This window comes from Sphaerospermopsis sp. FACHB-1194 (genome assembly GCF_014696235.1).
Taxonomy (GTDB): domain Bacteria; phylum Cyanobacteriota; class Cyanobacteriia; order Cyanobacteriales; family Nostocaceae; genus Sphaerospermopsis; species Sphaerospermopsis kisseleviana.
Genome location: NZ_JACJPU010000016.1, coordinates 1 through 57,671 on the forward strand (window position 1 = coordinate 1; position 57,671 = coordinate 57,671).

A 57,671-nucleotide genomic window follows, 5' to 3' on the forward strand; every position below is an offset into this window, starting at 1 on the left:
AGACGCGAGCTTATCTTCAGGCGATAAATCTTTCACCTTCCGGCACATCCGGTATTAGCAGTCGTTTCCAACTGTTGTCCCCGACCTGAAGCCAAATTCTCACGCGTTACTCACCCGTCCGCCACTAACTCCTAAGAGTCCGTTCGACTTGCATGTGTTAAGCATACCGCCAGCGTTCATCCTGAGCCAGGATCAAACTCTCCGTTTTGTTAAGTTTGTTTAGCTCTTTTGACTGTTCTTTTAATACCTCAGTCCGGTATCATTTTCTTTACTTGACGCAGGACTTGTTGTATACTGTCTTTCAAACTATAATATTTTCAAGGTTCGGTGTCCCTCCGAGTCCCGCTCTCTCGCGGCTCTCTCTCAGGCACTTATTCAATATAGCGAACCTATCTTGGAATGTCAACTACTTTTTCCAAGTTTTTGGAAAAAAATTTTTTAATGGCTGGAAGCTGCTCAGAATACTGGGTTTAGGCAACAATGGTGTAGGCGTTGTTGACTCATAGGAAGAGTAGATAGTGAATTTTCAGTCAGTAATAGCGGTTTTACATCAGTTTTGGGGTGAGCGTGGTTGCTTGATTGCTCAACCTTACGATATGGAGAAGGGAGCAGGAACTAAGAACCCTCATACTTTTTTAAGGGCTTTGGGTCCAGAACCTTGGGCAGTGGCTTATGTTGAACCTTGCCGTCGTCCAACCGATGGGCGCTATGGCGAAAACCCAAATCGGTTTCAACATTATTATCAATATCAAGTTCTGATTAAACCTTCACCAGATAATATCCAGGAGATTTACCTTGATTCTTTAAGGGCTTTGGGTATTCGTCCAGAGGATCATGATGTGCGGTTTGTGGAGGATAATTGGGAAGATGCAACGGTGGGGGCTTGGGGTACTGGTTGGGAAGTGTGGTTAGATGGGATGGAAATTACCCAGTTTACTTATTTTCAACAGTGCGGGGGTATTGATTGCCGTCCGGTGTCCATTGAGATTACTTATGGTTTAGAAAGATTGGCGATGTATCTCCAGCAAGTGGAGGCTATTACTAAGATTCAATGGACAGACCATATTACCTATGGTGATGTTCATCTTCAGGGTGAGATTGAGCAGTGTACCTATAACTTTGAAGCTTCTAATCCTGAGATGTTGTTAAATCTGTTCAATATATATGAGCAGGAAGCATCCCAACTCACAGAAAAGGGATTGGTGTTACCTAGCTTAGATTTTGTGATTAAGTGTTCCCATACATTTAATTTGCTGGATGCAAGAGGTGTAATTTCGGTGACGGAACGAACTCGCTATATTGCCAGGATTCGACATTTGGCTAGAAAGGTGGCTCATTTATATGTTGAGCAAAGGGAACAGTTGGGTTTCCCGTTGTTGAAAAATTCACAAGCTGCTGCTTGATTACTGTTTCAGAAGATGCAGAGCATCTAGAACACCGATTCATTAATCGTAAGGGCGCATAGCATTCGGACAGAATATAAACTGGTTTCAGCGATAGGTTATCACCCGAATGCTTCGCCCCTACAAGGTAAAAACAGATTACCTAGCATTACTGAGTCGACGTTCTAGATGTTCGTTACCAGGCAACGAGATAGAATAAGCAAAGTGTTAATTTTTGTAACTCCTCCGTTTTTGGGGGAGTTGCTGTTCGTGGCAAAAACAATGGTGTGTGTCAGATGATGAATATTAGTGAAGTGTTAGAACCTATTGCAGCTTGGTTTCGTTCTTTGGGTATTCCTGAACCTGTTACACATTGGGGACATCCGGTGATGATGGGGATTGTGATTTTTGTGGTGGGTAGTTTTGTGGGTGTGTCTGGTTGGCGGGGTAAATTGCTGCAAGATACAGATAAGGATGCTGCTGTTAAAAGTCGCAGCGCCCATCGTCAGTTAGCACCTTGGTTATTTATCTTTTTGGCAGGTGGTTATACAGGTGGTGTGTTGTCTTTGGTGATGCAGCATCAACCACTGTTTGAAAGTCCGCATTTTTGGACTGGTTCTCTTGTACTGTTGCTGTTGTTGGTAAATGGTGCAATTTCTCTGAGTGGGTTTTTTGGTGATAAAGCAGGTTTACGTGCTGTTCATGCTTATTTAGGAAGTACAGCACTGTTAATTTTGTTTGTTCATGCTGTCTTGGGGTTGAATTTGGGTCTATCACTCTAAAATAGGTCTTTTCCCAGTTCTCTATTTTGTTGGGTTGTGCTGTCGCTTAACCCAACCGACAATAATTATTTTTAACTCAGTTGATTTATTTATATAATTACTTCTTTATATTAATTTTACTAACTAAGTGCTTTTGGCAATTAAATTTTTATGATACAGAGTAATGGCGTTATTATTTGTCTGGCCTATATTTTAGGGTTGTTGTTTACAGCAGTTCCTTGGGGTGGTGTATGGATTTTAGCACTGGGGATATTGGCAGCAGTTTTTTTTCGGGCAATTTTTATTAATTTACGGAAAATTAACTATAAACAGGAAAATTATCTCAATAAAGCTAAGACAGGGGTTAATACTCCGCTGACTACTCCTCATCCTAGAGTATGGTTAATAGCTGGTTTGGTGGGTTTGTTGGCAACTTTTTATTTTCAAGTGCGGACACCGCAACCAGGAGCAAAAGATATTAGTCAGTTTGTTTCTAATGAAAATAATAGTAATCAAGAACAGTTAGTAATTGTCCGTGGGGATGTGATAGGTACTCCTCGTTTAACTCGCAGTCAAAGGGGACAATTTTGGCTGAATGCGACGCAACTTGATGAGGTAAAAAATGACCAGGGTCCGGCAAGTGTGCCAAAAGGGGTAACGGGTAAATTATATGTGACTGTGCCTATTCTTCAAGCTACTGGTTTATATCCTGGTCAACAAATTGCGATCACTGGGATGTTATATAAACCTAAAGCGGCTCAAAATCCTGGTGCTTTTGATTTTCAGAAGTATCTTAAACAAGAAGGTACTTTTGCAGGTTTGATTGGTAAACAGATTAATATTATTGATGAAGAGCGAAAATGGGGATGGTGGAAAATTCGGGAAAAAATTGTGCGATCGCAAGTTCGTTGGTTAGGTGTTCCTGAAGGTCCTTTAGTTAGTGCGATGGTTTTAGGTAGTAAGGCGGTAGATTTACCTTATGATATTCGTGATTTATTTGTGAATGTGGGTTTAGCTCATGCTTTGGCTGCTTCTGGTTTTCAAACTTCTTTAATTTTGGGAATAATTTTACAATTAACTAGCAAAGCTAACAAGGGTATTCAGTTTTTTTGCGGTAGTTTGGGATTACTTACTTTTTTATGTTTAGCTGGGTTTCAAGCATCAATTATTAGAGCAGTAATTATGGGTTTTGCTGCATTAATTGGTTTGGTTTTAGAAAGGAAAGTTCAACAATTAGGATCTTTATTATTAGCTGCTACTTTATTACTTTTATTTAATCCTGTTTGGATTGGAGATTTAGGTTTTCAACTCAGTTTTCTAGCAACTTTGGGGTTAATTGTCACAGCTACACCGATAACTAAACGTTTTGATTGGCTGCCTTCTGCTATCGCTTCGTTAATTTCTGTTCCTATCGCTGCCACAATTTGGACTTTGCCTTTACTTTTACATATTTTTAGTGTAGTTGCTGTTTACAGTGTGCCATTAAATATTATCACTACCCCATTGATTTCTGTGATTAGTATTGGAGGTATGATTAGTGGTTTGGTAAGTTTAATTGTACCAGATTTAGGTAGCACGTTAGCCAGTTTTTTATATTATCCAACTTATTGGTTAATTCAATTAGCAGAATTTTTTGCTAATCTGCCTGGAAGCTCGGTTGCTGTAGGTAGTATATCTACTTGGCAAATGTTTGTAGTTTATGGATTAATTATATCTACTTGTTTAATCCGTTGGTGGCAAAAAAGATGGTGGTTTGCTGGTTTAATGGTTGTTGTTTTATTGATAATTCCTGCTTGGCATTCTACCAGTAATTTATTACGAATCACATTATTAGCAACTAATAATGAACCAGTTTTAGTAATTCAAGATCAAGGAAAGGTAACTTTAATTAATAGCGGTGATGAAGGTACAGGACGTTTCACTATTTTACCATTTTTACAACAACAAGGGATTAATCAAATTGATTGGGCGATTTCTAGCAAATTTTTGGCAAATGAAAATGATGCTTGGTTAGAAATTATGGATAGAATGCCTATTAAAAATTTTTATGCTTATTTTTCTCAACAAGAAAATAATCTGGAAACTCAAGCTATTCAAAAAAAATTACAACAGCAGCAAGGTATTTATCAGCCTTTAGCATTAGGTCAAACTATTAGCACTGGTGCTATTATTGCCCAATTCACTAATGAAAAATTACCAATTTTAAAATTGCAGATTTTTGGAAGAAATTGGTTATTGGTAGGTAGTATCAAGTCTCAACAAATAGCACAATTGGTTAAAACCGGTGATTTGTCTTCTCCCCAGGTGCTTTGGTGTCCATCAGAATCTTTACAGGATTTGGTAACAGCACTGCAACCACAGGTGGCGATCGCATCTGATAATAACCTTAACAGTAAAACATTAGATGCTATCAAAGGTAAAACCAAACTCTTCTTCACAGGTAGAGATGGTGCTATTCAATGGACTCCTGATGCTGACTTTGAAGCTTTTATCCAAGTCACAGAAAACAAATCTTCAAATCTGTAACAGGTTAGTGAAAAATATGGTATGATAGGGAATGATATAAATTAATATCACCCCTATTCACTAAATTCTGTGAATTATATGAGAATTATGTGAATAAATATTTGGAGAGGTGGCAGAGTGGTTGAATGCGGCACACTCGAAATGTGTTTTGGGGCAACTCAACGGGGGTTCGAATCCCCCCCTCTCCGTTACTAGATATTTTGTCAGTCTGGAAGTTACGTTTCAAATTTTTATGTTTCACGCAAAGGCGCAAAGAAGCAAAGATAAAAAGATGGCAAACAATAGAAAAGCTAGAATGTGATACAAATAGATGAAAACTGTTGTTAGGTTTCTGCAAAGCTGCAAAAGCAGGACAAATTTACAGTTTTTAGGTAATTATAAATGTTGATAAAGTTACCGCTAATTTAGCGTCAGGTACTTTATGAATAATTAATTTGCAAAGGAAAAAACGATGCGACTATCACAAATGTTATTTGTTACACTTCGGGATGATCCAGCAGATGCGGAAATTCCCAGTCATAAACTTTTACTTCGGGCTGGTTATATCCGTCGCATCGGTAGCGGTATTTATGCTTATCTGCCTTTTATGTGGCGGGTTTTACAAAAAGTTTCCCAAATAGTGCGGGAAGAAATGAACGCCACCGGCGCACAAGAATGTTTGTTACCTCAATTACAACCTTCTGAATTATGGAAGGAGTCGGGAAGATGGGATACTTATACTAAAGCTGAAGGTATCATGTTTTCCCTTATTGATAGAAGGGAACAACAACTAGGTTTAGGTCCTACTCATGAGGAAGTAATTACCACAGTTGCCCGTGATATGATTCGCTCATATCGTCAATTACCGCTGCATTTATATCAAATTCAAACTAAATTCCGTGATGAAATTCGCCCTCGTTTTGGTTTAATGCGGGGTAGAGAATTTATCATGAAAGATGGTTATTCTTTCCATGTAGATGAGGAAAGTTTAAAGAAAACCTACCAGGATATGTACCAAGCATACAGTAATATGCTGCGCCGTTCTGGTTTGGCTTTTCGGGCTGTGGAAGCTGACTCTGGTGCTATTGGTGGTTCTGGTTCGACAGAATTTATGGTGTTAGCTGATGCGGGAGAAGATGAAGTTCTCTATACTGAAGATGGAAAATATGCAGCGAATGTAGAAAAGGCAATTTCTTTACCTGCGGATGCGGAAACTTCACCTTTTACTACTTTTGAAAAACGGGAAACTCCAGGAACTGACACAATAGAAAAAGTTTGTGCTTTCTTACAATGTTCTCCTACCCAAATTGTCAAAAATGTTTTATATCAAACTGTTTATGATAACGGTTTGACTGTTTTGGTGTTGGTGAATATTCGCGGTGATCAGGAAGTTAATGATGTCAAATTACAAAATGAGTTGACTAAATTAGCTGAAAAATTTGGTGCTAAAACTATTCTTTCTTTGAGTGTACCCACTAATGAAATAATTGCAACTTGGGCAGCAAAATCTTTACCTTTAGGTTATATTGCACCCGATTTAGGTGATGATTATATTGCGGGAAGTAAACAGGTAAATTCTAAATTTGTGCAGTTGGTTGATAAAACCGCTGTGGAGTTAAAGAATTTTGTCACTGGTGCAAATGAAAGCAATTTTCATGTGGTTGGTGCAAATTGGGGTGAGCAGTTTAAATTACCTGATATTGTAGTAGATATTCGGAAAGCAAAAGCGGGCGATCGCTCACTACACGACCCCAACCAAACCCTACAAACAGCTAGAGGAATAGAAGTTGGTCACATTTTCCAACTCGGTACAAAATATTCCCAAGCTATGAATGCAACTTATACCAGTGAACAAGGGGAAGAAAAACCTTTAGTGATGGGTTGTTATGGTGTAGGAGTTTCCCGGTTAGCACAGTCAGCGGTTGAGCAGTCCTATGATAAAGATGGGATAATCTGGCCAGTAGCGATCGCACCTTATCACGCTATTATTTCCATTCCCAATGTTAACGACACCCAACAGGTAGAAATTGCCGAAAAAATCTACACAGAACTGAATAAAGCAGGTGTCGAAACCTTACTTGATGATCGTAATGAGCGAGCAGGTGTAAAATTCAAAGATGCTGACTTAATTGGCATTCCCTTTAGAATTGTTACAGGTCGCGCCATTGCTAATAGTAAAGTAGAAGTAGTAAAACGGGCAAACCGTGAATCTCAAGAAATTGCCATTGACGAAGTTGTAAATATATTACAACAATGGATTAAAGAAGCAGTAGAGAAGAAGCAGTAGAGGGATAAAATTAAACTCTTGTGAGGCAGGCATATTGCCTGCCAATAATATGTATTTGATTTGAGGATTCACAAGAAAGTTAAAACGAAAAGACTGGCGAAAAGACTGGGAAATTTAAATATTTTCACGAAAATTGAAGTTGTGTAAATATGTACCCACAAATTTCAGGAAACTGCCATTGAGAAATTGATTAATATATTAAAGATATTAAAGAATAGATTCAAGGAGCAAGCAAAAAGACAGACAAGTAAGTAGTCGGTTGCAATTAAATATAAAATGTGGGATGGGCATACTTCGATAAACTCAGTACAAGTCTTGCCCGTCAACAGGCTTCTAGCCTGTTCCACTATCTAACAATTAATTAAACCTACTTACTTATAGTTACTGTACACTGACTTATGGAAATATAATTTTACCTATCTATCCTGTGAGGGTGCGTATTTCAAGAATTGTTGAGATTGACATTAAAGTTGATGTGACGGTCTATAAATGTGAACCTAAAATTAAAGATAAGATAAAGTTGGGTGCAGGATGATAAATTGCTGAAACAGGCAAAATACAAAGTCAGCAGAATTTTCACACATTAAGGCATCTCTAGATTTTAAGAAACTACCCACGCATCCGTATCTTATTTAGCCAGGCTACTCCTCTCTTGAACACTACTTCAGCCCTTTGCCAAGCAGGTTTTATATATGAATGAACAACAAAGAACTAATCGTAATATTTCTTCGGGTGTCATAGCAGCCGTCTCAGCCGCGGTGGTGGCGGTAAGTGGTGGGGTAGCTTGGTTGACTTCCCAAACTCCTCAAACTCCCATACCAGGAAACCCCTCTCAAAGCATTAAACAACCACAACAGCCATTAACTACCCAGCCGGGGAAAGAAGAAACTGCTAATATATATTGGCTCAAACCAACGGAAACAAGCTTTGAATTAGTTCCTCAGCCGATAAAAATTGCTGCTGCACAACCTAGCCAAGCTTTAGAAGCTGCTTTTGAAACTTTGTTAGCAGGTCCAACAGAAGGAACAGACTCAACAACTATTCCTCAAGGTACTAAACTGCTAGGTTTGAAAGCTGACAATAACGAAGTTCACGTTAATTTATCAGAAGATTTTACCAGTGGTGGGGGTAGTGCCTCAATGGTTGGCCGTGTAGGGCAGGTTGTCTATACTGCTACTAGTTTAAATCCTAACGCCAAAGTTTACATTGAAGTCAATGGTAAGCCATTAGAAGTTTTAGGTGGTGAAGGTGTGGAAATAGAACAACCACTAACTCGTAAAAGCTTTAACGAAAATTATCCTCTTTAGTCAGTAGTCGTAGGGGCGAAGTAGGGGCGAAGCATTCGGAAAATAACCTGTGATAAAAATTGATAATTTATCGCCCGAATGCTTCGCCCTTATAGGAAAATAGCCTTGGACAAAAATTGATAATTTATCGCCCGAATGCTTCGCCCTTATAGGAAAATAGCCTTGGACAAAAATTGATTATTGTTCGCCCGAATGCTTCGCCCGTACAGTAGTCAGTAGTTGATGATTTTTCCAGAACAAAAAGAACTGACAAAGGACAACTGACTAATTTTGATCAACTTCTTTTCAAGTTGTAGCGCAGCGATCGCAAATAGTCGTTAACATAACAATGAACAGGGTGCTGAGGACATCAATTGATAATCAAACTCCGACTACAACAGGGTTTTCCTGCTGACTCTGAGAACAGTTGACTTCTGGAACTTTTGACTTCTGGAACTGCTAACTGCTGACTGCTGACTGCTGACTGCTGACTGCTGCTATAATTAATCTGGATTAATTCGCATTAAAGGTTGACCATATTCTACAGGTTCGCCATTTTGAACGAGAATTTCCATCACTTGTCCAGAGACTTCGGCTTCAATTTCGTTCATCAGTTTCATAGCTTCGATGATGCAGACTGATTGACCTACTTTAACGCGATCGCCCACTTCCACAAATGGCGCTTCACCTGGTGCGGGTGCGCGATAAAAAGTTCCCACCATCGGAGACTGGACTTCTATAAATCGAGAGGCGGCGGCGTTAACAGCTAAAGGTGATTGTGCTGTAGCCGAATTATCACGACTTGTAGCTATTTCTGGTAATTGTATGGGTGCTGTATGGGTTGCTGGTGCAGGTGTCAATCCTGGACTAACCATACCACCTAACTGAGCTTGACCCACCGACAGTACAGAATTATTTCCACCTTTACGCACTGTTAGCTCAAAGTCATCGCTTTTCAGTGATACTTCGGTAATATCAGTTTGTGCAATAGTAGCTAATAGTTGGCGGATTTCATTAAAATCTAATGGCACAGTATTTTTTACCTCGACCTAACCGTAAATCAGAATCTTATTCTCCAATTCAGGAGGTAATACCCAGAAATTTGGTGTGATTTCCGGGTATTACGGGAGATTGTTCATTTCCCCAACCTCGCTGGATGACAAGGGCTGGAAATCGATCTGGGATATCCACAAAAAAGCGGCTTATTCCCTGCCTAAATATTTATCTTCTCTGGTATCTATCTTGATCCGTTCACCTTGAGAAATAAACAGGGGAACCATGACAGTTGCGCCGGTTTCTACCTTCGCTGGTTTAGTACCACCTGTAGCGGTATCACCTTTCACACCAGGATCAGTTTCAACTACTTCGAGAACCACAGAATTAGGTAATTCAACTTCTAGAACTTGTTCGCCCCAACGAATAACGTTGACTTCCATACCTTCTTTGAGGTACTTAACGCGATCGCCAATTTGTGCAGCACTTAATCTACCTTCTTCATAAGTTTCCATATCCATAAAGATGAATTCTTCACCTTCTTTATAGGTATGTTGCATTGTCAGTTTTTCAAGAGTAGCCTGTGGCACAGTTTCACCAGCCCGGAAAGTCCGTTCTAAAACCTTGCCGGTTTGGACATTTTTAATAGTTGTCCGTACAAAGGCAGAACCTTTACCTGGCTTAACGTGAAGGAAATCAATCACCCGCCATACAGACCCGTCTAGGACGATAGAAACACCGGGTCGAAAGTCATTACTAGAGATCATGAAACTTGCAAATTTTGGAAGACAGTCGGCATTTATTGTACCTGTTATTAGGGAATAGGGAATAGGGAATAGGGAAGGTAAATAACCCAATTACCCATTACCCATTACCCATTACCCATTACCAATCCGCAATATGGGAAGATGAATGATGGGTTACTTCCCAGTTCATACAGTTAACAATTTGATGCTGCATTTGAGAAATTCCATGTTTAACTTCATAAAATCCTGGCTGAAATACAGCCTCAAGACCATGCTGCTGGTAACAATACTTGTAGGCATAAGCACTGCTGGGTGGACTTCCTTGAGTTATGCAGCCCTGCCATCTGGTAACGCTATCACTGACGGTAAAGCTTTGTTAAGGTATGCACTGCCCATTGATAATCAACCAGTACGCAAACTGCAAGCTAGTTTAGAAGATATTTCTAATCAACTACGTGCCAACAAGCGATGGGCGGCGGTTTCCAGAGACCTCAGCCAAGCTTCCCGGATTCTCGATAAACCTTCCCAAATCTTAACAAGCGTTCCCGCAGAACGCCAACCCCAAGCCGAAACTTGGATTGCTGATTTAAAATCTGGCATTGCAGAATTGCAAGAAGTAGTTAAAAACAAACAAAAGGACCCTATTCTGGAAGGCAGAGCGAAATTACTCAATCTTGTGACTTTGTTAGAAGAGTCAATGGTGACAGAATTTCCTTTTGAAGTTCCTGCTAAGTTTAGTAATTTACCTCAACTTAAAGGCCGCGCTACTATTGCCATTAAAACCAATAAAGGGGATCTGACTGTAGTGGTAGATGGTTATAGCGCCCCGGTGACTGCTGGTAATTTTGTCGACTTGGTGCAACGGGGTTTTTATAACGGTTTAGAATTTACCCGTTCTGAAGAATCTTATGTATTACAAACAGGAGATCCTGAAGGTAAAGAAGTCGGTTTTATTGATCCTGCAACTGGTAAATATCGGGCTGTTCCTTTAGAAATTTTGGTAGAAGGCGACAAAGAACCAACTTATGGTATTACTTTGGAAGATGCTGGACGTTATCTGGATATGCCAGTATTACCTTTTTCTTCTTTTGGTGCTTTAGCAATGGCACGTCCTGAAGGTAATGTAGATGGTGGTTCTTCTCAGGTTTTCTTCTTTTTATTTGAACCAGAATTAACTCCTGCTGGACGTAATCTTTTAGATGGTCGTTATTCTGTTTTTGGTTATTTGACTGAAGGTAAGGACATTTTAGATAAGCTTAAAGCTGGTGACAAAATTGAATCTGCTACTGTTGTTCAAGGAATTGAAAATTTAGTTCAGCCACAAGCAGCTTAATTAATTTGGGATTTTAGATTTTGGATTTTGGATTTATTCTGAAATCTAAAATCTATTAATTTTCAGCCAATCCCAGAAACGGAGGATAACCCCAAAAATAGAGAACCAAAATAACACATATAGAAACCATAAAAGAATATAAAAAACTAACCAAATCATTACATCCAAAAATGGTTTCTGATCTCGGTTAATTTGTAAGTATAAGTTTCTATTATTATACAAGAAATTATTTAGCTCCGTAGCATCAATGTTTGCCTGACTAGTGTTACAAGAATAATCAGAAAATTTGATGTGTTCTTGGTTAGTTTTTAAGTATAGCGTTGATATCTGACATCCTTCCGAATTATATGGTGTTTCAACCTTAGTACCTAAAAGTTGAAACTCAGTAATTGAATTAGACCAAAATGCAGGCAAATTACTATGTTCTAGGCGACAATTCACATATCCCTGCTTTAGTCGGTGACAAGTGATAGTATCAGAAATACTAATTGGCGACCTCCATATTATTATGTAAAAAATAAATAATAAAGGTGTTACCCATTCAGAACAACCTGGAAATTTAGACATAAGTGTTAACCCTTGAATTAATCATTTCCAACTTTTTCTAAATTGTGATTTGATGCTTTTCGGTAAAACACATAGCAGTACCTTTTTCGTAATAAGCAGCTTCGTTAATAAAGATTGGATAAACAGTAGAGTTTCCTTCATAGCTAATTGTCTGACCATCAAATGTTAAAAACATAGGATCACCGGGATGCAAAACTTCATAATCTTTAAACTGAAGATGAGGATGAATCATAGCTTGAATTTCTCCGTTTTCGTTTCTCGGATAATCAATTTTTTCTATATATTCGTAGCAGATTAGGTTATTTGAAAAAGATGGAACTTTTCCCTGGTTGTACAGTTCCAAATAATCTAAAATTGTGTATATTATGGCTTCAGTTTTCAGAACAAAATTTGCATTCAAAACACCTTGAGGAACAGATCCCACCTCAATACAAATTCCAAATCTAGCAATTGATCGCAGTGAATTATAACTTCGCCCAGAGTTTCCCAAACCACAAACCTTGATTGCAGGATTAATATAATTGAGATAGGCAGCTAATTGCAAATTGAATGGTTCATCATTATCTACAATTATGGTTATGCCCATATTAGTAGTGGTACTATGTAAATCTACGATCAAATCAACAGGAGTTTGACCATTTTTTCCAAACAGATAGTTAATCTCTCTAGCTCGTAAATCCTCATAACTAGATAGTGTTAAATCTTCTAAATTTTGGCGCAGAAAACAGCGATTCAAATCTTTGTTGATGTATCGTCTTACTGCTGTAAACGCTTGAGGATTAGCCAATAACGTCAGTGTTTCAAAACTGGATCTGTTAATTAATTGAGGAAATTGTTCAAACTTTTTGATCAAGTATACTCCCGTAAACTCATTCCCGTGAGTTCCACCGACAATCAACATCCGACTCAGTTTATTTTCAGGCTTCATTTTTGGTTCTCCAGTGACAAGTTGTTGTGTTGTTCTGAAGATATCCGAGAAACCTATGATACAATCATCTTATTTATGCAACATTCCATGACTAAAAAGTCATAATGCCGATAAAACAAGTATATTTAGCTCTATGACTAAGCCCAATTGGGATCAACTCGAACTGTGTCATCTGAAATATGCGATCGCTGTAAATGATAAGCAGGGATTTACAAACGCTGCTGCATATCTGGAAATTGATCAGGGATTTCTGAGTAAGCAAATAAAATGGCTGGAAAAAAAAATTGGATTTCAAATATTTGATCGTCACCAACGCCCGTTAAAATTAACAGATGCTGGCAATGAGTTTTTGCAAGCAGCCCGTCAAATTCTCCATGAGGTTGAACAATCAATTGAATTAGGGCAACGATTAAGTCGCGGTGAGAAAGGAAGATTAAATATAGGAATCAATACCTCAATTGCCAATAGTAAACTACCCGAAATTCTCAGAGCATTTCATGATAAATTTCCAGAAGTAGAATTGATTTTACAAGAACTAGCTTCTTATGAGCAAATTGACAAATTGCGAAACAAAAAAATTGATTTAGGTTTCTTTCACAGGCATAATTTAGATAATATTAATCACAATAATGATAATTTTTTCAGTTTTATCCCCGTTATTCAAGAATCACTGGTCATTGTTTTACCTGAAAACCATCGTTTCGCAAGACGAACTAGTATTTCACTTGCAGCACTGGCAAATGAGCAGTTTATTCTTCCACCAAATAACCTGTTATACAATTTGCGTGAGCAAATTAATAGTCTTTGTCTAGATGCAGGTTTTCGGCCAAAAGTTAAACAAGAAGCTGCATGGATATCAACTGTTCTGAGTTTAGTAGCGGGTGGAATGGGCATTTCACTACTTCCAGCTAATGTACAAAATTTGCAACGACATGGTGTAATCTATCGTTCTATACAAGGAAAATCACCATTATTAGAACTTGTTGCTGTGTGGCGAAGTGATAATGTATCTATAATTTTGAAAAATTTCCTGGAAGTTATTTCTAATTTAGCTTAAATGCTGACAATGCAATATCCGACTACACCAACTTACCTGCATTCAAAACCTGCTCAACTGTAAGATTCAATTCAGTAAAAGTCCGCGATATAATTTTTTCATTAGCAGTAAATACTGTATCTTCATATAATCCCTCTTCTAGCAATAAAACAGAAATCTTATTGTCTAAAGGATCTACTATCCAATATTCAGGAACTCCTAAAGCAGCATATTCCGATCTTTGATAACGATAATCTCTTTTTACCGATTCTGGACTGACAACTTCTACAATTAATAATGGTGCTGACTCAAACACAGCAGAAGCATTTATCAGTTCTTTCGCATCTTCTTCCGTCACCACACACAAGTCACTCAACCGCGATTTATTTTTACTCGTTCTCACCCCAGTTTCCCGAAAACACAACCAAGGTAAACTTAAAGTTTGAATTTCTACATCTATATTTTTTTCCAAAAATTTGCAAATCAAAAAATGTTCAATCGTAGGTGGATTCATAATTTCTAATTGTCCATCAACCAGTTCAGATTTAAACCCAGATTCATCTTCATAATTTAAGTATTCTTCAAAAGTGAGACTTCTTACTGCTGTGTTAACCATATTGATTACCCCTAGATGTTAGTTGTATATTAACCTATAAGTGAAATGAAAATTGTCAGAACTTGGGGATCTATTTGCTGGAATGTTGTAATTAATCTTCATCATCTGCTGTAAGTTCCATTTCCTCAGTTTCATTAATATCAGAAGATTCAGAAACCATCACTAATTGATTTTCTACATGATGATCATGATGATTATGTTTCCACTCATCCAAGACATCTTTAACTAAGACTTCTTGTACCCAAATTTTAGCAACAACTGTTAAAGGTAATGCCAAAAATAATCCTAAAAAGCCAAAAAAGGTCACAAAAAACAACTGAGAAATTAAAGTTACTGCTGGCAACAAAGATACCTGATGCGCCATAACTATCGGTGTGATAAAATTACTCTCAACTTGTTGAATAACAAAGTAGAGAATCAAGACAAAAACAGGTTTCCAAGGATTATCTAAAAGAGCGATCGCCATTGCTGGAACTACACTCATAGTTGGTCCTAAGTTGGGAATTAAGTTCATAAAACCTGCTAAAACTCCCAAGGCTAAAGCAGCTTTAACACCCAACAGCGATAAGCCGATCATGCTCATCAATCCAACTACACAAATAGCAAGAAAAGCCCCTGATACCCATCTTTCTAAGGAAAGCTCACATTGATCTAAAATTCCCTCTACCCGTCGGCGATAAAATGAAGGAAATAGCCTCACAAATACTTTCCGATAAGCATTAGGATTAACTAAAAACATCCCAGTTAAAACTAGAACTAATAAAATATTAAGGACAATTACCAAAGAACCAGAAACAAAAGCAAAAGAATTTCCTAATACTCGATTAATTAAAGGTTGTGCTTCGGCAACTAAACTGTTTATATCAGGAATAAAAACTTCCAATTGTTCAGGAATGTGAGTTCTCTGTTCATCAATCCAAGTATTAATACGTTCAAAACCTTGGGGAACTCGATAGGTTAATTCTTGAAATTGTTGGGCGAAAGGTGGCACAATTAACCAGAAAAAACCTATTACACCCGCTAAAAAAATCATCACTGACAAAAAAACCGCAAACCCACTTTTTATGCCTAAATTTTGGAAAGTTCGTGCTAACCGATTTAAGGTAGTTGCTAACACAACAGCAGCAAAAATCAGTAACAGCACTTCCCGCAGTTGCCACAATATATATAAAGAGAGAACTAAGGTGATTAAACCTATCCATTGACCAAGTTTCACAGACTAAACTCCCAAACCTTGGTGAGATGAAATTTTAGTAGTCATTTAACAGTCAGTAGGGGTTAGCACTGCTAAACCCGTACAGTAGTCAGAATATTTGATTAATTGGTAGATGATCAAATATTACGTTTGCAGGTGTGCTTTAAAAAGCCTACGGGCGAAGTATTCGGGCGAGCAATTATAAATTTTTGTCCCAGGCTATTTTCCGAATGCTTCGCCCCTACTTTGGTTTTGTGTTAGCATTCGCCAAAGTAAGAGAGTTATCAGAATTACAGTAGGCAACAAAACTAAAATCAGCGCGTTTAATGATGTACCTGGGATTAACACCATTGGTCCTGCATACTTAATCAAAAACGAGATGACAGTTGACAAAAGAAGTAGTTTCAGCAAGAAGAATAGTTGATTTTTCATAAAAGTGCGGGAATACACATTTTTTTGGTAGGGTATACACGAATTTAGACTTGAAGATTGATTCTGAACATTCTCTACAATAGGAATCAGACACAAAACTTTACTTGTGCATCTTCCTACCGTAGTAGCTCTGAATGTAATTGGTAGATTAATACCTATAGCTATAGCATTATACCAATTTTCTTTGGGAAATGCTCTAGTAATTCTGCTAGTTACGGCTATTTTTAGATTGGTCAGTTAGTTTGCAGCAAGATTAGCATCAAAATTGATAATTGACAATTGACAATTGATAATTGTTTCATTCAAGGTTTAAAACCTCCTCTTTCAAGGGGAAAAAGTCCAAGATTCCGCTTTTTCAAGACTCTGAATTTAAAGGAGAGGTAATTGTTAATTGATAATTGACAATTGATAATTGACAATTATTGAGCCATTAGCAATGAGCAAATTTTATAGAGGTAAATTATCATGCCTGTAGAAACAAATAATAATAATAAGAACAAAATGAAAACGCCAAAAATTCGACAGTTTGGTGGTAGCTTCCTAATTTTACTAACTTTGTTATTGCTGCTGAATTTGATAGTTCCCAGTATTTTAGGACCACGATTGCAGCAAGTTCCTTATAGTGATTTTATTGATCAGGTAAAAGCGGGTAAAGTGGAAAAAGCAGTTGTGGGGAGCGATCGCATTGAATACGCAATCAAAACCGAAAATCCTGAAGGTAAAACCGTGGAACAGGTATTTAGAACCACACCTGTTGCTATTGATTTAGATTTACCCAAAATTCTGCGGGAAAATAATGTAGAATTTGCCGCACCTCCACCAAATGAAAACGCCTGGATTGGTACTATATTAAGTTGGGTTGCTCCTCCATTAATTTTCTTTGGAATTTGGGCGTTTTTAATGAGTCGTCAAGGTGGAGGACCAGCAGCATTAACAGTTGGTAAAAGCAAAGCGCGGATTTATTCTGAAGGTAGCACTGGGGTAAAATTCCCAGATGTTGCAGGTGTGGATGAAGCAAAAGCAGAATTAGAAGAAATAGTTGATTTCTTGAAAAACGCTGCTAAATACACAAATTTAGGAGCAAAAATTCCCAAAGGTGTCTTATTAGTTGGACCTCCAGGAACTGGTAAAACATTATTAGCAAAAGCTATTGCTGGTGAAGCGGGTGTTCCTTTCTTTAGTATTTCTGGTTCTGAATTTATTGAATTATTTGTAGGGGTTGGTGCTGCAAGAGTTAGAGATTTATTTGAACAAGCAAAACAACAAGCACCCTGTATTGTTTTCATTGATGAGTTAGACGCTTTAGGTAAATCTCGTGGTGGTGCTGGTGGTTTCGTTGGTGGTAATGATGAAAGAGAACAAACATTAAACCAATTATTAACAGAAATGGATGGTTTTGATGCTAACACTGGTGTTATTATCATCGCTGCTACTAACCGTCCTGAAGTTCTCGATCCTGCTTTACGTCGTCCTGGTCGTTTTGACCGTCAAATTGTGGTAGATAGACCTGATAAAATTGGTAGAGAAGCTATCCTTAAAGTCCATGCCAGAAATGTCAAATTAGCAGAAGATGTTGATTTAGGAATTATTGCTACTCGTACCCCTGGTTTTGCCGGTGCAGATTTAGCAAATTTAGTAAATGAAGCTGCATTATTAGCCGCAAGAAATAACCGTCAAGAAGTATTAATGGCTGACTTTAATGAAGCTATCGAAAGACTAATTGCCGGTTTAGAAAAACGTTCTCGTGTCTTAAATGAAATTGAGAAAAAAACCGTTGCTTATCATGAAGTCGGTCATGCTATAGTTGGTGCATTAATGCCAGGAGCAGGTAAAGTAGAAAAAATCTCTGTTGTTCCTCGTGGTGTAGGTGCTTTGGGTTATACAATTCAAATGCCAGAAGAAGACAGATTTTTGATGGTAGAAGATGAAATTCGTGGACGTATTGCCACTTTATTAGGTGGACGTTCTTCGGAAGAAATTGTATTTGGTAAAGTTTCCACTGGTGCTGCTGACGATATTCAAAAAGCTACAGATTTAGCGGAAAGAGCGATTACAATTTATGGGATGAGTAATAAACTCGGACCTGTTGCATTTGAAAAAGTCCAACAGCAGTTTATTGAAGGTTATGGCAATCCTCGACGTTCAATTAGTCCGCAAATGACGCAAGAAATTGACCGCGAAGTGAAGGAAATTGTTGATAATGCTCACCACATTGCTTTGAGTATTCTGCAAAATAACCGCGATTTATTAGAGGAAATTTCTCAGGAATTATTAGAGAAGGAAATTCTCGAAGGTGGTTATTTACGAGAAAAGCTTTCTCAAGCTCAAGCACCTGATGAAATGGATGAATGGTTGAGAAATGGTCAGTTAGATGCTGATAAACCTTTGTTGCAAACGCTCTTGGTTTAGTGTGCGATAAATGTAGGGATTTACGGTAGGGGTTTAGCAACGCTAAACCCCTACATTTTTGATTTTTAACGGAGTCTTTTTAGTGCCAGAACCAAGACGTATATTAGAGTCTCGCAATCCATAACTATCTGTAAATACTTGTTCTACCTTAATTGCTGCTCCTTTCTTTATTCTCGTAATAAAGTCAACTTTGCTCTCGATTATTGGTTTTTTTTGCTGGCATTCATGGCTGATCTCAATCGCTAAATTACTTGTCTAAATTGAGTTTCCCACTATTTTTGCTCACTGCAAATACCACCCTTAACAATTTCTCCTTTTCCTTAACTTTTCACCAATGCCTTCGTATTATCTACTGCTTTATTTATTTAAGCTGATTAATACTCATGATAACTTAACAAGTAAAGTCCAGACTGGCATCAGTGATCCCAACTAACTACCAATTTTCAACTTCTGATTCCGCAATAGCTAAAGATTTGTTGCAACTCTTAATGATTTATTTCCCTTTTCACGCCTAGACCTTGGTACACTGTATTTCATACAAATGTCATTATTGTCCTTGGTTCAAAATTAAGAAAGACACTCACTGCAAGCAAACATGGTAGATTCCCTAAAAAAACCAGGCTTTGAAGAAATGCGTCCTGGGGTGAAAGTACCCTCTAAAGAAACCCTTTTAACACCCCGGTTTTACACAACCGATTTTGATGAAATGGCGCGGATGGATATCTCCGTCAACGAAGACGAGTTAAAAGCCATCCTTGAAGAATTCCGGGTTGACTATAACCGCCATCACTTTGTCCGGGATGCCGAATTTGAACAATCCTGGGATCATATTGATGGGGAAACTCGCCAGTTGTTCATTGAATTTCTGGAACGTTCCTGTACTGCGGAGTTTTCCGGCTTTTTACTTTACAAAGAACTCGGCCGCCGCTTAAAAGATAAAAGCCCTGTATTGGCTGAATGCTTTAACTTGATGTCACGGGATGAAGCACGTCACGCTGGGTTTTTAAACAAGGCAATGTCAGACTTTAATCTATCCTTAGATTTAGGGTTTTTGACCAAGAGCCGCAATTATACCTTCTTTAAGCCCAAATTCATCTTCTACGCTACCTATCTTTCTGAGAAGATTGGTTATTGGCGTTATATCACCATATATCGTCATTTAGAACAACATCCTGAAGATAGAATTTACCCAATTTTCCGCTTCTTTGAAAATTGGTGTCAGGATGAAAACCGTCATGGTGACTTCTTTGATGCCATCATGAGAGCGCAACCCCAAATGCTCAATGACTGGAAAGCTAAACTTTGGAGTCGCTTCTTCCTGTTGTCAGTATTTGCTACCATGTATCTCAATGATATTCAGCGTAAAGATTTCTATGCTGCTATAGGTTTGGATGCACGAGAATACGACATTTATGTGATTAAGAAGACTAATGAAACTGCTGGAAGAGTCTTCCCCGTCATGTTAGATGTGGATAATCCAGAGTTTTACGAGCGTTTGGATGTTTGTGTCAAGAATAACGAAAAATTGAGCGCAATTTCCAACTCCAATACACCCAAATTCCTGCAATTCTTCCAAAAACTGCCAATTTACATTTCTCATGGTTGGCAATTGTTAAACTTGTACCTAATGAGACCCATTGATGCGGTTTCTACTCATGGTCAAGCTAGATAACTTTACTTAAATGTGTAAAAACACCAGTGGTTCTGTTGTTAACAGAGCCACTTTTTTTAGTATTTTGTATGTAATTTTAGGGAGAAAATTCGCAAAATTGAACGTCAGCAGTTGTATATTAACTAAGAAATTTAGATATAATTCCCATGCTTCAGAGTTTGACTAAAAAACTACCAATATTAGTATCTTTTTGCTTAGTAAATAGCTATAACTTTTTACCTGCGATCGCTGTAGATGTTTGTGCAGAAAACCTAACTAAAGGAGAATTTAAAATTAGCGATCGCTATGATCGAGACAGAGACAGAAGATCCTATGATCAGAATGGATATAGAGGGAGTGACGGCCGTGCCGGTAGAGATGGCCGCAACGGACAAAACCAAACTATTACAGCTAATGGTTCACCGATAAATCTTGATCTCTCAGGCACAAATGGCGAAGATGGGGAATATGGGGAAGACGCTTCTCGCCCCAGATGTGGTAGAGGCTATAAAGAAGACGAAGACAGAGATATTAACGCCCCTGATGGTGCTAACGGTGGTGTTGGTGGTAGAGGTGGAGACGGGGGAAATGGCGGTTCTCTCACCGTTTATTACAGTAATTTAGCAGACCTAAAACAGATTTTTGTCCGTGCTAATGGGGGAGAAAGTGGACGCGGTGGACGTGGTGGTCAAGGAACAGCAGGTTGTAACTGTCGTCGCAGGAGTTGGGAAGTAAAAAAATGTACAGGAACATCAGGAACTTCTGACTATAAATGTACTACTAAAGTTTATCGTTGTTACGACGGCAGAAATGGAATTGATGGCAGTGATGGCCGGGATGGTAGACGTGGCAGTTTAGGAACTTTAAGTATTATTAATAGCAAAGAACCATTAAGAGATGATACACCAACTCGTAAAGTCACAATTTCTCAATTAGCAACCCAACAATTCAACCTTTCTAAAAATAAATGGAATTTGCGTCAAGGTGCTACAGCTTTACTTGCGCCTGGTTCTATAATTGCTGATGAATATCGAGAATTTGATCGGCGTTTAGAAGGAACGTTTAAATTAATTTGGCAAGAGAAAAAACCGATAGCTAACTTTGCTAATCAAAACGTTACACTAACTTTAAATGATAATCAACAAATAGAAATTGACTTTCCTGAAGATATGTGGGTTGATGGTAATGCCAAAATTCAGGATCAATTAACTGAGTACACTGTTAATTATGCCATTCCTCAACAAGAAGTCACAAATTTATCAGTGTCCGAGTTTTCTGGTTCAGGTAAAAATCTGAATTTGAAAATAGTTGATTTAGCAGGAAGGTCTGATTTAATCAACACTCAATTTAAAGTAAAATATCGGGCAAAAGATAGCTTTTCCGGTGCTTTTGATTTCCAAACTTTTTATGAAGGGGAAATTCCTGCTAACTTAGTCACTCGTGATTATAACCGATTTATTGTGGATTTAGGGAAATTAAAAATACCTAATGATGCTCTTAGTTCTGGTACAAATGTAGAGATTGAATTAACTGTAATACGTTCTTTAGGTGAACGTTCTGCCCAACAAAAATTAAGGTGGCAAGGTTCAATTCGGAGAAATAGATAATGAGTAAATAAATCAGTTATAATTAGTTATTCACTCTTAGAAGATTTACTTTTTTCGCCAACAATTTTGTAAAGAACACTACCAGTTAAGTCTAGCAGTTGATCGAGAAAAACACCAATAACAGCGATGTAGAGTAAAGCATCAATAATGTATCTTGGGTTGTTGGCTTTATAACCATTCCAAACTAAAAAGCCCAACCCTTTTGAACCTGCAAGCATTTCTGTAGCAATGACTGTAAACCAAGCTATCCACATACCTAGTCTTAAAGCTTTAAATATGTAATAAATAGCTACGCGAGAGTTATTATCTTGTTGACGAAATTTATGAATACCTGTGGCAGTTTCCACAATTATTGCCCAAAGAACACCAACAAAAACCACAAAAATAGCTGCGGTTTCATTTTCCTTAAATAAAATCAGCGCAATAGGTAAAAAGGCGATAGAAGGAATGCTATTTGGGATTTGGAATAACCGACTAAATAGCTGATAAACTATGCCATTAATACCAATAATAAAACCAACAAAGATACCTAAAATAACGGCGGGTATGTAACCTACAAATAACCGTTGTAAAGTGGCTACAATGTCTACTAAGATACTATTTTCCATTCCTCAGTTATGATTTGAAACGTCGTGAAGATGAATAAGTAGTAATGCTCAATACCTGTGGAAAGGAAACAGAAAAATCTGATAAAAACATCTAACTAATTACAGTAGGAGTCAGGGGTCAGCATTAAAACCAGCTTTGTGTACAGGTTTCAATTTAAATTATGTACCTAATTGATCTGCGATCTGCTGTTAAATCTAATTTAAATCTAGTGAAAATCTTTCAAAAAATCAAGTTGTAATTTCTAAATTAAATATTTTTTCAAGAATTAAATTTTATGCTGTAAATTATCAAGAGTTAATAACATATTAAGGATGAAATTATAACATTTAAATTCCATCCTTTATGCTAAATCATTTACCCATGTTGCGTTTCATTTGTTCCAACTCATCTTGCGTTTCCCAACGACGAAACTTTTCTTCTAAATCATCAAACTGGCTAGAATAACTACTGGCTGGAGCTTGCCAAGTATTAGTTTCTAAACGTTGCTGAGTTTGGGCTTGTGCGCGTGCTTTTTGCGCTTCTGCTGCTTTTGCTTGGACTTCTTGACGACGCTGTTGAATTTTGCGTAGTAATTCTTGAGATTGGGTAATGCGTTCTTTTAAACCTTGCATTTGTCCCCATTTTTGATTTCCCTCCCGCAAAAGTGCGTCTTCTCTTGCTTGCGCTGGTATGGCTAAATCTTCTCTACCTGCGGACTTGGCTTTTTGGACACGGATATGCCAGCGTTGTATTTCCTGTGCTGTTTCTAGTATTTCATCTTGCGATCGCTTTTCCTGTAATTTTAAATCTGCAATCAATTTTAGTGTATCATCTTCTTGCTCTCGTAGCTGTTCTGACAGCATTTCTAACTCCAGATGGGGGTTATTTCGCAAAAATTCTTCTAAACGTGCTTCTAAAAACCGACTTAAATCATCAAATAAACCCACTGTGAGAACTCCAAATTAAAGTGGTGTGATTATTTTATTGTAATAATTATTATCTACAATGGCATTTACAAAAGCTATCAGTAATCAGTAATCAGCTATTCTCTAGATAGAGATTGAGTTAATAACAAGGATGCTCTCGGTTTGTCAAATTACACCAGTGTTAATAATAGCAATTTACAACCTATTATTGATGGTTTCAGGGTCTTGCTGATAGCTGAATGCTGACGATTAGTTTTACACTTTTATCCTATTTTGCTCACAGTTTTCGCTAGTACAGTATCAAGGGATTCCTTTTAAACTTAATAAAGATTATAGAATTAGGAGTATAGCAGTTACCAGAAAATGTAGGATATGCGCTATCAAGTTAAGTTGAACAAAATAGATCAAGTCTATGCTATTTGGTGTCCTGCATTACCCGGATGCTGGACTGTAGGTGATACAGAACAGGAAGCATTAGAAAAAATAAAATATGTGATTAAAGACTACTTACAAGGATTTGATGAAATTGCTAAAAATGCCGATTTTTATTATATAGATGTACCGTGAAAATCTCATTGGTATTTTGATGTTTGAGTTATGTTTGAGTTATGTTTGAGTTATGTTTTAATTATGTTTTAATTACTTAAATTGGTGTCAACCAATAAGTAATACCGCTTATTATTTTTTCCTGTAAACCAAATTTTGGTAAACTCTCTTCATCCCAACCCAGATAAGTCCAGTGAGGTACATCTTTTGCAACAGTTTGAAACCAACCATTTTGGTTTAATGCTTCTCTTTGTTCTTGGTTAGATACTCTTAAATCAAGTGCTAAACCCCAGAGATGTTGTGAAGTTCCTGGAGGTGCAACTACACTGAGAATATTAGTTTCTTTTCCTTGTTTTACTTGTTCTAAAGTTTGGTTATTTGTATATTTCTGCCAAAATCGTAAATTGGTAGCAAAACTACGTGTACAATCACCAGAATAACCAGATTTTAAAGGTATATCTATGATATTTCTGGCTTGATTAAACGCATCTGCTGCGGCTTTTTGCAGGTAACATTCTTGTGTACCTTCAACTAGGGTTAGTTGTAGATTATCCTGAATTTGTTTAGTATCCTGTTCATTATCTACAATGACTTTTGGTGGCAGTTTAATTTCTGGATTTTGATTAATAAATATTGCACCATAGGCACGGAGTAAGATATATTCATAAGTATCAGATTGGGGAAGATTTTTTAGTTGGTAATTTATAGTATCTAAAAACTTTTTTTGTGCGTTTAATTGCTGATTTGGAATAAATGTTGATACTGATGACTCAGGATTATTTTTGCGGATTGTGATCAAATTCGGCGATGGTTGGTTATATCTAAGATAGAGAATAGTAAAGGTAGTAGAAAATAGGAAGATAATCAGAGTGATTAATGAAATTTGTATTAAATATTTTTTGGTTTTAGGTTGGAGTCTCATGGTTGAAGATATTTTTGATATTGATGATTTTATCCTATATCAAAAATATGTTAGTTCAACATTAACTAAATCAGGAAATCAGGATTTATTGTTGGAATTTTTACTATTGTAATAACTTTAACCTGATTAAACTACAAAATTCTATAAAAGTCTGAAATGTAGGAAGATGGGTATTTTCAGATTTTATCCTATCTATTAGTTGCTGTAGGTAGAATTGTTTGACTACATCACCAGGATTTCTTTTAGAATAGTAAATATTTTTTACTCGAAAGAGTTCTTTTAAATATGCTTCATGAAATTGAGCATGAGTGTTAAAATTTTGATATTGTCCCATTAGTTCAGGACAATCTATCGAAACATCATAATAACGAGTATATTCTAATAATGGTTTATCCTGCGGGTTTCTAGTGTATATTTTACGATTTCCTAAAAACCAAGTTTCTAAACAACGATTTTGGATAATTATTACCATTTCAATATTATCCATGTCTGGTTTTTCTCTTTTCAGAAAATCGTAAATTTCTTGTTTAATTTCACTAACTGTATTTTCTTCCGCATCTAAACAAAGCACAAGATAGTTATATTTTCCATTTTCTTGAATATCTAAAATAGCATTAGGAAGATGATCATAAATTATGGAAGGATATCCATTAGCACTGAACAAATAAAAGTTATTTTTATCTACTTCATCAAAATTTTTAACCTGTTGTAATTCTGGTAAAAGATGTTTTAACCAAGCTGGATAAACTTTGTTTTCTGTTCTTTTACCTTCTACAAGAAAATAAAGGTTCATTATGCTGTAATTCCTTCCTTGTATTCCTCAAGATTCATTAATTGCATAAATGCTTGATGTCTAGATTTTCCTAAGTTTAAATCTTTCGCATCTCTAGCAGTTACTACCCCACCTTTGCGGGTGATGATTTTCCAATGTTCCATCCCAATATTATTGATAATGTAGGGATGGTGACTGGTAATGATAAATTGCAAGTTTCTATTTTCTAAAATTAATTCAGTGAGAATATCAATACAATTAACACCTAAGCTATTTTCAAATTCATCTATTAAAATTACTGTTCCTTCCGCAGATAAATACAGTTCACTGATGTGCATTAGTGTTCTCATCATTCCTGAAGAAATTTGGTGTTGATTAATCCATCTATTCACACCTTTTTCTTGTATATTAACCAAAGGATATTCTGCTATAACTTTAGGTAAATCTTCGTCTTGATCTGGCTCTAATTTTATATCTTCAACTTGGACAAAAATATCTCTAAAGTTGTCTTTGATTTGATTGAATACTTCTGGAAAGTGATTGTATGCTAACGCTAGTTTAATTTGAGTTGGTAAATTACTTTCTTGAAGATCATCTAAATTCAAAGATGAATATTTTTTGGTTAATGGAGCATACTTGATAAAATGAAATGTATTTATAGAAATTGATTGATCACTATATATTATACTATTAAAGCTGTCTTGTACAGGCGAAATATCTTCCTCTTCACTTAATATTGCTACTGCACTTTGAAAGGGGGATAATTTTGGTAGAGTTAAATCATGGAATTTAATTTCTTGATGATCTCTTTGAATAATCTTCTTATCATTTGCTAATAGAACCTCACTGATGATTCTAAATTTATTTTCTTTATTCTCTTCATCATCTAAAAGAGTTAATGAAATCTGTTGTGTTTCAAATTCTCCACTCCAATAATATTCTATACCGTTATTGGCTGTAAAATAAATCTTCCACTTGACACCATTCAATGATTTGCCATTAGCTATATTTTGTAAAGCAATGATAGATTGTAATATTTGAGTTTTTCCTACACCTGAAATACCAACTAAAAGCGTTAAATCAGAAAAAGTAATTGGTTCTAATTGCCACTCTAGTTCACGGTCATAGTAGCTTAATTGATTAATTTTCATGATTTCAGTTGATTGTACATACAAAAGATATCATCTAAATATTATCGGATTTTATATGAACATTCCAGAACTACATCCTGTAAATCCTTAAATCCTGGACATCCTGATTCTGACAACTAACCCAAATATACGCTAAAATACCCACAGTAACTAACTTTTTAAACATTTAACTTTTAATTCCTAACTACTTATGACCATGCAAAATGCTGTTCAATTCCAAGACGCTTATGATGTGATTGTAGTGGGTGCAGGCCACGCCGGTTGTGAAGCAGCTTTAGCTACTGCCCGCCTCGGTTGTCGCACTCTGCTGTTAACCCTTAACCTGGATAAAATCGCTTGGCAACCTTGTAACCCCGCAGTCGGTGGACCTGCTAAGTCCCAACTTACCCACGAAGTAGATGCTTTGGGTGGGGAAATTGGGAAAATGGCCGATCGCACCTATTTACAAAAACGCATTCTCAACTCTTCTAGAGGTCCAGCAGTTTGGGCATTACGGGCGCAAACCGATAAGCGCGAATATGCAGCAGTCATGAAAGGAATTGTCGAAAATCAAGAAAATTTGACAATTCGTGAAGGCATGGTGACAGATTTAATCTTAGGAAAAAATGATGAAATAATAGGTGTAGAAACTTATTTTGGTGTCGCTTTTGAATGTAAAGCCGTTATTTTAACCACTGGTACATTTTTAGGTGGGAGAATTTGGGTAGGTAATAAGTCAATGGAAGCTGGCCGCGCAGGTGAATTTGCGGCCGTAGGTTTAACAGACACCCTTAACCGCTTGGGTTTTGAAACCGGAAGATTAAAAACCGGTACACCTGCAAGGGTAGATAAGCGGTCTGTAGATTACAGTAAAATGGAACTGCAACCAGGAGATGAGGAAGTTCGCTGGTTTAGTTTTGACCCCCAAGCGTGGGTAGAACGGGAACAAATTCCCTGTCACATGACAAGAACTACTAAAGAAACCCATCGCTTAATTGAAGAAAACTTGCATCTATCCCCGGTTTATGGTGGATGGGTTGATGCCAAGGGTCCCCGTTATTGTCCGAGTATTGAAGATAAGATAGTCCGCTTTGCAGATAAAGAAAGTCATCAAATCTTCATTGAACCAGAAGGACGAGATATACCAGAATTATACATTCAAGGTTTTTCCACTGGTTTACCGGAAAATCTGCAAATCCTGATGCTGCGGAGTCTTCCCGGTTTGGAAAACTGCTTTATGTTGCGTCCTGCCTATGCTGTAGAGTACGATTATTTACCTGCAACCCAGTGTTATCCCTCATTGATGACCAAGAAAGTAGAAGGGTTGTTTTGTGCAGGACAAATTAACGGTACAACCGGTTATGAAGAAGCTGCTGCCCAGGGTTTAGTAGCGGGTGTAAATGCGGTGCGGTTTGTGCGGGGGCAGGAAATGATTATTTTCCCACGTGAACAAAGTTACATCGGGACTTTAGTTGATGACCTGTGTACCAAGGATTTGCGTGAACCTTACCGTATGCTTACGAGTCGTTCAGAGTATCGTTTATTGCTGCGTTCAGATAATGCCGATCAACGGATGACACCATTAGGGCGGGAAATTGGTTTAATTGATGACAGACGGTGGGATTTATTTACGAGAAAACAAGAGCAAATTATAGCCGAAAAAGAAAGACTGCATTCGACTAGAATTAAAGAGCATGAAGACATAGGGAGAGCGATCGCCCAAGAAACTCAACAAGCAATCAAAGGTTCAATCACCCTCGCTGACCTGCTACGTCGTCCGGGAATACACTATGTAGATTTAGAAAGATACGCACTAGGTAACGCCAGTCTCAACCAAGCGGAAAAAGAAGGGGCGGAAATAGATATCAAGTATTCTGGATATTTAGCCAGACAGCAAAACCAAATTGAGCAAATAGCTCGTCAAGCCAATCGAACATTGCCAGCAGATTTAGATTATGCAGCAATTGATACTCTTTCCAAAGAAGCCAGAGAAAAGCTGGCGAAAGTAAGACCCTTGACAATTGGGCAAGCAGCAAGAATTGGTGGTGTTAATCCTGCGGATATCAATGCTCTGTTAATTTATTTAGAAATCCGTAAAAACAAGGAGCAGAATGAGTTTTCCTTATTAGCAGATACAAAAATTCATTAAGGATGGGTATAGTATAGGGTGGGGGATCAGTATGATGGACTACAGAGATTTTTGAAGTAAAATTCTGAATCATTTATAAATCACAGTAAAATTTAATACCACTGCCAAATTACTGCCAAATTAAGGTTAGTGGTGTAATTTAAAGAAAGTGATTTCCCGGACATCATTGGGTTTCCTTTCCCTTTCTAGCAGCCACAAAGAAAATGTCTATGATAACAGAAGCCAGCACCCATCTAATGATTTCTGAAGCACTAGAGGACTTACTCCCCAGTGAAGCCCTGTCGATAGAGACTTACGCTGAAGGCTTGATAGATGAACTCTTCACCGATATCGACAACATACTAGATTGTGGTAGAAAGCGCCCTGCTAAAACCATCAGAACAGAATATGTGCCACATAAGCAAACAGTGGCGGTGAAGATGCAAGAAGTTGTTTTGACACAGACAGTACACCGAGCAACCAAAGCGATCGCGCCCATCCAAAAGCCGCAACCAAGTACACTGGTTTTAAATCCTCCCTCTGTCACTGCAATTAGGAAAAGAAATCAAAAGCACAGCGGTGGATTAGGCAACCTGCTCGTGTTAGGCTTAACCTTAAGTGTGGCAATGGTTGGTTCAGTCTACCTAGCACAGCCGACATTATTCACCAATATCACTGCCCAATTTACTCCACACATACCACCAACAGATCAGGTAAAATCACCAGTACCTGTACAACCAGATCCTCATGGTGAATTAGTTAATTATATGTTGCAGGCTTTGGCAGTGATAGACCAGCAAGGCTCTAGCAATGATCAAACACCTGCTAAATCTGGGTTACGTGATGTTAATCCCCAGCAAACAAACGCTTTGCCTTTGCCCAGTAACCAACCTATTGGCACTTTACCCCTACCAGTGGCTGCTAACAATGCCCCACCTGCTCCCAGTCGAGTGACAAATGTGGTAGAGAGAATATATGTTCATGTTCCTGTTTATCAAGCACCTCCAGCTATACGCCCATTACCAGAAGTTTCCCCAATGTCAGCGCAGGTATCACCACCTGGGTTTGTCAAAGATTCCCCTAGTAATGTGCAACAAGCAACCAAGCCCCTAACAGCAAAAAATTCACCGACAACTGTGAAGCGGGCAGATGCTTCTAAGCTACCAGCTACAGCACCACCAAAACTACCTGCGGCGATCGCAACTGCATCATTACCGAAACCAGAAACATTACCAACTACACCCACAACTACCCAACAGGTGTATTTACCCGCCTATTCAGCCGAGTTGGAAGGATTGTTAGAGTTAGGTAGCAAATCTGCGGCTTTGTTCAAAATTGATGGTGTGACTCGCCGGATTAACCTGGGAGAAAATATTGGTGCTACTGGTTGGACGCTAGTAGACGTAAGTAACGGTGAGGCGATTATCCGCCGTAATGGTGAGGTGCGCTCAATTTATACAGGTCAAAAGTTGTGACAGATAACAGGAGACCTGTCCTGGGAGCAGTTACCTGATATAGTTGAACAAAAAATGCTGAATCTTGCAAGAGGAAGAACAGCCTGGCGCAGAACTATTGCTTCAAACCAAAACACATTTGACTGGAGTAAGCATTGACATTAATTGACAAATGTCAACAGTAAGTATCAAGTTAATGCTTATTCACACTAGCCTCAAGAGTTTTTACCTGAGTTTGTAATTCTTCTACTACTTGTAAATGCGATCGCTCTAATAAATAACCAGCCCAAACAAAGCTGCCAGTTAACACTGTCACTACTACCACTAAAACACCAGTTAACAACTTAACTTGAGAGCGAAGCTGTTTGACTTCATACATCTGATTTTGAGCTTGATCAAGAGAATTTAATTTAGTCCGTTGGTCTTCTACTACTATCTCTACTTTTGGGGTTTCAACTTTTTTAAACTGAATTTGGCTTCGCAACCAATCTGTGATCAATTTAGGGCAATTCTTCTTAAACCATTGCCAAGCAATCATTCTGAATGCAGGTTTAGACATTTTGGAAATCCATTTCAGGGTTCTATTGAGAGTGCGAGACTGGAACTTTTGGTTAATCAAATTAGTTGACCCAGCATCATAGAGACAATTCAAGATCAGCTTAACTGTTGCTTCCTCTCTGTAAACCATATTTTCCAACAAAAGCAGGACATCTTGTATCAGTTGTTCTTCTCTTTCGGCTTCTGTAGGCAATTTTGTTAAATCACTTGATGGAGGCAATTGTTTAGACATATTAACTGTATAAATTCTTAATTTTTCATTAGTGCTTTCCTTTAACTATACTGACATCAGAAAGTATTTGCTATTTCCTGGATACGTTAAGATTCAATTTCTTCACAATGGATTAATAAACGTTCCAAACCTTCAGCCAAAGAAATCAAATCTTGCCAAGAGGAACCATTGACTAGATTTTGAGCGTGTGCTAAACGGTTCCGCAAATTTTCAGCAGATTTGAGAAAGCGTTCACCAGATCGTTTTGACTTTAACCCCAATTTATCAAACAGTTCAGGTTGATTTAATACCAATTCCCGCTTGTCGCAAAATTGCAGATAATCTAATAAATCTGTGGCTTCATTTCTTTCTTGACTTTCACGCCATAATTTTTGAGCAGCTTCTAAGCGGTCAGGTTTAAGAACTTTTTGCCATGAATCTTGGGGATAATACAGCCGCACCAGTCGTAACAAATTCATTTCTAGCAGCGTTACCAACCCAAACAGCAACATTCTGACTGGTGCTTTCTGCAAATCACCACAAGTAATAATGCCACTAACATTATTACAGTCTAATACAAATAATCTGGATTTTTGTTGCAGAATTGGCAACAACTTCATCAAGGGTGTAGACATAGCAATGAGTTCTTGAGGATGAAACACTTGTTGATAGTCGCTGCATTTTCCCGATTGGTTTTCTCGTAAATTTTCTCTTAAAGTAGAACGTTCTACATAACCTGTAATACTATCTTCTGTTTCCACTCCGACGACATCAAAATCCTGCAACTCCATCCAATTTATAATTTCTCTCATATCTGCATCAGCTTTGACGGCTTTGAGAGGTTCGGCTACATATTCTATGGTAATACTGTTCTCAAATAAGCTGCGTAAATCTTGAGAACGTGACTTTAGCTGTTTCATTTGTCGTTAACAATAAGACTTGAAACTAGTATTTCATGAAAGTCTGCATTTTGACTGTTAACGATATTGCAGGAGTCGTAGGGGCAGTCAGGAGTCAGGAGTCAGGAGTCAGGAGTCAGGAGTAAAACTCTGTTATTTATTCAAAAACTACGGTTTTATTACCATAGACTAAAACGCGATTTTGTAAATGCGATCGCACTCCCCTAGCTAAAACAATTCTCTCTAAATCTTTACCTTTTCTAATCAAATCATCTACATTATCCCGGTGACTTACCCTAACTACATCCTGTTCAATAATTGGACCACAATCTAAATCAACAGTTGCATAATGGGCAGTTGCGCCAATAATCTTTACACCTCTTTCAAAAGCTCGATAATAGGGATTCGCACCAATAAATGCAGGTAAAAATGAGTGATGAATATTAATTATTTGCGGGAATTGCTGAATAAAATTATCAGTTATTATCTGCATATATTTAGCCAAAACTACCAAATCAATATTGTAGTGACGCAGTAATTCTAATTGCTTTATTTCCTGTTCTTGTTTATTATCTTTAGTAATGGGAATGTGATGATAATCAATACCAAATTGTGCTGCAACTTCCTGTAAATGGGGATGATTACTAATAATTAAAGGTATGTCTGCATTAAATTCCTGTGCCTTTTGCCGCCAAATTAAATCTAATAAACAATGGTCTTGACGACTTACCCAAATTGCAATTCTGGGAACAGTATCAGAAAAATGTAATTCCCATTTAGCGCCTAAAGGTTGGGCGATCGCATTAAAAGCAGCACCAATTAAATCCCTTGGTAAATTAAAACCATCCAACAGCCATTCTATACGAGTGAGAAATAAACCAGCTTCAAAATCTGTATGTTGATCAGCATCAATAATATTACCACCATTAGCATAAATAAAATTAGCAAATTTTGCGACTAATCCTTTTTGATCAGGGCAAGAAATCAGTAAAGTTGCTGTTGGGTTCATTTTAGTTGATAGTTGATAGTTGATAGTTGGTAATTGATAGTTGATAATTGATAATTGATAATTATGAATTATTACTTATTTCCTACTCCCTCTTCCCTATTCCCTCCCTAAACAAATAGATATGGCTTCGCCACGTTACCGCGAACAGAAACCAAACCGGATTCCTATATTAATTATTTAGTATGGGCAGGATTAGGATCTATGGGTATTGGTACAAGGTCTAATTTAGTATCTTGTTCAGCTTGTTTAGCACCTTCCTCACTGGTTTGTTTAGCAGATTTTTCAGTGTTTTGTTCATTAGGTTTGTTAGCAGATGCTTGAGATATTTCTTGCCATTCTGATAATTCCCGATTGACAGCATTAGCGAAATCTTTAGAAACTAATAAAACCTGAGTATTTCCATTATTGTCGATCACAGGATCAGCTTGGGCGTATAAGAAAGTATTGTTAAAATTAGGTTTCCCTAAAATTACTTGATGCGTTTTTTGATTTTTCAGTTTAATATCAATAGTCGCTTGAGGTTTATCTAAACCAAATTCACTCAATTGATTAGGTGAAATTGATACACTACTTTCACTTTTACCTTTAACCAATAAATCCGTTAAATAAGAAACTATAGCCTCTTTTGCTGGTTCTGGGTTAGGAGATTTTGGTAATTTAATTGACCATTTTGGCGCTTCTAGTTTCTGACTCCGTTCTAAATTTAAAGTGTAGTCCTTCGTTTTAATATCTATAGATTGAACATCCTCAACATTAAATGAGAAAATCTGTTGTTTAGTGGTCTGAGTTTGTTGATTTTGCTGATTTACCTGATTTATTTTATTGAGGTGATTTTGTGCAAATTGTTGTGGTTGATTTTTCCGTCTAATTTCATCAAAATAGACAAAACCACTTAAACCCAAGGCTAAAATTACTAAAGTTAAAGTTGTGCGTTTCATTTGGAAATAGGTGACAGGTGACAGGTGACAGAGAAGAGGAAGCAGGTGAAACAGGTAGATAAATTCATAATTATCAATTATCAATTATCAATTATCAATTATCAATTATCAATTATCTTCTTTTCCACCAAATAATAGCGCCAGTAGCTAAACCAATGAAAGGTAAAAGCAACAAAGAAGAAATACTTAATAAATTTGCTTTTGCAGTTGACATGGTGATGCGGCGATTTGTTTGTTCTTTGGGACGAATTGAAAGCGGTTGTTGATCTTCTTGACTTAACCAAGTTACTGAGTTGAGAAATACATCTCCATTTAATTGTTGCTGAAATAAACCATCTCTAGCAAAATCTGAGTTTCCAAACACTACTAAGCGAGATTCTTTGCTGTGATTTTGAGAATTTTCCTCAGTTGGGGAAGCGGTAGGTGTGGGGGTAGGTGTGGGAGATGGGGAAGCGGTAGGTGTGGGGGTAGATGTGGGAGATGGGGAAGCGGTAGGTGTGGGGGTAGGTGTGGGAGATGGGGAAGCGGTGGGAGATGGGGTAGATGTGGGAGATGGGGATGATAGCTTTCTAGTTAATGCTACACCTAAAGTTAAAGGACCTTTTAAATCTTGACCTTCATTAAACTCTAAATTTTCGTTTTGTTGGTCACTTTCTGCCCAACTATTAGGATATGATTTAGTTCTGAGTAAAGGAGTAGATTGAATCTCAGGAATTGGTTCAATGAGAATAGGACGTGCGAGGGGATAGAAAGAAATACCATTACCAAAATCTTTAGTGATGGGATGTTGTCCATACTCTGTAACAGCAGGTGCAGCAGGTCCTAGTCCTAAAGTTGTTCCAGAAACATCAACAGCTAAACGATTATCTAATTTTACACCCCAATCTTGCAATAAGTCATCAATTTTTGGGTCAGTATTAGGGTCAACCATTAACATTAAATTACCGCCACGATTGAGATAATCTTGTAAAGCTGTAACTTCACCTGCTAATAACTCTCGTTTTGGACCAGCGACGACAACAACAGCAGCATCTTCAGGGACTGTAGTTTGTTCTGTTAAACTCAGAGGTAAAGCTGTAAAATTTTTGTCTGCTAATCCTTGAATAGCTTGAGAAATAGCATTTTTAGCATCTGTAAATTCTAGTTCACCGTGACCTTGCAGAAAGTAAACTTTAGCTGTATTGTTACTAGTTATTTGTTGTAAACGGCTAGTTAATCTTACTTCTGATAGACGTTCATATTCATTGACAGTTTGTACTAATTGGCGCTTATTATCAAATTCTAAATAAACTTCGCCAAAAGCTTTCACACCAAATTTTTCTGCTAGTCCTGGTCTGGTTTGAGGGTCGATATATTCAAAGTTAAACTTAGGAGTTTGACGACGATAATTTTCTAGTAATTGTTCATCTTGCAAATTTTGTTCTCTGGTAAATAACCAGACTTTTGCAGGTTTGGGTAAGGTACGCAGTAATTCTTTAGATTGGGGTGCGAGGGTAAATAATTGAGTTTCTGTTAAATCTAATCTTAACTGATACCGTGTACCTAAAAAATTGATTAATCCTAATATTGTTAATACTGCCAAAGTTGCCACTAAGGCGTTAGTTGTAGATACGGTAGAACGTTGTTTCCAAAATTGATTTTTTTGGGCTTGGAAAAATACCCAAACAATGCAAATCAAAAGACCTGCTATGATAAATACTAGAGGTAATATACCCCATGTATCTGAAATTAACCCGACTGTTAAACCCAGAGTTAATAAGAATGGACCCAACAAAAATAGTAGGTTAGCGAAATTTTTTTTAGGTATTTTTTTCATTATTGGTGATTGGTGATTGGTGATTGGTGATTGGTGATTGGTGATTGGTGATTGGTGATTGGTAATTGGTACAAACTTCTTTACTGTCACCTGTCACCTGTCACCTGTCACCTCCTAACTATTGACGTTGAAAACGCAGTGCATCTATTGATTGGGCGGTGAGGAAAATTCCTAAAATAATGTAACTAACAAATAAAATTAAGGCGCTACTATCAAAAATTCCTTGAATTAATGTGTTGTAATGTTTGAGTAGGGATAGATGAGCTAAACTGTCTCCCACCGGACCGGGTATAGCTTTGGATATGGAATCTATTAATAATAGTAATATAACCACAAAAAAGGTAAGGACGGCTGATAACAGTGTGCTGTCTGTTAAGGAGGAAATGAACATTCCTAATGATAAAATTGCTGCTGCTAATAATATTAATCCTACATGACCAAGAATAGGAATAACTGGAGACATGGGAGGATTAGAACCGCTAATGGCTAGGGTTTCAAATCCGAGTAACGGTAATACCATTGTCATAAAAAATGTTAAAACTCCTAATAATTTACCTACGGCTACAGCCCAGTTAGTAACTGGTGATGTGGCTAATAATTCTAATGTTCCCCGTTTGCGTTCTTCCGCATAAAGTCCCATTGAAAGTATGGGTAAAATAAACAATAATAACCAACTGATTCTATCTAAAAATGCCCGGATAAATTCATAGGGTACATCTATGGGCGGAACGGGTACTCCTAATTGTTGTCCTTGGATATCTAAATCTGCAACTGTGGGCAAAATTCCCCCTGGACCTATTAAAATCATCACCAAAAATAAGCCAGAAATAAACCAAAAGATGCCAGCTATACCATAAGCTAAGGGTGATACAAAATAACTTTGTAATTCTCGGCGATAAATGGCAATTATATTAGCGATGATGATACCCATGTTATGCGTTTTCTCCTTCTGTTTCTGGTGAGTTTTTTAGTATAGTTTCTGGTATAGTTTCTGGTGTTTCTTTTGCTGGGGGAAGTAAATTTTTCTCTTCGGTTGTTAGTTGTAAAAATACATCTTCTAAACTAGCACTAACCCGCCGCATTTCATATAAATTAAATCCTCCCCGAATTAATGCGGCTGCAATATCCTTCCCTGGTTCTGTGCCTGGTTGAGATATAACACGCAGTAGGGGACGATGATCATGACTTATCGGCATTGATTCTACCAAAATCACGTCCTTTACATTTTGTAATACCTGTTTTGCTAGGGTAACTTCTCCAGAAATTTCTAACTCATAACCCGAACCTCCGGTTAACTGTGTCATTAAATTTTCTGGGGTGTTGGTAGCTACGACTTTACCACGGTTGATGATGGCTACGCGGCTACAGGTCATGCTCACTTCTGGGAGAATATGGGTAGAGAGGATGATGGTGTGTGTACCGGCTAGACTTTTGATCAAGTTTCGCACGTCGATAATTTGCCGGGGGTCTAGTCCTACGGTGGGTTCATCAAGGATAATGGCCGGAGGATCATGGACTATTGCTTGTGCTATTCCCACTCTTTGGCGAAAACCTTTGGAAAGCTTGCGAATAATGACTTTACGCTTTTCTGTGAGGTTGCAGCGTTTCATAGCAGCTTGCACTTTTTGGGGGCGATCGCCAGCGGATACCCCTTTAATTCGAGCTACAAAGTGCAAAAATCCCTCTACCGTCATTTCGGGGTATAAAGGCGGTGTTTCCGGTAAATAGCCGATTTTTTGCCGCACTGCTAAAGAATTTTCATGGACATCATACCCGGCTATTTTGGCTGTTCCTTTGGTCGCTGGCAGATAACCGGCTAAAATCCGCATGGTTGTGGTTTTACCCGCACCGTTGGGACCTAAGAAACCTAAAATTTCTCCAGGTTCTACGTTAAAGGTGACATCGGTTATCGCTGCGGTAGAACCATATATTTTACTCAGATGTTCAACTTCTATCATTGGGATATTATTGGTGTGATATATGTGATATGTGTTAGCGATCGCGGAATACTAGGAAGGAATTTCATTTACCAACATAAATAATATTGACATTTTCTCTAGATTATTGGGGACCTGTGAAAAATATAATACATAATATACATTCTCGATCTAAGTTTGAACCTTTACTAGTCACCCAAACCATTAAAAATAGTCACGTTACGTTTTATAAAATTAGATAAAATTAGAATTGTTGTACTGTACCCTATTAGCTAAAGTGTCTGAATCTTTACCTTTGCGCGATCGCTACCTGGCTTTAATTGATCAAATAGTCGAAACCACCCTCAAAGGCAAAATTAGCTCCGTAGAACAATTGTACCAAATGTTACTTCAAAGCATTGCTTCCGGTACGGGAGAAGTGTTTGAGTTAGCTTTGAGCGATCGCTTGAATACCATCCAAACAAAAGTAGACAGCGAAACAGACGAACTCAAAAAAGCCAAAGCCACCCGTAGTTTAAGAGCAATTAAAACTATTCAAACACAATGGCAACGCTGTCAAGAACAAAACAAAGCAACCGAAATCATAGCTTCAGCAGTACGGGAAATTACCATTGCTAGTAATGAAGAGCGTTTAGCCGTATTCCTGCGCTACACCGATCCCAATCAAAAATATCCCTTAAATTTATCACAACTACAACAAATAGCCAAATCCTTACAGCAATTTGGTGCAGCTAACTCAGATTTAACACAGATATCCACAGGTATAACTCAGGCGATCGCCGCTTGGCAACGCATCCAAGAAAACCTCCTCAGTTGGATGTATGAACAAAAAACCTCTCTCGGTTTTGGTGGTGTACCTGGTGAAAAAGGACCTTGGGCAAGTTGGGCGAAATTAGTCAAAAGCGAAATACCACAATCATTTTTTCAGACTTTAGCAATAGAACAATCTCCAATAGAATTTACCCAAAAACAACAAAACCTTAGCTTCAGTGATTGGGTAGAATTAACAATAGTTTTACAATTCTTACAACGAGGTTTAGTTAGTTGGTTTGATAAACAAGCTTATGATATTCAAGCAGGTCCAAAATTATCAATTTCCACATTTTTAACCTTTGCCATCATTTGGAGTCAACTAGCAAACGGTTGGCAAAATCAATCAATAATATATAGTAATGGCGCTTCACAAATAATGTTACAAATTTTGCGAACCTTTGCCCAACGTCCCTATTTTCCCCTTTATGGTGGAATTTTTGCTTCTTTTTCTGGTAGTTATTTACGGGATGCACTCGATTATTTAGATGAACCTCTACGTTCGGCAGCAGGAACACAAGAAAAAGCCAGAATTTTAACATTATTAGGTTACTCTCAAAGAGCTTTAGGCAATTATCCGCGCTCAATAAATTTCCATCAACAAGCTTTAGAAATTGCCAGAAATGCTCAAGATACAACTTGCGAAATTGCTAATCTTAACCACCTCAGTCGTACCTATGTCCAAGAAAAAAATTATGCTGAAGCAATAAATAATAGTCAAAGAGCATTAATATTAAGTAGACAAACAGGAGATAAAACCGGAGAAACTAACGCCCTGGTAAACTTAGGTTACAGCGAAGTAATGCAAGCACAGCAATTAGAAAACACTGAACCAGAAGTTTATGAATCTGCTATTAATTATCTAGAACAAGGTTTAAAATTAGCCGAAAAAATTGGGGATATTCAAACTCAATCTTTATGTTTTAGTAGTTTGGGAATTGCCTATTTAGTCACTTCTCAATATCAAGAAGCCATCAAATATTTAGAACTGGGTTTTAGAACTGCCCAAGTTTCCGGGGATTTATATATTCAAGGTCGAAATTTAGCTTATTTAGCAGAAGCTTATTATAACCTGCTCAATTTTGAAAAAGCCATTTATACAGGTAGTTTGGGAATGTATCTATTAGAACAAATTTCATCTCAAGAATGGCAACAACCCGCAGGTTTATTAACCACAATCAAAAGACAATTGGGAGAAGATAAATTTCAAGTTTTATTGCAACAAAACCGCCCTAAGATCATTTCTGTTATTGGTGTAGATGGCTATGATTATTTACCTGATTTATTAGCAAGATATTAGTTACACCATATTTCATCTGGATGAGGTACACCAGGGCGGGCAGGATGCCCACCCCACAAGAGTTTTATTTTTACCCCACATTCCGCAGATAAAATCCAATTCTGAATAATTATCACGAAAGATTCAGGGTTGTACAAACTTTACTCCAAAAATATTCTCAATAAATGAGATAAATTCCTAATAAACATTTTATAGTTCCTTTGAACTAAAATCCTGAAAACCCTTACCAAACAATGTTTTTGGAGATAATTATTTTTTTATTCTCCGCTTATGCGGAATGTGAGTTTTACAGTTATTTTCAGGTAAATAAACCACATTTTGATTTAGGTTTCGCGTCAACAATGTAGGCGCGTTCGCGAAGCGTGCTGGAAGCATCAGCATTCGGACAATTAATTATCGGTTTTTACCTAATACTATCATCCGAATGCTTCGCCCTGACTGTGGTCTAAAGACAATTCATTAACATGAAACTAAAAAAAGTTGGGGATCTTATCCTTTAATTATTTTTGGGAAGCCAGTTAATATCAAGTAATTGTTCGAGAGTATAAGGACAATTTTCTGGAAATGAAATGTTATAACCTGTCTTTTGTCTTACATATTTGAGTGCTTTTTCATAAATTATGGATTGATTTTCCTGTAAATGATTTTTGAAGTTTTTGGTTAAATCTTCATTGATTTGAGTCCTAAAACTCAAAATTTCTGCTTGCCAATGATTAGCATTATAATCATATTCATTATGCCAATATTGCAGTAGCAGTAAATGTCTGATAATTTGTTCAAGGAATCTTTCTAATGTTTTCTTTTCTCGCCGACTCAATTCTTCTAATTCCTCAATTAAATGATCCTTGTCTAATTTTTCCCATTGGTTTTGTTTTAAAAATTTAATCGTTTGTTCTAACCATTGATCATATTCAATCTCATAAAGAGATGCTAAATCATCTGTGATTTTCATTGCTGATCTCTACCTAATTTGCTTCTTATACTTTCAATTATGTATTACCTTCTTCAACAACTGAGGAATTTGAGCAGGATATTCAGCCACAGGAACTTGTGCAGCTTGGAAAGCCGCTAATTTACTTTGAGTCGTGCCAAAATTGGGATCACGTTTCACAACGGTTGCTATATTTCCTGTTTGATGCCAATATTTGTTTGGCGGTGCGTGTCTACCTGCAATATAAGCAATGACTGGTTTATCAATAGCTTCAGCAATGTATCTTGCAGCATTTTCTTCACTTTCTCCCCCTGGTTGGCCGACTACAACTATTGCTTCTGTAGTTTCTTCCTCATCCAGAATTTGCAACCATTGAGAAAAGGAAGAACCGACAATAGCATCACTACCAATACTGACACTAATCGACTGACCTAAACCAGCTTTGGTTAATTCCCAGGCTACCTCATAAGTCAGGGTACTACTACGGCTAACAATTCCCACAGATCCAGGGGTGTAAAATTCACTAGGTTGAGTGCCTAAGAGAATTTTACCAGGAACAATAATTCCTGGACTGTTAGGACCTACTAGCAAAATTTCATGACTTTCTGTAGTGCGGAGTAATTTCACCATATCTAAAGGTGGTACACCAGCAGAAATAATAATTATCTGTCTAATATTAGAGGCGATCGCTTCTAAAGCTGCATCCAAAACTTGATAAGGATGGACACAAATAATGGTTGTATCAATTTGGCCAAATTTTGAGATAGCTTCCTCTACTAAGTCAAAAACTGGCAAACTGTAGATTTTCTTTCCACCACATCCAGGATCAACACCAGCTACTAAATTAGTGCCATAAGCCTTCATTTGAGCAATATGAGTTGCTGATATAAATTCACAAAAACCCTGAATTAAAACTTTACTGTCTGGTTTTAAGTTCATAAAATTTAGTTATTGGGAATTGGGAATTGGGAATTGGGAATTGCGAATTGGGAACAGGGAACAGGGAACAGGAAAAGAGAAATTTTTAATTTTTAATTTTTAATTGCTTTGTTACCTGTCACCTGTTACTACTTCTTGTAAGCTGGTAACTTAGCTAGACGGACTGCTTGTTGAACAGCCTCATCTAAATTTTCTACTACTATCAGCGTCTCAGTTTCAGCTTTGAGTTGAGCTAAATATTTCCTAGCTTGATCAAAATCAAAACCAGCAAGACGGACAACCAACCTGGGTAAGTTTTTCGGTTTATATTTACTTCCGTTAGACGTATAAGATTTGAGTTCTTTTGGATCTAGTTGGATAAAATTAGCAATTACTTCTGGCATCTGAGAAACTTGAGGAATAGAACCCAAAAAGTTAATCAGAATCACTTGAATGCTTTTATCAGCAGCCAACATTTTTAAACCACTTTCCAGGCGATCGCAAAATGTCGTCGGTTCAGTATCAGTCAAGAAAGAATGTCGTAAATTTAAAGATACACCTGGTTTACCACCCGCATTAAAAACTGCATCCAAGGTTGTCAACACCGAACCCGTACCATTGCCCAATATACCTATTTTGCCGTGTATTTCTAACCCATCCCAATTACCCAAGATACTGTTGATCTTGCTATTTTTATGACGGCCAATCATTTTTGCCGCCATTTTGGCTATTTCTGGATGTCGGTTAATTGCTCTTTCATTAACTCTAACTTTACCATTGAGTGCCATAACTTGCCCAGAAACACTAACAGCTAGAGGATTTATCTCTACTAAATCTAAGTCCTTCTGCACAAATAACTTATACATTTTTTCTACAATATCACTTACCGACTGCATCAGCGCACCCTGTAAGCCCATTTTCAAACCCAGTCTTCTGGCATAAAATGGCGAAAATTCCTGTTCTACCACCACATATTGCATTTTCTCCCCTGGAGATTCCCAATCAATATCTGGTTCTTTGCAACCTAAAAGCACTGGACGACAGATAGCGGTATCTAAAACTACGGCCAGATAAAATTCATCCTTGGCATCATACTTAGTTTCTGCCAGTAAAACCTCTGGCAATTCTCCCCAAATTGGTAAATTAAAGATATTTTGGGCAGCTGCGATCGCATCAATGGTGGTTTCCACAATTCTGACTCCACCAGCTTTAGCCCGTTCATCTGCGTGTACTTGCGATTTGAGTACAATCGGATAGCTAATTTTTAAACGTTTTAAATCTGTAGGATGGTCAATTCGTTGAGATGGTAAAACAGGAATGCCCATCTTATCAAACCATTCTTTAACTTGGTACTCCAATAAATCCATTGGTACACACCTTGTATTAACAATTTCAAATCTAATTTTTATTGCTGTCTCATCGTTTGCACAGCACTTTATTTATATAATCACGCTTCGGTTTGCTAGAAAATTGATTTGGCAAGAATCAATTTTATCGAATTAAGTATAAGTAATAGTGGTACACTCAATTCTCAAACCCCAACCGCTGCTATTTGGTTGATTAGACCTTTTGATCCTCCTTGGTCAACTTGCCAGTCTAAAAAATTACTTGGATCTTCTTGTATATTTTTTCCTGGATAATTTATACTCGCATTTGTATTGTCTAATTTATGATCTAGTAGTATAAAAAAGCAGAATCCTAAACCATTGCTGCTCACTCGCTTTCTGGTAAAAGATGGAACTTTGTGTTAAAAACTAGTTCTCTGGGACAGGAAACCAAGGTTCAGCCTTGAGCAAAATCAAATACTTATATATTAAAACACCAGTATATGATTGGGTTTTGTCAAACAGTTAGTAAAACCATCTATTCTGAATGTGACAAAGACCAGAACTTTATTTCATCTACTCCAAGATAATAAAAACTATAAAACTATATACAACATTAGCAGTAGACATTATGAAAGATAAATTCCCAAAAGAAGATATCCAGCATTTAACCAGTATTTTACAAGAAAAACTACTGGTAGAACTTCCATCTGTCCCAGTTCTCCAGGTAAGATGCGCTGTCCAGAAAGACGCACTGATGATTTTAACTCAGCACCCTCCAGGTATAGCAGTTGATAGCCAAAAAATCTTTGCCATCCTTGAGGAATCGCTCCAGTGGCAATCTCAATATCATGATCAAAGGGTGCAATTTTATGTCAGGGTTTCAGGAGAAAAACTACCCTATACTAAACATTCAATCACTATCAAGGCTAAGAAAATACAGAAAGAGCAGCAAATTACGTCCCTGGAAACAAGCAATGGCTTTAATAACGGTGCTGCTAAAAACCAGCTAACTTTTCCCCCACTGGAAATTCCTGATCTCTCATCTCCTGTAACCGATGTTCATATATCGGATCATCCATTTAGTTTACTAAAAGATGATCATATCGCGGATCATCCATTGAGTTCTCGAACCGAAGAAAATATTTCTGATTCTACCTTTAGTTCCGATCTTTCATTTGGCTCAGATAATTCATTAAATTCAGATACCATACTAAGATCAGAGGCATTATTTAACTCGGATGCTACATTTAGCTCAAATAGCTCATTGTTCAATGAGAGTGAGAATGAGTTAGCCGAAGAAGAAAAATTTGACCCATTTGCAGGGACAGAAAGCCTAGCAAAACGCAAAAGACAGCCGATATCATTACCACTCCCACCTTTACCCATCCTCTTAGGAGGAGTCTTGGGAGTGACTGTCATTTGTGGAGGCGGTGCTTTTTTTCTGAATCGTGCTTGTGTGATTGGTGAATGCAAAGAATTACAAACAGCCGATCAGTTAAAAAGCAACTCTCAGCAATCAATCCGTACAGCTAAATCTACACAAGAACTAATAGCATTACAACAGCAGCTGGATAAAGTTATTTCTGATCTCAAAGTAATTCCCCAATGGTCTCCACGTTATCAGCAAGCGCAGGAACTAGCTGCCAGTTTTTCTAACCAATTAACAAAAATTAACTTAGTAATCAAAGCTTTACAAGCCGCCGCCGCCGCAGAGCAAAAAATTCAAACTCCCGCAACTAGCTTAGATGAACTTCGCAGCAGACAAATTTTATGGAGACAAGCAATTATACCACTGGAAGCTATTAAACCTAGTCATGAACTATATAGTTTGGTGCAGGCAAAATTACCCAAATATCACAGCAATTTAAAAGCGATCAATCAAAAGTTACAGAATGAAGAATCATGGCAGAAAAAACTTACCACAGCCAAAACTGTAGCTAATTCAGCCAACCAGCGTCAAGCTACTGCTAAATCCGGTAATGATTGGCAAAGAGTACAATTTGCTTGGCAACAAGTAATTAATGATTTGAAAAGTATTCCCGCCACCAGCACGGCAAATGAGGAAGCCAAAAAACTGTTAGCGGAATATCAACCAAAACTCATACTGGCACGCAACCGCGCTACCAGAGAAATAGCAGCAGCCTCCACTTTTCAACAAGCTACCAACTTTGCAAATCAAGCTAAAGTATTCGAGGCGAAAAATCAATGGACACAAGCAATAGCATCTTGGCAACAAGCTATACAGACGGCTAAACAGGTTGCTCAAGATAGTTCCATCTATAATCAAGCACAGTCGCTCATTCAAACCTATTCTACTAGTTTAGGACAGACACTGGAAAAACAGCAACTCTATGGTAACTTGGCACAAAGTCAGGCTGATTTAAGCAAAACCTGCGTCAGTGGCATACGTTTATGCACTTTCACAATTGAAGAACAACCCAAAGGACGTATTATTGTCCGTTTAACCCCGGAGTATGACCGAAGACTGCAAACTCCTACTCCTGATATACAAAATCACTTCCAAACTTTGCAACAGGCTTTAGGAGTCATCAGTGAAAATGCCAACCTCCCCCTATTTCTCTACAATTCCCAGGGAGAAGAAAGGTATATGAGGAATCCGTAATAATTCATAATTGGTGACTGGTGACTGGTGACTGGGGAAGAAAATTTTAGATTTTAGATTTTAGATTTTAGATTTTAGATTGGAATTGACAAAAACAATCCAAAATCCAAAATCCAAAATCCAAAATCCAAAATCCAAAATTGAATTACCAATTACCAATTACCAATTACCCATCCCTAAAAACCCAAATAATTTTGTAAAGCTTGGCGCATTTCGGTTACAGGAATTTCTTCATTTTGTAACCAGATTTTTAATGCTGCTGCACCTTGTTGAACTAGCATTTCTGAACCATCAATGGGAATTGCACCTTGTTTTTCTGCTATTTGTAAAAATTTTGTTGGTTTGGGAATGTAAATTAAATCATAAGCAATTGCACCTGAAGGTAATTTAACCATTTCCTCTGCACTTAAAGGAGATTCATTGACATGAGGATACATCCCGATGGGAGTAGTATTTACTAACAAATTAGCTTGGGGAATTAAATTTGGTAATTCTTCCCAAGTGTGAACTTGAAATTTATCTGCAAAGGGTGAATTTTGCCAACTTTCATTAAATGCTTTTAACTTATATATGTTCCTTCCTACTATATGAATTTCTGAAAACCCTAGTTGAATACAACCAGCAACAACCGCCCTCGCAGCGCCACCATTTCCTAAAATTACTGCGGTTTTCTGACTCCAATCTTGATGATAGGTGGTTTGTAAAGGTGCGATAAACCCTTCTACATCGGTATTTGTTCCTACCCAAATGTCACCTTGACGAGTGACGGTATTAACTGCACCTATAGCTTGAGCAATGGGGTAAATTTCTGATAATAAAGGTATTATTGCCTGTTTATGGGGAATTGTTACACTAAAACCGACAACACCAATAGCTGCAAAACCGGCGATCGCAATTTCTAAATTTTCTGGTGCAATAGGAAAAGGTAAATAAACATAATCTAACCCTAATTTACTCAAAGCTGCATTGTGCATCATTGGTGACAGGGAATGTTCTACAGGATGGCCAATAACTCCCAAAAGTTTAGTTTTTCCAGTGATTTTCTGAAGATAATTATTCTCTTGCTGATTCATAAACATCATGTTTTTTAAAAAACGTATTGCAATTATACTTATTTTTGGTAACTTCCCCAAAAAAATAACCCGGTTGCATTAAACAACCAGGCTAAATGCCAGATATTAAATGAGATTAAATTAATACATCAACCCAAACAACACTTGACACTTCCACTTCATCACCGATGATGAAATAGTCAATACAAAAGTAAGGGTAATTCATGAATTACCCCTACGCAAAAATCAGGTTTTGAGTTCAATCTTGCGTAAGTCAAGTCCTAAAATATGTTGACTCATGTACGGGTTTAGCACTGCTAAACCCCTACTGAATCCTTACCTAAATCTTAATTTTCACCCAAGTTTATTTTCACAACTTTGTTCTTTTCTTCCACCAATTTGGGTAAATTCAGATGCAAAATACCATCTTTATAATCGGCGGTAACTTTGGTATTTTGAATAGGTACAGGTAGAGGAATTACACGCTGAAATTGACCATAATAAAATTCACTTTTGGTTTTAGCTTTATCTTCTTCTTTGTGTTGAAACTTCCGTTCACCGCTAATAGAAACTGCATCTTCTGTAACTTGAATATCTAAGTCTTTAGCTTCCATACCAGGAACTTCTAACTTGAGAATTACTGCATCATCAGTTTCAATTATTTCCGCAGCAGGAATTTTCGGGACATTAGTTAACTCTTTCAAAGTATTAGGTATAAATCCTTCTACTAAAAGATTAACGCGACGTTCTAAGGTGTCGATTTCTTTCCAGGGGTTGTAACGAATAACTGTCATATACTTTTACCTCTATATTGTTGGTTGTTTGTTTGTTTGAGTTGTTTTTATCAACTCTTTGATTATTATCTTAGTGAGGTTCAAAAATAATGTAAATCCGGTTTTTATCACTTATTAAATGATGATTACCGAACCGATATTTTCGATTATAAATATTTTCGGTTTACGCGAATATTTCTGGTTCGGTTTACACGACAAATATCAATTGAAAATTAACCAGATGGGTGGCTTTGATCAAAAATTCACCTCAATACTTTTCCATTAATTGTCAGTTAAGGTTTTAATCCCCCCAACCTCCCATTCAAAGAATGCCTAAAAATCCGTTTGTTTCCCCTTTTTTCAGGGGGATAATGGGGGATATCCAATATTTACAATACGTCAGTCTCGTTAACCGAACCGTATTGCTGTGAGCTTAATTAGTTTATTAATTGTTTAAATAAGTAAGTAAGTAAATAAATAAATAAATTGACTGTTAATTATCATACATGATATATTATACAGGTGCATACAATTTTATTGAATGATTACGAAATAAATCAAAAATTAAAACACATAAATTTATACGTTTTAACACCATGCTACCTATAATTACGGAATTTAGCATTTTGACTTTAGTCATATTTTTTTCTCTTTCCCTGCGATACCTGATTGTATCTTTCTTGTTATATTGGTTGCTGTGGATTCGCAGACCAGAGTCTTGGGAAAATCGTCGTCTTCAAGATATCAATAGACGCAAAAACAAAATCTCCACTGAAATTAAATGGTCAATTTTATCCTGTCTTATTTTTTCACCCTTAGTTGCTTTGACGATGAAAATCATAGAAACTGGACATACCAAAGTTTATTTTGATCCTCTAGGATATGGGTGGTTATATTTACCTTTAAGCCTGTTTATATATTTGTTTTTGCACGACACTTATTTTTATTGGACACATTTCTGGCTACATAACCCTAAAATGTATCGGCGGTTTCATAAGGTCCATCATGAATCTATTAACCCAACACCCTGGACTTCCTTTTGCTTTGATCCATTTGAGAGCATAATTCAAGCAATTATTATTCCCATTTTGCTTTTGATCATTCCCATTCACATTAGTATGTTAGTTTTGTTATTGATCTTGATGACTTTATTTGGCGTGATTAATCACACAGGTTATGAGGTTTACCCAAGTTCCTGGATGCGCGGTTTTTGGAATCAATATTGGATTACACCTACCCATCACACTTTGCATCATCACAAGTTCAATTGCAATTATGGTCTTTATTTTCGCTTTTGGGATAAGTTGATGAAAACAGATGTGATGAATAATTAGTATTATATAATATAATACGTAAAAACTGTAGAAATTTTCATTTTATACAGTAAAATGAAAATAAATACATCAAAAAACACTTAACTTTAATTTAGATAATGCAGACAAATATAGCACCCTCTACAAATCCAATTTCCGGAAAATACTGGCAATGGCGAGGACACAATGTATACTATGTACAAGCGGGAGAAAAACAACCCCAGCGCCCCTCTTTGCTTTTAGTACATGGCTTTGGTGCTTCTACTGATCACTGGCGTAAAAATATTACTGGACTTTGTGCAGATTTTCAAGTATTTGCTATTGATCTTTTAGGGTTTGGACGTTCAGCAAAACCGAAATTACAGTATAGTGGGGATTTATGGCGTGAACAACTGCGAGATTTTATTAGTGAAGTCATTGGTGAAAAAACAGTTGTAGCGGGTAACTCCCTTGGTGGTTATGCTTGTTTATGTGTGGGTGCAAAATATCCTGATTTGGTTGCGGGGGTAGTATTACTTAATAGTGCAGGTCCATTTTCGCAAACGGAAGGGGAACAAGTGCAAATGCAACCTGCACAAAATCCCTTACAGAAATTAATTGGTAACACTGTCAAATGGACTTTTAAACAACGTTTATTTCAGGCTTTATTATTTCAATATGTGCGTCAACGTTGGGTAATTCGTCGTACTTTAGAAAAGGTTTATTTAGATAAAACTGCAATTACTAATCAATTAGTTACAGAAATTCAACGTCCAGCTTATGATCCAGGTGCTTTAGATGTTTTTGTGTCTGTTTTTAGCACTCCCCAAGGGGAAAAAGTTGATGTTTTACTCAAGCAATTAACTTGTCCTTTATTATTGTTATGGGGTGAAGCTGATCCTTGGATGAAAGCGCGGGAACGTTCCCAAAAGTTCCATGAATATTATCCCCAATTAACAGAATATTTTATCAATGCTGGTCATTGTCCCCATGATGAAGCACCTGATCAAATAAACCCTCTTTTCCGCGATTGGGTTTTATCTATTACTAATTGATAATTGATAATTGACAATTGACAATTGACAATTGACAATTGATAATTGACAATTGATAATTGATTCATTCAGGGTTTAAAGCTTCCCCTTTTTTATGGGGAAAAAGATAAAAGCTTGCCATTTTTCCATTCAATCCTCTTCCTTCTAGAACACCGATTCATTAATCGTAAGGGCGAAGGATTCGGACAGAATATGAACTGGTTTCAGCGATAGGTTATGACCCGAATGCTTCGCCCCTACAAGGTAAAAACAGATTACCTAGCATTACTGAATCGACGTTCTAGGGAAAGTTAATTGTCAATTGTCCATTGTCAATTGTCAATTGATAAAAACCTAAAAACCTGATCAGGGTTGACCAGGTTCTAGCGAATTGATTAGTTTCAAATTTTTGGGATTAAGTAAGTGATTGAAATTCAATAACTAGGGGTGGACAATCTCACAAGTTTAGCATTTTCCTGTTTTTCCGCTTAGGGATTTGGCGCAACTATAGATAATAGTCGGAATGCCACTTTAAGTTGTAAATCCTAAAACTTGTTTGGGCTTTTGACGGGGGACACTTATGTCATTGCCCGATGGGGTTGGTTGTTCTTGTTCTGTGTCCTTCTGAACTTATGAATATAATCTAGCATTCTTTTTTTCTGATGCAATGACTTGTTTACGAAAGTTGATGTTTTGTTTCATTTAGCAATATTGGGAGTAGGTGACAGGTGACAGGTGACAGGTAACTGGTGACTGGTGACTGGTGACTGGGTAATCAATTTGATGTTTCCCAATCAACTATCAACTATCAACTATCAACTATCAACTATCAACTATCAACTATCAACTATCAACTATCACCATTCCCACATAATTCCGGTATTGTCGAAATGGCTGGTGACAATGCGGCCAATATTGTCTATTTGGGCTATTTCTTCAGCAGAAAGTTTGACTTCTGCGGCTTTGGCGTTATCTTGTGCTTGTTGGGGATATCTTGCACCAGCGATCGCATTACTTTGGGGTTGGGCTATTAACCAGGCTAATGCTAACTGCGCTAAACTACAATTATGTTTTTCGGCTACTGGTCTAAGTTGCTCTAATGCTTGTTGAGCGCGTTCAAAATTCTCTCCTTGAAATAACTTATTTTGCGATCGGTTATCTTCTGGATCAAATTTATGTCCTGGGGCAAATTTACCAGTTAACAATCCTTGTGCTAAGGGTGAATAAGCCAAAATTGAAATATTATTTTCTACACAATAAGGCATGGCATCGGTTTCTACATTGCGCCAAAAAAGGGAGTAAGCTGGTTGTAAACTATCAATTCTGCCATATTGGGCAGCTTCTGCTAGTTGTTCACGGGAAAAATTAGAAACACCGATGGCGCGAATTTTACCTTGTTCTTTTAAGTGATTTAAGGCACTCATGGTTTCCTCTATGGAAACGATTTCACTTTTAAAAGAACCAGATGGCCAATGAATTTGATAAAGGTCGATATAATCAGTTTGGAGATTTTTCAGGGAACGTTCACAAGCTTCTATCACTTGTTGATATTTGAGATGATTGGAAAAAACTTTAGTAGCATATTCCACGCGATCGCGTACATCGGACAAAGCTTGGGCTACAATCTGTTCAGAATGTCCATCACCATAAATTTCAGCAGTATCTATAGTTGTTATTCCCGCTTCATAAGCAGCGCGAATGGTTTTAATTGAATCTGCATCTTCTATTCCCACCCACATTCTTTTCCCTGCTTGCCAAGTTCCCATTAAAATGGGTGTGATTTTAACGGTGGATGTACCCAGTGTGCGTTTTTCCATAGTTTTGCTGTAATTTTGCTGTAATTTTGCTGTAATTTTGCTCTAATTTCTGACAAAAGGTGATATTGATGAGGAAACCATTAAACTTTTAACCTATTACCTGTAACCTGTCACCTATCACCTATCACCTATCACCTATCACCTATCACCTAATAAAAGACGCTCATGGAACTGACTACCACTTTTCACGCTCTCAAAGAATGGTCCGTAGCTGTAAATGCTTTAGAAAGTGGACAAACAATTATGTTACTACGTAAAGGTGGTATTCATGAACGGGGAGGACGCTTTACTGTTGCATATCCACAGGTTTTACTGCATCCTACTTACGAGCATCAACAATCTTTTATGCTCAAAGCTGAATATGCTGATTTGGTTTATCCCGTTACATCAGGATGGCATCCAGAAACAACTCGCATTGGTAGTTGGGCGGAAATTACGGATATTTTACCTGTAGCGGATGAGTCTATTGTGAGTAAATTATTGCCTTTTCATATTTGGAACGAGTATTTTATTAGCGATCGCCTGAAATGGAAAGCACGTCAACCTTTATATATTCTGTTATTACGAACTTATAAACTACCCCAAGTGCAGTATATTCCTTATTTGCCTGAATATGGTGGTTGTAAATCTTGGATTGATTTAAATCAACAAGTGCGGTTAGAAGGTTCAAAAGCGGTTTTATCAGATGATGTTTATGGTAAGTTAGTTAAGACTATTCGTGGGATTATTGGCGATCATTTGTATGCTACATCTTTATAGGTAGGAGTTAATGATTTACAGGATGTGGTGATTTTGTCTGAATCAGGATTTTCAGGATTTAAGGATTTACAGGATGTGGGAATTTTGAGGATTTTGGATTTTGTCTGAATCAGGATATCCAGGATTAGAGGATTTTTAGGATGTGGGTTTTTAGTGAGAGTTTTGATTTTTAGGATGTGGTGATTTTGAGGATTTTGGATTTTGTCTGAATCAGGATATCCAGGATTAGAGGATTTTTAGGATGTGGGTTTTTAGTGAGAGTTTTGATTTTTGGGATGTGGTGATTTTCAGGATGTGGGTTTTTGTCTGAATCAGGATATCCAGGATTAGAGGATTTACAGGATGTGGGTTTTTTGGTGGGAGTTTTGATTTTTGGGATGTGGTGATTTTGAGGATTTTGGATTTTGTCTGAATCAGGATATCCAGGATTAGAGGATTTACAGGATGTGGTTTTTTAGTGAGAGTTTTGATTTTTATGATGTGGTGATTTTGAGGATTTTGAATTTTGTCTGAATCAGGATATCCAGGATTTTAGGATTTACAGGATGTGGGTTTTTTGGTGGGAGTTTTGATTTTTGGGATGTGGTGATTTTGAGGATTTTGGATTTTGTCTGAATCAGGATATCCAGGATTTTAGGATTTACAGGATGTGGTTTTTTAGTGAGAGTTTTGATTTTTATGATGTGGTGATTTTGAGGATTTTGAATTTTGTCTGAATCAGGATATCCAGGATTTTAGGATTTACAGGATGTGGTTTTTTAGTGAGAGTTTTGATTTTTATGATGTGGTGATTTTGAGGATTTTGAATTTTGTCTGAATCAGGATATCCAGGATTTTAGGATTTACAGGATGTGGTTTTTTAGTGAGAGTTTTGATTTTTATGATGTGGTGATTTCAGGATTTACAGGTTATTTGATTTTGTTAATTTTGTTAATTTTGTTAATTAATTAATATTTAATTTGACCAATTACTAAATTTTGGTATTATAAAAAATATAAATAATTGAGCAGACAAATAAAAACATTAAACACCAACAAACAACTAATAAATCACATCCTGTGCATCCTCAAATCCTGGACATCCTGATTCAGAAAAAATCAAATCTCAACCACCAACAAACAACTAATAAACTAGATCCTGTACATCCTAAAATCCTGAAAATCCTGATTCAGACAAATAAAAATATTAAACAATCAAAAATCATCAATCCAAATTCTGGACATCCTGACTCCTAGTATACAATGAAAATAAATCAACCAGAGGTAATCTAAATGGCAACCCAACTTAGTGAACCAACAACTGCACCGAAAACAGTCCAACAACTGGTAATCACTTGGGAAGCTTTACCCGATGATTTTCAGTTAGAGGATGAACCGGTGGAAAATACAGGACAACCGCTTTTAGCAGGTGCATTACGGGAAAGTTTAGAAATAGCAGGTTTTATCAAACCAGAAATGCTAATAGTTTCTAATTTTGGACTTTGTGCGACAGTTAATGGTGAAATTGTTGTGAAAGCACCAGATTGGTTATATATACCATCCGTGAAAGAAGTTTTACCAGAACGTAGAAGTTATACATCATATTTAGAAGGTGAATTTCCCTTAATAGTCATGGAATTTTTATCTCATAATGATGGTGGAGAATATTCTGTTAAACGGAGTTATCCGCCAGGAAAATGGTTTTTTTATGAACAGGTTTTACAAGTTCCTATATACGTGATTTTTGAACCTGATGCTGGTTTATTAGAATTTTATGAATTAAAAAACGACCGATATCAATTGACATTACCAGATGAAAATGGTCGTCATTGGATTGAAAACATGGGGTTATTTTTAGGAATTTGGCAAGGTGAAAAAGAAGGTAGAAACGGTTATTGGTTAAGGTGGTGGGACAAAAATGGTAATTTGTTACCTTGGGGTTTAGAACAAATTGCTAAAGAAAAAGAAGTTGCAGAACAAGAAAGACAACGTGCGGAACGAGAACGGGAACGTGCAGAACAAGAAAGACAACGTGCAGAACAAGAAAGAGAAGAAAAGGAGAGATTAATAGCTTTTTTAGTTTCCCAAGGTATTGATCCGAATAATTTACCTACTTAAAGATAAAGTAAACATTTGATAGATCCCGGACTTCTTTAAGAAGTCCGGGATCTGAATCTTATACATGAAATGTCATATTTTTTATCAAAGTTGCAATTTTACTAGCAATTCAATATAAAATCTAAGATTCAAAATCTAACTATCGCACCATGACAAATCTCACTCCTAATTCTAGTTTCAGTGTGACACTACGCTTACAAATTCCCAACCGGGTGGGGATGTTAGCATCTGTAACACAGGCGATCGCTTCTAGTGGTGGTAATCTCGGACAAATAGATTTAATTGAACAAAACCGCCAAGAGTCTATCCGTGATATTACTGTAGATGCAGCAAGTACAGAACAAGCGGAAACTATTGTTCAAGCGGTAAAAGAGCTAATTGATATTAAAGTCATAGATGTTTATGACCGGACTTTTAATTTACATCGGGGCGGGAAAATCAGTATTGCTAGTAGAATTCCTTTAAAAAGTGTTTCTGATTTAGCTATGGCCTACACACCAGGAGTAGGAAGAATTTGTAAAGCGATCGCCGAAAACCCAGAGGAAGTTTACCACCTCACCATTAAACAAAACACCGTCGCCATTGTCACCGATGGTAGCGCAGTATTAGGTTTAGGTAATCTTGGTCCTGGTGCTGCTTTACCCGTAATGGAAGGTAAAGCCATGTTATTTAAAGAATTTGCAGGTATAGATGCTTTCCCCATCTGCTTAGATACCCAAGATACAGAAGAAATCATCAAAGCAGTCAAAAATATCGCCCCTGTATTTGGTGGTGTAAATCTTGAAGATATTGCTGCACCCCGTTGTTTTGAAATCGAAAAAAGACTACAAGCAGAATTAGATATACCAATTTTTCATGATGATCAAAATGGTACTGCAATTGTTACCTTAGCTGCTTTACTGAATGCTTTGAAATTAGTACATAAATCAATTGCAAATATCCGCATTGTCATTAATGGTGCTGGTGCAGCGGGGATCGCAGTTGCTCGTTTACTCAGAAAAGCCGGCGCAGAACAAATTTGGATGTGTGATTCTAAAGGCATTATCTCTATTAATCGCACAGATTTGAACGACGAAAAAAGGGAATTTGCAGTTAAAGCACAAGGAACTTTAGCAGGTGCTACCCAAGGTGCAGATGTGTTTATTGGGTTGAGTGGACCTGGAGTTTTAACACCAGAAATGGTACAAGCAATGACAAAGGATGCTATTGTGTTTGCAATGGCCAATCCCATCCCCGAAATTCAACCAGAATTAGTACCTAAAAATGTCGCAGTCATGGCTACTGGCCGTAGTGACTACCCCAATCAAATTAATAACGTTCTGGCTTTTCCTGGTGTATTTCGTGGAGCGTTAGATTGTCGAGCGAAAACAATTACAACTAATATGTGTTTAGAAGCTGCAAATGCGATCGCTTCTTTAGTCAAACCTTCTGATTTAAATCGAGAACATATTATACCTTCCGTGTTTGATGAGCGTGTTTCTACAGCAGTTGCTGCTGCTGTTAAACAAGCTGCACGGGAAGAAGGTATAGCTCAAAGTTAATAAAATGACAAACCCACTTATGTGGGTTTACAATTCTCATATATGTTCACGACAAAACAGCCATGAAATACTCAATTATTACAGGTTTATTAGCTGGAACTTTAACTTTATTTAGTACCATAGCTACAGCCCAATAAACACCATTATGATGTTCTGCAAATGCCCAACAATCCAGCATTAATAAAACATTAAAAGCTGAAAAAGCTCCACCGATCAAAATTTTTATGTGTTTATGTTGGATGAGTATCTTGCTCGTCCCTGGGTAAATTTGCTGACTAAACATCTATAGTTTTATCTGAATCGCTTTTAGAATAATTAATATTTCCATTTAAGTCAGCTTCTCCAAGATGATTTTTACCTGTTTTATCAAAAACCTCTAAATGAGCAGCTTTACCATTATGCAAATTATCTACATACCAATAACGTCCTGTAGTCAATTCACAGTAAATAAATCTTTCTTGACACCTACTCGATGTTTTTCTAAATCTTATGCTATCTCGTAAAATTGTCTGCTCATCCCTTGGAGGTTTTTCGCTATCTGAAGAATATTCTAATTGACTTAAATTTAGCTTATGTTCTAACCAAAATTCCAGTGCTACTTTACTATCTATACCATCTAAACATATCAAATTGATTTCATCATTATTTTTAATAATCGTAATTAAACAAGTATTTTTGATATCAGGATGCGCCATTCTAAAACTAGAATTTGGAAAATTGATTATTAAATATTCACTGTCAGGATTTTGTAATTTTCTTTCTGTAACTTCAGCTAATGAAGTATCACTAACATCTTTATAATTATCATCACTAATTAAACAATCAAATAAATCTTCTGAAAAATGTACTTTTTCTGTACGCCATTCTTGGGGATTTAATTTATTAAAAACTATGTTTTGAAAAGCTACTTTTAAAGATTTATCTTTAAGTAAATTAAGACTCGTAGAAAATGTAGAATCTCTAATTGCCTCATAGATTTTAATTCTATCAATTTCTTCTTTGTAAAGCTTTTTTTCTTGAACTTTTTCATTAATTAACACAAAAATAGCAGTGAACGTTTTCACTGCATCTCGAAATTCTGCTTCGTTAAGATACTGACCCTCTAGAGACACCTCATTAATAAATATTTCCATTTTTCACATCCCGAAAAGTCTTGCAAAATCTTTATCCATTTGGTCAAAAAATCCTTCTGGCCATTCTTCAATTCCCCCATTAGGTTGTACAGGAATTTGTACAACTGGCTGTTCTGGATTTTGTTGAAAATATAATATACTTAATTCTTCATGAGTAATAATATCATCAAGAATAGCAATTCGCAAGGCATTTAAAATATGATCACTATGGGACTCAATAAAAACTTGTACACCACAACTACTAACTTTAGCCAAAAATTTAGCTAGTCGTGATTGTGCTTTTGGGTGTAAATGTGCTTCAGGATTTTCTACTATTAATATTTCTCCTTCCTTAGCAATCAAACCTGAAACAACAATTGGTAAAATATAACTATATCCAAATCCCACATTAGCTGGTCTAAAACGGTCTTTTGATGTGCTAGTATTAAATAAAAGTTCGAGTATATTACTTTGAGAACTGGGAACTTCAACTTTTGCACCATTAAATATTTCGTTAAGCCATTCTTCGGTTTGGGTAGCTAGTGTTTTTGCATCTTCACCTAAACATAGTTTTTCATTAACTAAATCATCTCTTTTTTTATAGAGTAAGTTAACTGTAAATTCACCTTTTGCACCAACGTTAGGAAATTTGTTAATAGTAGATTTTAAATAATATTCTTGAGGTCCTAAACGGTCTGCTGAGATATAATGAATGTG

At 37.0% G+C, this 57,671-nt stretch carries 47 protein-coding genes, 1 tRNA gene and 1 rRNA gene (1 of these 49 running past the window's edge); 21 read left to right on the top strand and 28 right to left on the bottom strand.

The window, feature by feature from the left end:
* Positions 1-208 (bottom strand): 16S ribosomal RNA (locus H6F45_RS11410); the annotation flags it as partial.
* A 310-nt stretch (positions 209-518) separates the two neighbouring features.
* Here H6F45_RS11410 and glyQ point away from each other — a divergent pair.
* The 6 genes from glyQ (at position 519) to H6F45_RS11440 (ending at position 8,242) form a co-directional block, all read left to right on the top strand.
* Positions 519-1,403 carry a glycine--tRNA ligase subunit alpha gene (gene glyQ, locus H6F45_RS11415; RefSeq protein ID WP_190347236.1) on the top strand — a complete coding sequence of 295 codons (885 nt, stop codon included), beginning with the start codon at positions 519-521 and terminating at the stop codon, positions 1,401-1,403.
* 275 nt (positions 1,404-1,678) lie between these two features.
* Entirely contained in the window at positions 1,679-2,164 is a 486-nt protein-coding gene (locus H6F45_RS11420; RefSeq protein WP_137669070.1) for a DUF4079 domain-containing protein, read from the top strand.
* Between the two features lie 150 nt (positions 2,165-2,314).
* Positions 2,315-4,669, top strand: coding sequence for a ComEC/Rec2 family competence protein (locus H6F45_RS11425; protein WP_137669071.1), 2,355 nt, complete (start codon positions 2,315-2,317; stop codon positions 4,667-4,669).
* A 103-nt stretch (positions 4,670-4,772) separates the two neighbouring features.
* A tRNA-Ser gene (locus tag H6F45_RS11430) sits at positions 4,773-4,857 on the top strand.
* 263 nt (positions 4,858-5,120) lie between these two features.
* Positions 5,121-6,935 carry a proline--tRNA ligase gene (gene proS / locus H6F45_RS11435; protein WP_137669072.1) on the top strand — a complete coding sequence of 605 codons (1,815 nt, stop codon included), beginning with the start codon at positions 5,121-5,123 and terminating at the stop codon, positions 6,933-6,935.
* Positions 6,936-7,627: 692 nt separating this feature from the next.
* Positions 7,628-8,242, top strand: a complete 615-nt coding sequence (locus H6F45_RS11440) for a GerMN domain-containing protein (protein ID WP_096567695.1) — start codon at positions 7,628-7,630, stop codon at positions 8,240-8,242.
* 482 nt (positions 8,243-8,724) lie between these two features.
* Here H6F45_RS11440 and accB read toward each other — a convergent pair whose 3' ends face one another.
* A complete protein-coding gene (gene accB / locus H6F45_RS11445) occupies positions 8,725-9,252 on the bottom strand; it encodes an acetyl-CoA carboxylase biotin carboxyl carrier protein (protein ID WP_096567693.1) in 528 nt (175 codons plus the stop codon).
* A 171-nt stretch (positions 9,253-9,423) separates the two neighbouring features.
* The gene (gene efp, locus H6F45_RS11450; protein WP_096567692.1) at positions 9,424-9,981 is read right to left on the bottom strand and encodes an elongation factor P; all 558 of its coding nucleotides are present in this window, start codon (positions 9,979-9,981) and stop codon (positions 9,424-9,426) included.
* A 205-nt stretch (positions 9,982-10,186) separates the two neighbouring features.
* Between efp and H6F45_RS11455 the strand changes: the two genes are divergently transcribed.
* Complete coding sequence (locus H6F45_RS11455) at positions 10,187-11,293, top strand: peptidylprolyl isomerase (RefSeq protein ID WP_137668947.1); 1,107 nt, start codon at positions 10,187-10,189, stop codon at positions 11,291-11,293.
* 604 nt (positions 11,294-11,897) lie between these two features.
* Here the strand turns inward: H6F45_RS11455 and H6F45_RS11460 are convergent.
* Positions 11,898-12,788, bottom strand: a complete 891-nt coding sequence (locus tag H6F45_RS11460) for an aspartoacylase (protein WP_190347237.1) — start codon at positions 12,786-12,788, stop codon at positions 11,898-11,900.
* Positions 12,789-12,921: 133 nt separating this feature from the next.
* Here H6F45_RS11460 and H6F45_RS11465 point away from each other — a divergent pair, with 133 nt between their 5' ends.
* Complete coding sequence (locus H6F45_RS11465; protein ID WP_190347238.1) at positions 12,922-13,845, top strand: LysR substrate-binding domain-containing protein; 924 nt, start codon at positions 12,922-12,924, stop codon at positions 13,843-13,845.
* Positions 13,846-13,867: 22 nt separating this feature from the next.
* Here the strand turns inward: H6F45_RS11465 and H6F45_RS11470 are convergent, their stop codons facing one another.
* From H6F45_RS11470 to H6F45_RS26530, 3 genes are all read right to left on the bottom strand, one after another.
* Complete coding sequence (locus tag H6F45_RS11470) at positions 13,868-14,440, bottom strand: Uma2 family endonuclease (RefSeq protein WP_190347239.1); 573 nt, start codon at positions 14,438-14,440, stop codon at positions 13,868-13,870.
* 91 nt (positions 14,441-14,531) lie between these two features.
* Positions 14,532-15,656 carry an AI-2E family transporter gene (locus H6F45_RS11475; RefSeq protein WP_190347240.1) on the bottom strand — a complete coding sequence of 375 codons (1,125 nt, stop codon included), beginning with the start codon at positions 15,654-15,656 and terminating at the stop codon, positions 14,532-14,534.
* A gap of 198 nt (positions 15,657-15,854) precedes the next feature.
* A complete protein-coding gene (locus H6F45_RS26530) occupies positions 15,855-16,067 on the bottom strand; it encodes a hypothetical protein (RefSeq protein WP_137667398.1) in 213 nt (70 codons plus the stop codon).
* 465 nt (positions 16,068-16,532) lie between these two features.
* Here H6F45_RS26530 and ftsH point away from each other — a divergent pair, with 465 nt between their 5' ends.
* The 3 genes from ftsH (at position 16,533) to H6F45_RS11490 (ending at position 21,734) form a co-directional block, all read left to right on the top strand.
* Complete coding sequence (ftsH, locus tag H6F45_RS11480; RefSeq protein WP_190347241.1) at positions 16,533-18,476, top strand: ATP-dependent zinc metalloprotease FtsH; 1,944 nt, start codon at positions 16,533-16,535, stop codon at positions 18,474-18,476.
* 595 nt (positions 18,477-19,071) lie between these two features.
* Positions 19,072-20,148: a magnesium-protoporphyrin IX monomethyl ester (oxidative) cyclase gene (acsF, locus tag H6F45_RS11485; RefSeq protein WP_096567673.1), complete on the top strand. Its 1,077-nt coding sequence runs from the start codon at positions 19,072-19,074 to the stop codon at positions 20,146-20,148.
* 146 nt (positions 20,149-20,294) lie between these two features.
* Positions 20,295-21,734 (top strand): collagen-like protein, encoded by a 1,440-nt coding sequence (locus H6F45_RS11490; RefSeq protein ID WP_137667397.1) that lies wholly within the window; start codon positions 20,295-20,297, stop codon positions 21,732-21,734.
* A gap of 26 nt (positions 21,735-21,760) precedes the next feature.
* On the opposite strand, the gene H6F45_RS11495 is transcribed toward H6F45_RS11490, so the two are convergent.
* Positions 21,761-22,342 carry a nitrate transporter gene (locus H6F45_RS11495; protein ID WP_096567669.1) on the bottom strand — a complete coding sequence of 194 codons (582 nt, stop codon included), beginning with the start codon at positions 22,340-22,342 and terminating at the stop codon, positions 21,761-21,763.
* A gap of 351 nt (positions 22,343-22,693) precedes the next feature.
* Positions 22,694-23,269, bottom strand: coding sequence for a TIGR04376 family protein (locus H6F45_RS11500; RefSeq protein ID WP_096567667.1), 576 nt, complete (start codon positions 23,267-23,269; stop codon positions 22,694-22,696).
* A gap of 351 nt (positions 23,270-23,620) precedes the next feature.
* On the opposite strand from H6F45_RS11500, the gene H6F45_RS11505 reads away from it, so the two are divergent.
* A complete protein-coding gene (locus tag H6F45_RS11505) occupies positions 23,621-23,815 on the top strand; it encodes a type II toxin-antitoxin system HicB family antitoxin (RefSeq protein WP_096567665.1) in 195 nt (64 codons plus the stop codon).
* A gap of 76 nt (positions 23,816-23,891) precedes the next feature.
* Here the strand turns inward: H6F45_RS11505 and H6F45_RS11510 are convergent, their stop codons facing one another.
* The 3 genes from H6F45_RS11510 to H6F45_RS11520 form a co-directional block, all read right to left on the bottom strand.
* Complete coding sequence (locus H6F45_RS11510) at positions 23,892-24,716, bottom strand: D-alanyl-D-alanine carboxypeptidase family protein (protein WP_190347242.1); 825 nt, start codon at positions 24,714-24,716, stop codon at positions 23,892-23,894.
* Between the two features lie 103 nt (positions 24,717-24,819).
* Complete coding sequence (locus tag H6F45_RS11515; protein ID WP_187039561.1) at positions 24,820-25,509, bottom strand: hypothetical protein; 690 nt, start codon at positions 25,507-25,509, stop codon at positions 24,820-24,822.
* Positions 25,509-26,639, bottom strand: coding sequence for an AAA family ATPase (locus H6F45_RS11520; RefSeq protein WP_190347243.1), 1,131 nt, complete (start codon positions 26,637-26,639; stop codon positions 25,509-25,511). Before H6F45_RS11520 ends, H6F45_RS11515 begins: the two co-directional genes overlap by 1 nt.
* A gap of 190 nt (positions 26,640-26,829) precedes the next feature.
* On the opposite strand from H6F45_RS11520, the gene mnmG reads away from it, so the two are divergent.
* Together mnmG and H6F45_RS11530 are read left to right on the top strand one after the other, a co-directional pair.
* Positions 26,830-28,767, top strand: coding sequence for a tRNA uridine-5-carboxymethylaminomethyl(34) synthesis enzyme MnmG (gene mnmG / locus H6F45_RS11525; protein ID WP_137667394.1), 1,938 nt, complete (start codon positions 26,830-26,832; stop codon positions 28,765-28,767).
* Positions 28,768-28,970: 203 nt separating this feature from the next.
* Positions 28,971-30,221: a hypothetical protein gene (locus H6F45_RS11530; RefSeq protein ID WP_236104051.1), complete on the top strand. Its 1,251-nt coding sequence runs from the start codon at positions 28,971-28,973 to the stop codon at positions 30,219-30,221.
* A 172-nt stretch (positions 30,222-30,393) separates the two neighbouring features.
* Here the strand turns inward: H6F45_RS11530 and H6F45_RS11535 are convergent, their stop codons facing one another.
* From H6F45_RS11535 to H6F45_RS11565, 7 genes are all read right to left on the bottom strand, one after another.
* Entirely contained in the window at positions 30,394-30,990 is a 597-nt protein-coding gene (locus tag H6F45_RS11535; RefSeq protein ID WP_096567655.1) for a hypothetical protein, read from the bottom strand.
* An 86-nt stretch (positions 30,991-31,076) separates the two neighbouring features.
* Positions 31,077-31,889 (bottom strand): hypothetical protein, encoded by an 813-nt coding sequence (locus H6F45_RS11540; RefSeq protein WP_096567654.1) that lies wholly within the window; start codon positions 31,887-31,889, stop codon positions 31,077-31,079.
* A 136-nt stretch (positions 31,890-32,025) separates the two neighbouring features.
* Complete coding sequence (purU, locus tag H6F45_RS11545; protein ID WP_190347244.1) at positions 32,026-32,877, bottom strand: formyltetrahydrofolate deformylase; 852 nt, start codon at positions 32,875-32,877, stop codon at positions 32,026-32,028.
* 173 nt (positions 32,878-33,050) lie between these two features.
* Complete coding sequence (locus tag H6F45_RS11550) at positions 33,051-33,815, bottom strand: DUF4340 domain-containing protein (protein WP_190347270.1); 765 nt, start codon at positions 33,813-33,815, stop codon at positions 33,051-33,053.
* 112 nt (positions 33,816-33,927) lie between these two features.
* The gene (locus H6F45_RS11555; protein ID WP_190347271.1) at positions 33,928-35,631 is read right to left on the bottom strand and encodes a Gldg family protein; all 1,704 of its coding nucleotides are present in this window, start codon (positions 35,629-35,631) and stop codon (positions 33,928-33,930) included.
* Between the two features lie 118 nt (positions 35,632-35,749).
* Complete coding sequence (locus H6F45_RS11560; RefSeq protein ID WP_137667390.1) at positions 35,750-36,562, bottom strand: ABC transporter permease; 813 nt, start codon at positions 36,560-36,562, stop codon at positions 35,750-35,752.
* A 1-nt stretch (position 36,563) separates the two neighbouring features.
* On the bottom strand, positions 36,564-37,589 hold the full coding sequence (locus H6F45_RS11565) for an ABC transporter ATP-binding protein (protein ID WP_096567643.1): 1,026 nt from the start codon (positions 37,587-37,589) through the stop codon (positions 36,564-36,566).
* 256 nt (positions 37,590-37,845) lie between these two features.
* Between H6F45_RS11565 and H6F45_RS11570 the strand changes: the two genes are divergently transcribed.
* Entirely contained in the window at positions 37,846-39,678 is a 1,833-nt protein-coding gene (locus H6F45_RS11570) for a tetratricopeptide repeat protein (protein WP_137667388.1), read from the top strand.
* 496 nt (positions 39,679-40,174) lie between these two features.
* Here H6F45_RS11570 and H6F45_RS11575 read toward each other — a convergent pair whose 3' ends face one another.
* The 3 genes from H6F45_RS11575 to H6F45_RS11585 form a co-directional block, all read right to left on the bottom strand.
* Positions 40,175-40,630: a DUF29 domain-containing protein gene (locus tag H6F45_RS11575; protein WP_137668678.1), complete on the bottom strand. Its 456-nt coding sequence runs from the start codon at positions 40,628-40,630 to the stop codon at positions 40,175-40,177.
* 33 nt (positions 40,631-40,663) lie between these two features.
* Positions 40,664-41,548 (bottom strand): CoA-binding protein, encoded by an 885-nt coding sequence (locus H6F45_RS11580; RefSeq protein ID WP_096567637.1) that lies wholly within the window; start codon positions 41,546-41,548, stop codon positions 40,664-40,666.
* Between the two features lie 128 nt (positions 41,549-41,676).
* Entirely contained in the window at positions 41,677-42,894 is a 1,218-nt protein-coding gene (locus H6F45_RS11585; protein WP_190347245.1) for a succinate--CoA ligase subunit beta, read from the bottom strand.
* Between the two features lie 589 nt (positions 42,895-43,483).
* On the opposite strand from H6F45_RS11585, the gene H6F45_RS11590 reads away from it, so the two are divergent.
* On the top strand, positions 43,484-45,478 hold the full coding sequence (locus H6F45_RS11590; RefSeq protein ID WP_190347246.1) for a hypothetical protein: 1,995 nt from the start codon (positions 43,484-43,486) through the stop codon (positions 45,476-45,478).
* A 176-nt stretch (positions 45,479-45,654) separates the two neighbouring features.
* Here the strand turns inward: H6F45_RS11590 and H6F45_RS11595 are convergent, their stop codons facing one another.
* Positions 45,655-46,551, bottom strand: a complete 897-nt coding sequence (locus H6F45_RS11595; RefSeq protein ID WP_190347272.1) for a shikimate dehydrogenase — start codon at positions 46,549-46,551, stop codon at positions 45,655-45,657.
* Positions 46,552-46,877: 326 nt separating this feature from the next.
* Positions 46,878-47,324: an Hsp20/alpha crystallin family protein gene (locus H6F45_RS11600; RefSeq protein ID WP_190347247.1), complete on the bottom strand. Its 447-nt coding sequence runs from the start codon at positions 47,322-47,324 to the stop codon at positions 46,878-46,880.
* A 605-nt stretch (positions 47,325-47,929) separates the two neighbouring features.
* Between H6F45_RS11600 and H6F45_RS11605 the strand changes: the two genes are divergently transcribed.
* Both H6F45_RS11605 and H6F45_RS11610 read left to right on the top strand, forming a co-directional pair.
* Positions 47,930-48,637, top strand: a complete 708-nt coding sequence (locus H6F45_RS11605; RefSeq protein WP_236104133.1) for a sterol desaturase family protein — start codon at positions 47,930-47,932, stop codon at positions 48,635-48,637.
* A gap of 98 nt (positions 48,638-48,735) precedes the next feature.
* Positions 48,736-49,650: an alpha/beta fold hydrolase gene (locus tag H6F45_RS11610; protein ID WP_137668672.1), complete on the top strand. Its 915-nt coding sequence runs from the start codon at positions 48,736-48,738 to the stop codon at positions 49,648-49,650.
* Between the two features lie 836 nt (positions 49,651-50,486).
* Here the strand turns inward: H6F45_RS11610 and H6F45_RS11615 are convergent.
* A complete protein-coding gene (locus tag H6F45_RS11615) occupies positions 50,487-51,446 on the bottom strand; it encodes an aldo/keto reductase (RefSeq protein ID WP_190347248.1) in 960 nt (319 codons plus the stop codon).
* A 165-nt stretch (positions 51,447-51,611) separates the two neighbouring features.
* Between H6F45_RS11615 and H6F45_RS11620 the strand changes: the two genes are divergently transcribed.
* From H6F45_RS11620 to H6F45_RS11630, 3 genes are all read left to right on the top strand, one after another.
* Positions 51,612-52,205 carry a DUF1802 family protein gene (locus tag H6F45_RS11620; RefSeq protein WP_096567621.1) on the top strand — a complete coding sequence of 198 codons (594 nt, stop codon included), beginning with the start codon at positions 51,612-51,614 and terminating at the stop codon, positions 52,203-52,205.
* A gap of 1,271 nt (positions 52,206-53,476) precedes the next feature.
* A complete protein-coding gene (locus H6F45_RS11625; RefSeq protein ID WP_190347249.1) occupies positions 53,477-54,301 on the top strand; it encodes a Uma2 family endonuclease in 825 nt (274 codons plus the stop codon).
* A gap of 149 nt (positions 54,302-54,450) precedes the next feature.
* Positions 54,451-55,842 (top strand): malic enzyme-like NAD(P)-binding protein, encoded by a 1,392-nt coding sequence (locus H6F45_RS11630; protein ID WP_096567617.1) that lies wholly within the window; start codon positions 54,451-54,453, stop codon positions 55,840-55,842.
* Between the two features lie 46 nt (positions 55,843-55,888).
* On the opposite strand, the gene H6F45_RS11635 is transcribed toward H6F45_RS11630, so the two are convergent.
* The 3 genes in view from H6F45_RS11635 to H6F45_RS11645 are tightly spaced (at most 58 nt apart) and all read right to left on the bottom strand, a layout consistent with a single transcriptional unit that may run on beyond the window.
* Positions 55,889-56,059 carry a hypothetical protein gene (locus H6F45_RS11635; RefSeq protein WP_190347250.1) on the bottom strand — a complete coding sequence of 57 codons (171 nt, stop codon included), beginning with the start codon at positions 56,057-56,059 and terminating at the stop codon, positions 55,889-55,891.
* Positions 56,060-56,117: 58 nt separating this feature from the next.
* Entirely contained in the window at positions 56,118-56,975 is an 858-nt protein-coding gene (locus H6F45_RS26215; RefSeq protein WP_199301802.1) for a hypothetical protein, read from the bottom strand.
* A 3-nt stretch (positions 56,976-56,978) separates the two neighbouring features.
* Positions 56,979-57,671 carry the 3' end of a DUF3696 domain-containing protein gene (locus H6F45_RS11645; protein ID WP_190347251.1) on the bottom strand. Its footprint extends 693 nt past the window's final position, so 693 of the gene's 1,386 nt are visible here — the last part of the coding sequence; the start codon falls outside the window, past its right edge; its stop codon occupies positions 56,979-56,981.

Bases quoted from the DNA above. Each gene is read 5' to 3' on its own strand.
- H6F45_RS11420 (WP_137669070.1), top strand. From the start codon at position 1,679: ATGATGAATATTAGTGAAGTGTTAGAACCTATTGCAGCTTGGTTTCGT.
- H6F45_RS11425 (WP_137669071.1), top strand. From the start codon at position 2,315: ATGATACAGAGTAATGGCGTTATTATTTGTCTGGCCTATATTTTAGGG.
- proS (WP_137669072.1), top strand. From the start codon at position 5,121: ATGCGACTATCACAAATGTTATTTGTTACACTTCGGGATGATCCAGCA.
- H6F45_RS11440 (WP_096567695.1), top strand. From the start codon at position 7,628: ATGAATGAACAACAAAGAACTAATCGTAATATTTCTTCGGGTGTCATA.
- efp (WP_096567692.1), bottom strand. From the start codon at position 9,981: ATGATCTCTAGTAATGACTTTCGACCCGGTGTTTCTATCGTCCTAGAC.
- H6F45_RS11455 (WP_137668947.1), top strand. From the start codon at position 10,187: ATGTTTAACTTCATAAAATCCTGGCTGAAATACAGCCTCAAGACCATG.
- H6F45_RS11460 (WP_190347237.1), bottom strand. From the start codon at position 12,788: ATGAAGCCTGAAAATAAACTGAGTCGGATGTTGATTGTCGGTGGAACT.
- H6F45_RS11465 (WP_190347238.1), top strand. From the start codon at position 12,922: ATGACTAAGCCCAATTGGGATCAACTCGAACTGTGTCATCTGAAATAT.
- H6F45_RS11470 (WP_190347239.1), bottom strand. From the start codon at position 14,440: ATGGTTAACACAGCAGTAAGAAGTCTCACTTTTGAAGAATACTTAAAT.
- H6F45_RS26530 (WP_137667398.1), bottom strand. From the start codon at position 16,067: ATGAAAAATCAACTATTCTTCTTGCTGAAACTACTTCTTTTGTCAACT.
- ftsH (WP_190347241.1), top strand. From the start codon at position 16,533: ATGCCTGTAGAAACAAATAATAATAATAAGAACAAAATGAAAACGCCA.
- acsF (WP_096567673.1), top strand. From the start codon at position 19,072: ATGGTAGATTCCCTAAAAAAACCAGGCTTTGAAGAAATGCGTCCTGGG.
- H6F45_RS11490 (WP_137667397.1), top strand. From the start codon at position 20,295: ATGCTTCAGAGTTTGACTAAAAAACTACCAATATTAGTATCTTTTTGC.
- H6F45_RS11495 (WP_096567669.1), bottom strand. From the start codon at position 22,342: ATGGAAAATAGTATCTTAGTAGACATTGTAGCCACTTTACAACGGTTA.
- H6F45_RS11505 (WP_096567665.1), top strand. From the start codon at position 23,621: ATGCGCTATCAAGTTAAGTTGAACAAAATAGATCAAGTCTATGCTATT.
- H6F45_RS11510 (WP_190347242.1), bottom strand. From the start codon at position 24,716: ATGAGACTCCAACCTAAAACCAAAAAATATTTAATACAAATTTCATTA.
- H6F45_RS11515 (WP_187039561.1), bottom strand. From the start codon at position 25,509: ATGAACCTTTATTTTCTTGTAGAAGGTAAAAGAACAGAAAACAAAGTT.
- H6F45_RS11520 (WP_190347243.1), bottom strand. From the start codon at position 26,639: ATGAAAATTAATCAATTAAGCTACTATGACCGTGAACTAGAGTGGCAA.
- mnmG (WP_137667394.1), top strand. From the start codon at position 26,830: ATGACCATGCAAAATGCTGTTCAATTCCAAGACGCTTATGATGTGATT.
- H6F45_RS11530 (WP_236104051.1), top strand. From the start codon at position 28,971: ATGTCTATGATAACAGAAGCCAGCACCCATCTAATGATTTCTGAAGCA.
- H6F45_RS11535 (WP_096567655.1), bottom strand. From the start codon at position 30,990: ATGTCTAAACAATTGCCTCCATCAAGTGATTTAACAAAATTGCCTACA.
- H6F45_RS11540 (WP_096567654.1), bottom strand. From the start codon at position 31,889: ATGAAACAGCTAAAGTCACGTTCTCAAGATTTACGCAGCTTATTTGAG.
- purU (WP_190347244.1), bottom strand. From the start codon at position 32,877: ATGAACCCAACAGCAACTTTACTGATTTCTTGCCCTGATCAAAAAGGA.
- H6F45_RS11550 (WP_190347270.1), bottom strand. From the start codon at position 33,815: ATGAAACGCACAACTTTAACTTTAGTAATTTTAGCCTTGGGTTTAAGT.
- H6F45_RS11555 (WP_190347271.1), bottom strand. From the start codon at position 35,631: ATGAAAAAAATACCTAAAAAAAATTTCGCTAACCTACTATTTTTGTTG.
- H6F45_RS11560 (WP_137667390.1), bottom strand. From the start codon at position 36,562: ATGGGTATCATCATCGCTAATATAATTGCCATTTATCGCCGAGAATTA.
- H6F45_RS11565 (WP_096567643.1), bottom strand. From the start codon at position 37,589: ATGATAGAAGTTGAACATCTGAGTAAAATATATGGTTCTACCGCAGCG.
- H6F45_RS11575 (WP_137668678.1), bottom strand. From the start codon at position 40,630: ATGAAAATCACAGATGATTTAGCATCTCTTTATGAGATTGAATATGAT.
- H6F45_RS11580 (WP_096567637.1), bottom strand. From the start codon at position 41,548: ATGAACTTAAAACCAGACAGTAAAGTTTTAATTCAGGGTTTTTGTGAA.
- H6F45_RS11585 (WP_190347245.1), bottom strand. From the start codon at position 42,894: ATGGATTTATTGGAGTACCAAGTTAAAGAATGGTTTGATAAGATGGGC.
- H6F45_RS11590 (WP_190347246.1), top strand. From the start codon at position 43,484: ATGAAAGATAAATTCCCAAAAGAAGATATCCAGCATTTAACCAGTATT.
- H6F45_RS11595 (WP_190347272.1), bottom strand. From the start codon at position 46,551: ATGAATCAGCAAGAGAATAATTATCTTCAGAAAATCACTGGAAAAACT.
- H6F45_RS11600 (WP_190347247.1), bottom strand. From the start codon at position 47,324: ATGACAGTTATTCGTTACAACCCCTGGAAAGAAATCGACACCTTAGAA.
- H6F45_RS11610 (WP_137668672.1), top strand. From the start codon at position 48,736: ATGCAGACAAATATAGCACCCTCTACAAATCCAATTTCCGGAAAATAC.
- H6F45_RS11615 (WP_190347248.1), bottom strand. From the start codon at position 51,446: ATGGAAAAACGCACACTGGGTACATCCACCGTTAAAATCACACCCATT.
- H6F45_RS11620 (WP_096567621.1), top strand. From the start codon at position 51,612: ATGGAACTGACTACCACTTTTCACGCTCTCAAAGAATGGTCCGTAGCT.
- H6F45_RS11625 (WP_190347249.1), top strand. From the start codon at position 53,477: ATGGCAACCCAACTTAGTGAACCAACAACTGCACCGAAAACAGTCCAA.
- H6F45_RS11630 (WP_096567617.1), top strand. From the start codon at position 54,451: ATGACAAATCTCACTCCTAATTCTAGTTTCAGTGTGACACTACGCTTA.
- H6F45_RS26215 (WP_199301802.1), bottom strand. From the start codon at position 56,975: ATGGAAATATTTATTAATGAGGTGTCTCTAGAGGGTCAGTATCTTAAC.